This is a genomic window from Rhizobium sp. 2YAF20 (assembly GCF_052114685.1).
Lineage (GTDB): Bacteria > Pseudomonadota > Alphaproteobacteria > Rhizobiales > Rhizobiaceae > Rhizobium.
The window spans coordinates 1-57,671 of the sequence record NZ_JBFRFF010000036.1 but is presented as its reverse complement, the minus strand read 5'-3'; the positions used below and the strand labels follow the sequence as shown (position 1 = coordinate 57,671).

47 protein-coding genes and 1 pseudogene (1 of these 48 running past the window's edge) are annotated in these 57,671 nt (G+C 59.5%); 25 read left to right on the top strand and 23 right to left on the bottom strand.

The annotated features are described in order from the left end of the window. Positions 1–933, top strand: the 3' portion of a protein-coding gene (locus tag AB4Z52_RS28475) for a hypothetical protein (protein ID WP_442221242.1). 204 nt of this gene lie to the left of the window's left edge; 933 of the gene's 1,137 nt are visible here — the last part of the coding sequence; its start codon lies off the left edge, out of view; the stop codon is at positions 931–933. A gap of 410 nt (positions 934–1,343) precedes the next feature. Here the strand turns inward: AB4Z52_RS28475 and AB4Z52_RS28470 are convergent, their stop codons facing one another. The 7 genes from AB4Z52_RS28470 to AB4Z52_RS28440 all read right to left on the bottom strand — a co-directional run bounded on the left by AB4Z52_RS28470 (position 1,344) and on the right by AB4Z52_RS28440 (position 9,113). Continuing rightward, the gene (locus tag AB4Z52_RS28470) at positions 1,344–2,300 is read right to left on the bottom strand and encodes a carbohydrate kinase family protein (protein ID WP_442221241.1); all 957 of its coding nucleotides are present in this window, start codon (positions 2,298–2,300) and stop codon (positions 1,344–1,346) included. 1 nt (position 2,301) lies between these two features. Then, entirely contained in the window at positions 2,302–3,357 is a 1,056-nt protein-coding gene (locus AB4Z52_RS28465; RefSeq protein WP_442221240.1) for an ADP-ribosylglycohydrolase family protein, read from the bottom strand. Between the two features lie 98 nt (positions 3,358–3,455). Further along, positions 3,456–4,457: an ABC transporter permease gene (locus tag AB4Z52_RS28460; protein ID WP_442221239.1), complete on the bottom strand. Its 1,002-nt coding sequence runs from the start codon at positions 4,455–4,457 to the stop codon at positions 3,456–3,458. Further along, positions 4,454–5,584 carry an ABC transporter permease gene (locus AB4Z52_RS28455; RefSeq protein WP_442221238.1) on the bottom strand — a complete coding sequence of 377 codons (1,131 nt, stop codon included), beginning with the start codon at positions 5,582–5,584 and terminating at the stop codon, positions 4,454–4,456. Before AB4Z52_RS28455 ends, AB4Z52_RS28460 begins: the two co-directional genes overlap by 4 nt. Continuing rightward, positions 5,581–7,191, bottom strand: coding sequence for an ABC transporter ATP-binding protein (locus tag AB4Z52_RS28450; RefSeq protein ID WP_442221237.1), 1,611 nt, complete (start codon positions 7,189–7,191; stop codon positions 5,581–5,583). Before AB4Z52_RS28450 ends, AB4Z52_RS28455 begins: the two co-directional genes overlap by 4 nt. A 37-nt stretch (positions 7,192–7,228) precedes the next feature. Continuing rightward, positions 7,229–8,308, bottom strand: coding sequence for a BMP family lipoprotein (locus tag AB4Z52_RS28445; protein ID WP_442221236.1), 1,080 nt, complete (start codon positions 8,306–8,308; stop codon positions 7,229–7,231). Between the two features lie 22 nt (positions 8,309–8,330). Further along, positions 8,331–9,113, bottom strand: a complete 783-nt coding sequence (locus AB4Z52_RS28440) for a GntR family transcriptional regulator (RefSeq protein ID WP_442221235.1) — start codon at positions 9,111–9,113, stop codon at positions 8,331–8,333. 407 nt (positions 9,114–9,520) lie between these two features. Here AB4Z52_RS28440 and AB4Z52_RS28435 point away from each other — a divergent pair, with 407 nt between their 5' ends. Beyond that, positions 9,521–10,168: a phosphoribosylanthranilate isomerase gene (locus AB4Z52_RS28435; RefSeq protein WP_442221234.1), complete on the top strand. Its 648-nt coding sequence runs from the start codon at positions 9,521–9,523 to the stop codon at positions 10,166–10,168. A 162-nt stretch (positions 10,169–10,330) separates the two neighbouring features. On the opposite strand, the gene AB4Z52_RS28430 is transcribed toward AB4Z52_RS28435, so the two are convergent. Together AB4Z52_RS28430 and AB4Z52_RS28425 are read right to left on the bottom strand one after the other, a co-directional pair. After that, positions 10,331–11,809: an aldehyde dehydrogenase gene (locus AB4Z52_RS28430; RefSeq protein ID WP_442221233.1), complete on the bottom strand. Its 1,479-nt coding sequence runs from the start codon at positions 11,807–11,809 to the stop codon at positions 10,331–10,333. Positions 11,810–11,870: 61 nt separating this feature from the next. Beyond that, entirely contained in the window at positions 11,871–13,322 is a 1,452-nt protein-coding gene (locus tag AB4Z52_RS28425) for an APC family permease (protein WP_442221232.1), read from the bottom strand. Positions 13,323–13,656: 334 nt separating this feature from the next. On the opposite strand from AB4Z52_RS28425, the gene AB4Z52_RS28420 reads away from it, so the two are divergent. From AB4Z52_RS28420 to AB4Z52_RS28370, 11 genes and pseudogenes are all read left to right on the top strand, one after another. Then, on the top strand, positions 13,657–14,442 hold the full coding sequence (locus tag AB4Z52_RS28420) for an IclR family transcriptional regulator (RefSeq protein ID WP_442221231.1): 786 nt from the start codon (positions 13,657–13,659) through the stop codon (positions 14,440–14,442). Then, on the top strand, positions 14,443–15,714 hold the full coding sequence (locus tag AB4Z52_RS28415; RefSeq protein ID WP_442221230.1) for a Tm-1-like ATP-binding domain-containing protein: 1,272 nt from the start codon (positions 14,443–14,445) through the stop codon (positions 15,712–15,714). Next, a complete protein-coding gene (locus tag AB4Z52_RS28410; protein ID WP_442221229.1) occupies positions 15,711–16,361 on the top strand; it encodes an HAD family hydrolase in 651 nt (216 codons plus the stop codon). The genes AB4Z52_RS28415 and AB4Z52_RS28410 overlap by 4 nt, the downstream gene beginning before the upstream one ends. A gap of 17 nt (positions 16,362–16,378) precedes the next feature. Beyond that, positions 16,379–17,740: an aspartate aminotransferase family protein gene (locus AB4Z52_RS28405; protein WP_442221228.1), complete on the top strand. Its 1,362-nt coding sequence runs from the start codon at positions 16,379–16,381 to the stop codon at positions 17,738–17,740. Between the two features lies 1 nt (position 17,741). Further along, complete coding sequence (locus tag AB4Z52_RS28400) at positions 17,742–19,025, top strand: aspartate aminotransferase family protein (protein ID WP_442221227.1); 1,284 nt, start codon at positions 17,742–17,744, stop codon at positions 19,023–19,025. Positions 19,026–19,033: 8 nt separating this feature from the next. Further along, on the top strand, positions 19,034–20,050 hold the full coding sequence (locus AB4Z52_RS28395; protein ID WP_442221226.1) for a phosphotransferase enzyme family protein: 1,017 nt from the start codon (positions 19,034–19,036) through the stop codon (positions 20,048–20,050). Between the two features lie 78 nt (positions 20,051–20,128). After that, positions 20,129–20,396: pseudogene (locus tag AB4Z52_RS28390) on the top strand (transposase); the annotation flags it as partial. 855 nt (positions 20,397–21,251) lie between these two features. Continuing rightward, on the top strand, positions 21,252–21,488 hold the full coding sequence (vapB, locus tag AB4Z52_RS28385) for a type II toxin-antitoxin system VapB family antitoxin (RefSeq protein ID WP_442221225.1): 237 nt from the start codon (positions 21,252–21,254) through the stop codon (positions 21,486–21,488). Beyond that, positions 21,488–21,889 (top strand): type II toxin-antitoxin system VapC family toxin, encoded by a 402-nt coding sequence (locus AB4Z52_RS28380; RefSeq protein ID WP_442221224.1) that lies wholly within the window; start codon positions 21,488–21,490, stop codon positions 21,887–21,889. The genes vapB and AB4Z52_RS28380 overlap by 1 nt, the downstream gene beginning before the upstream one ends. A 192-nt stretch (positions 21,890–22,081) precedes the next feature. Then, positions 22,082–22,534 carry a transposase gene (locus tag AB4Z52_RS28375; RefSeq protein WP_442221223.1) on the top strand — a complete coding sequence of 151 codons (453 nt, stop codon included), beginning with the start codon at positions 22,082–22,084 and terminating at the stop codon, positions 22,532–22,534. Positions 22,535–22,880: 346 nt separating this feature from the next. Continuing rightward, complete coding sequence (locus AB4Z52_RS28370) at positions 22,881–23,783, top strand: LysR substrate-binding domain-containing protein (protein ID WP_442221222.1); 903 nt, start codon at positions 22,881–22,883, stop codon at positions 23,781–23,783. Here AB4Z52_RS28370 and AB4Z52_RS28365 read toward each other — a convergent pair. From AB4Z52_RS28365 to AB4Z52_RS28330, 8 genes are all read right to left on the bottom strand, one after another. Beyond that, positions 23,780–25,228, bottom strand: coding sequence for an amidase (locus AB4Z52_RS28365; protein WP_442221221.1), 1,449 nt, complete (start codon positions 25,226–25,228; stop codon positions 23,780–23,782). The two genes, AB4Z52_RS28370 and AB4Z52_RS28365, sit on opposite strands and share 4 nt — an antisense overlap. A gap of 61 nt (positions 25,229–25,289) precedes the next feature. Then, positions 25,290–26,093, bottom strand: a complete 804-nt coding sequence (locus AB4Z52_RS28360) for an FAD binding domain-containing protein (RefSeq protein ID WP_442221220.1) — start codon at positions 26,091–26,093, stop codon at positions 25,290–25,292. A gap of 10 nt (positions 26,094–26,103) precedes the next feature. Further along, positions 26,104–28,488, bottom strand: coding sequence for a xanthine dehydrogenase family protein molybdopterin-binding subunit (locus tag AB4Z52_RS28355; RefSeq protein ID WP_442221219.1), 2,385 nt, complete (start codon positions 28,486–28,488; stop codon positions 26,104–26,106). A gap of 12 nt (positions 28,489–28,500) precedes the next feature. Further along, positions 28,501–28,974, bottom strand: coding sequence for a (2Fe-2S)-binding protein (locus AB4Z52_RS28350; protein ID WP_442221218.1), 474 nt, complete (start codon positions 28,972–28,974; stop codon positions 28,501–28,503). A gap of 14 nt (positions 28,975–28,988) precedes the next feature. Next, positions 28,989–30,095, bottom strand: coding sequence for an ABC transporter ATP-binding protein (locus AB4Z52_RS28345; protein ID WP_442221217.1), 1,107 nt, complete (start codon positions 30,093–30,095; stop codon positions 28,989–28,991). Between the two features lie 13 nt (positions 30,096–30,108). Further along, positions 30,109–30,999, bottom strand: coding sequence for an ABC transporter permease (locus AB4Z52_RS28340; RefSeq protein WP_442221216.1), 891 nt, complete (start codon positions 30,997–30,999; stop codon positions 30,109–30,111). Next, on the bottom strand, positions 30,996–31,859 hold the full coding sequence (locus AB4Z52_RS28335; protein ID WP_442221215.1) for an ABC transporter permease: 864 nt from the start codon (positions 31,857–31,859) through the stop codon (positions 30,996–30,998). The genes AB4Z52_RS28340 and AB4Z52_RS28335 overlap by 4 nt, the downstream gene beginning before the upstream one ends. 81 nt (positions 31,860–31,940) lie before the next feature. Then, the gene (locus tag AB4Z52_RS28330; RefSeq protein WP_442221214.1) at positions 31,941–33,248 is read right to left on the bottom strand and encodes an ABC transporter substrate-binding protein; all 1,308 of its coding nucleotides are present in this window, start codon (positions 33,246–33,248) and stop codon (positions 31,941–31,943) included. Positions 33,249–33,381: 133 nt separating this feature from the next. Here AB4Z52_RS28330 and AB4Z52_RS28325 point away from each other — a divergent pair, with 133 nt between their 5' ends. Genes AB4Z52_RS28325 through moaA form a run of 5 tightly spaced genes read left to right on the top strand, consistent with a single transcriptional unit; the run spans position 33,382 to position 38,189 of the window. Then, positions 33,382–34,068, top strand: coding sequence for a CoxG family protein (locus AB4Z52_RS28325; RefSeq protein WP_442221213.1), 687 nt, complete (start codon positions 33,382–33,384; stop codon positions 34,066–34,068). A gap of 10 nt (positions 34,069–34,078) precedes the next feature. Then, complete coding sequence (locus AB4Z52_RS28320; RefSeq protein ID WP_442221212.1) at positions 34,079–35,002, top strand: AAA family ATPase; 924 nt, start codon at positions 34,079–34,081, stop codon at positions 35,000–35,002. Positions 35,003–35,004: 2 nt separating this feature from the next. Then, a complete protein-coding gene (locus tag AB4Z52_RS28315; RefSeq protein WP_442221211.1) occupies positions 35,005–36,231 on the top strand; it encodes a vWA domain-containing protein in 1,227 nt (408 codons plus the stop codon). Positions 36,232–36,271: 40 nt separating this feature from the next. Then, entirely contained in the window at positions 36,272–37,162 is an 891-nt protein-coding gene (locus AB4Z52_RS28310; RefSeq protein WP_442221210.1) for an XdhC family protein, read from the top strand. Then, entirely contained in the window at positions 37,155–38,189 is a 1,035-nt protein-coding gene (gene moaA, locus AB4Z52_RS28305) for a GTP 3',8-cyclase MoaA (RefSeq protein ID WP_442221209.1), read from the top strand. Before AB4Z52_RS28310 ends, moaA begins: the two co-directional genes overlap by 8 nt. A 489-nt stretch (positions 38,190–38,678) precedes the next feature. On the opposite strand, the gene AB4Z52_RS28300 is transcribed toward moaA, so the two are convergent. Together AB4Z52_RS28300 and AB4Z52_RS28295 are read right to left on the bottom strand one after the other, a co-directional pair. Then, positions 38,679–40,637: an AI-2E family transporter gene (locus AB4Z52_RS28300; RefSeq protein WP_442221208.1), complete on the bottom strand. Its 1,959-nt coding sequence runs from the start codon at positions 40,635–40,637 to the stop codon at positions 38,679–38,681. 851 nt (positions 40,638–41,488) lie between these two features. Further along, a complete protein-coding gene (locus AB4Z52_RS28295) occupies positions 41,489–42,241 on the bottom strand; it encodes a FadR/GntR family transcriptional regulator (protein ID WP_442221207.1) in 753 nt (250 codons plus the stop codon). A 93-nt stretch (positions 42,242–42,334) separates the two neighbouring features. On the opposite strand from AB4Z52_RS28295, the gene AB4Z52_RS28290 reads away from it, so the two are divergent. From AB4Z52_RS28290 to AB4Z52_RS28275, 4 genes are all read left to right on the top strand, one after another. After that, positions 42,335–43,264 carry a dihydrodipicolinate synthase family protein gene (locus tag AB4Z52_RS28290; RefSeq protein WP_442221206.1) on the top strand — a complete coding sequence of 310 codons (930 nt, stop codon included), beginning with the start codon at positions 42,335–42,337 and terminating at the stop codon, positions 43,262–43,264. Positions 43,265–43,303: 39 nt separating this feature from the next. Further along, positions 43,304–44,494 carry a mandelate racemase/muconate lactonizing enzyme family protein gene (locus AB4Z52_RS28285; RefSeq protein WP_442221205.1) on the top strand — a complete coding sequence of 397 codons (1,191 nt, stop codon included), beginning with the start codon at positions 43,304–43,306 and terminating at the stop codon, positions 44,492–44,494. A gap of 77 nt (positions 44,495–44,571) precedes the next feature. Next, complete coding sequence (locus tag AB4Z52_RS28280) at positions 44,572–45,960, top strand: MFS transporter (protein WP_442221204.1); 1,389 nt, start codon at positions 44,572–44,574, stop codon at positions 45,958–45,960. Positions 45,961–46,530: 570 nt separating this feature from the next. Then, positions 46,531–48,303 (top strand): adenylate/guanylate cyclase domain-containing protein, encoded by a 1,773-nt coding sequence (locus tag AB4Z52_RS28275; RefSeq protein WP_442221203.1) that lies wholly within the window; start codon positions 46,531–46,533, stop codon positions 48,301–48,303. A 423-nt stretch (positions 48,304–48,726) separates the two neighbouring features. Here the strand turns inward: AB4Z52_RS28275 and AB4Z52_RS28270 are convergent, their stop codons facing one another. The 4 genes from AB4Z52_RS28270 to AB4Z52_RS28255 form a co-directional block, all read right to left on the bottom strand. Then, positions 48,727–48,885: a winged helix-turn-helix transcriptional regulator gene (locus AB4Z52_RS28270; RefSeq protein WP_442221202.1), complete on the bottom strand. Its 159-nt coding sequence runs from the start codon at positions 48,883–48,885 to the stop codon at positions 48,727–48,729. Between the two features lie 155 nt (positions 48,886–49,040). Further along, positions 49,041–49,655, bottom strand: coding sequence for a TetR/AcrR family transcriptional regulator (locus AB4Z52_RS28265; RefSeq protein WP_442221201.1), 615 nt, complete (start codon positions 49,653–49,655; stop codon positions 49,041–49,043). A gap of 142 nt (positions 49,656–49,797) precedes the next feature. Next, positions 49,798–52,908, bottom strand: a complete 3,111-nt coding sequence (locus AB4Z52_RS28260; RefSeq protein WP_442221200.1) for an efflux RND transporter permease subunit — start codon at positions 52,906–52,908, stop codon at positions 49,798–49,800. Continuing rightward, positions 52,908–54,023, bottom strand: coding sequence for an efflux RND transporter periplasmic adaptor subunit (locus AB4Z52_RS28255; protein ID WP_442221199.1), 1,116 nt, complete (start codon positions 54,021–54,023; stop codon positions 52,908–52,910). The genes AB4Z52_RS28260 and AB4Z52_RS28255 overlap by 1 nt, the downstream gene beginning before the upstream one ends. A gap of 99 nt (positions 54,024–54,122) precedes the next feature. On the opposite strand from AB4Z52_RS28255, the gene AB4Z52_RS28250 reads away from it, so the two are divergent. The 3 genes from AB4Z52_RS28250 to ftsZ all read left to right on the top strand — a co-directional run bounded on the left by AB4Z52_RS28250 (position 54,123) and on the right by ftsZ (position 57,272). Then, complete coding sequence (locus AB4Z52_RS28250) at positions 54,123–54,710, top strand: TetR/AcrR family transcriptional regulator (RefSeq protein ID WP_442221198.1); 588 nt, start codon at positions 54,123–54,125, stop codon at positions 54,708–54,710. Positions 54,711–54,907: 197 nt separating this feature from the next. Continuing rightward, positions 54,908–56,206 (top strand): beta-ketoacyl-ACP synthase II, encoded by a 1,299-nt coding sequence (gene fabF / locus AB4Z52_RS28245; RefSeq protein ID WP_442221197.1) that lies wholly within the window; start codon positions 54,908–54,910, stop codon positions 56,204–56,206. A gap of 61 nt (positions 56,207–56,267) precedes the next feature. After that, complete coding sequence (ftsZ, locus tag AB4Z52_RS28240) at positions 56,268–57,272, top strand: cell division protein FtsZ (protein WP_442221196.1); 1,005 nt, start codon at positions 56,268–56,270, stop codon at positions 57,270–57,272. Positions 57,273–57,671 lie beyond the last annotated feature (399 nt).

Here is a 57,671-nt window from a genome sequence, read left to right as displayed (position 1 = left end):
GGTCTGGACGCGAACGCTGCGAATTGGGCAAGGATCTTCGCCGCCGATGCGAAAGACGCGCTTTGTGCCTTGTTCCTGCCCCACGTCGAAAATTCATTGGTGGTAGGCTTCGAGATTCCCCCGCTACTGCACAAAATACTCAACCGCCTGGACATACCCTTTGTCGACTTACGATGGCATCCATTGCGGTTTCTCGACGATATATTCTTTGGATTTTCGTCGAACCGCAGCGAAATATCGGCCGCAATCGCGTCATATGCGCTATCCGGCCAGGAAGTCGATTTCCATGTCGGACTCCACAAGGCGACTGCGATCCGGCGTAGCGCTTTCAACAAAAAGAGACCATCCTGCAAGACGCTGATTGTCGGTCAGACCCCATTCGACGCGTCATTGATCCATGACGGACGGATCGCCAGCCTGCTTGATCATGAAGACAGAATAGCGGAACTTGCCAGGATCGGGTCCATCGCCTTTCGCCCCCACCCCTTCTCGCCTCAGCCAAGTCCGTCGCTGGCCACGTTCCTCGAACATCATGGCATCCCTCGCGTCGACAGCGATATCGATATGTACGAGCTTCTATGCGACGAGTCCCTTCAGCGCGTTGTCGGACTGAGTTCGGGAACCCTTGATGAAGCGGCGTTCTTCGGACTGCCTGTGACCAGGTTCATCCCGGAACGATTTCGCTACCTTCCGCACGTTGCAGACGCTTTTCAGACGGACAACGAGGCGCTGGTCTATACGGGGGTTTATCACGCATTTCTCAGCGTCGATTTCTGGGCCGACATCTTCCGATCGACGCTGGAGCGTACCTGGCCAAATGGCAATCCAATTCCCTTCAAGCCGGACCGTTTGCGACATGTGAACGGATCTTACTGGGGCCTTCTCAATACTGGCGGAATCAACCTCGTCATGTCCTACAATACGCCAGAATGAGCACCGCGCCGCTACATCGTGGTGATCTTGGCGATGGGATGTCGAAACCAAACCTCGAATAGATCTACGGCAAAACGGTGAGAGAATTTTACTCTCGACGTTGTTAGCGGGTGATGTCAGGGTAACCGGCGATGAAGCTTTCAGCGGTGAGCCCCTTTCGGCCGATCCGGGATGGCCACCCACAGATTATACCATGTCAAAAATGCTTAACCACACTCTTTGGAACTGGACTGCAGCTTGATTTAAATTGGTCAACTCTCTGCGAAAATACGCCACGGATCATGGCGTCAACCTCGTGCCGGTTCAAAAATTGGTGCTTCCCAAGCAGTTGCCGTCTCGGTGACCACCTGTTGTATCAAAGGGTTCTGCCAAGCGGCATCCGTCAACGATGGTCAACATTCGGTGCGGATTCACAGTTGCTTCACAAGCAGCGCATTTACCTGCGCCTTGTTCGGCAGAGCCGTGCGTGCGCCGATCGCGGAGACTGCGATACTAGCCGCGGCGCATCCGAAGGCCAAGCTGTCCCTGAGTGAACGGCCATCGAAACAGGCGGCCAGAAAGGCCCCATTGAAGCAGTCGCCTGCGCCGGTGGCATCGACCATTTTAACCGGAAAAGCCGGATGTTCCGCGGATGTGGTTCGATCGCAGGCGATGGCGCCGGCAGCACCCATGGTGACGACAACGATCTTTGGACCCCGATCCAATAGTGGACGAACGGTGTCGATCGTGATCGCCGCATCAGAAGTAGCGCGAAAGCCGCCGGCGTTCATGAAAACGACGTCGGAACATTCCAAGAGGGCGTCCAGGCGCTCGCGATCGGGGGCAACTGCCGCCTCGATGTCGATCGCAACTGCAACGCCGACGGTGCGGGCAAGTGTCGTGACTTGCCGGAATTCATCGAGATCGTAGGGCATTGTGTAGAGCAGCCGGCTTTGCTGGAGCGCGGCCGAAAGCGCGACCTCGTCTACAGGCTCGCGCAGCATCGGCGCATAGACCAACGCCTTTTCGCCGGAACGGTCGATCACGATCATCGCCGCCGATGTCGGCTCGTCAACGACCCGCAGGAAGATGTTCGATACCCCGGCGCCGTCGTTTGCCGCAAGCAGCAACCGGCCATCGGCATCGCCGCCGACGCGGCCATAACAGGCGACACGAGCGCCGAGTCGGCTTGCCGCATCGGCGACATTGGCGGCGGTGCCACCGGCGAACGTGCCAAGACGGCGGCCCAGAACCTTTTCGTCGGCGAGCGGCACGCGCGCAGTCTCGAAGACATAGTCGATATTCGGATCGCCATAAGCGAGCAGATCGAATGAGCGGCTCGCATCGGCGCTCGAAAACAGGGACGCTTCACTGCGTTCGTCGGACATGTCAGGCATTCCCAACGGCAATTTCCGCCAGTTCGGCGGCAAGGGTCTCAAAATGGAATTCCGCATCATTGACCGCGACGAATTCGCGGTAAAGCGCCTGCGGTAGTTTTGCCGTGCCCGCCATGGCCCCGGCGATCGCGCCGGCCATGGTGGCGACCGTGTCGGTATCATTGCCGGCGCTTGCCGCCAACGCCACCGTTCGCAGGGGATCGCCCTTGGCATAAGCGAAGATGGCGATGGCCGATGGCACCGATTCAGTGGCAAGCATTGATGCGCCGATCGTGGATTCGAGATCGTAGATGAATTGCCGGTCGTCCGTGGAGCGTACGGCGATCTCCAGCGCCAAGTCCAGCCGGGGTGAGAAGCGCGCGCCCGGCGGCACGCGCGCATGTTCCCTAGCCAGCCGCACACCAATCACTCCACCTTCCCGACAGGCTTTGACGACGGCATCGGCCTCGTTTGTCACCAAAGCTACCGCAGTGCCCGCGGCGATCGCACAGGCCGATGCGATGGCAACATCGGTGTCGTGCGATGGTAGACAGGTAACCAATGCCTGCTCACAGGCCGCAGCGATGTTGCCGGGATGGATAAGCCCTGCCGGCGCAACGCGCATCGCGGCGCCATTGGTAATGCCGATGGTCGTCAGCTTGCGTGTTGATGTTCCGACAACGCTGACCCGATCGAGGTTTTCTCCCTTCCGCAATGCATTGACGATCGCCGCCGTGGTCGGGCCCATGAAGCTGGCTTTTGGCGAGGTATCGGCCCAATCGAGCAGGCAAGCGATCCAGGCAGTTTGATCAAGATCGCCGCCGGCCTTCACCATGGCACGGGCAAGATAATACATTTGGCTGGCGTCGTCGGTGACTTCGCCACGCTTGCCGCCATTGGAGCCGGCAAACGTGTCCGGCGTCGGCTCTTCGAACCGGTCAGCCAGGCCGCCGTAGCGAGCAAAGATCTCGTCAATCCCCCACATTTCGGTCGGCGCGCCGAGCGCATCGCCGATGCCGCCGAGAATGAGGGAAGCGAGGATCGGATCATAATACTTGTTCGTTGTCATCCCTGGTCCGTTTCTTGTTGTTTTCATGGTGGAAGTTTTGCGTGTTGGAGTAAGTTGATCTTTTCGGAAAACCACTTCTGACTTTTCGGTTTCATGCTCTAAGCATGCCGCAAAATACTGGCTGCTCGGGCGACGCGCCGATTAATCCGGGCTTTCTGCTGGATGTTGAAGAAGACCAGCGCAACGATCGTCAGCGCCGGCGGGATCATGAAGACGATCTGGCTCGGCACGTTGTAACTGCCCAGCCGTGCCGCAAAGACGCTCGACGCGCCAAACACCACGGCGGCGAGCAGCGTGCCCAATGGCCGCCTGCCGCCGAGGAACACCGCCGCCAAAGCGAGAAAGCCACGCCCGCCGGTCATGTCGGCCTGGAACAAGGTGAGGTATCCCATGCTGAGGAACAGCCCACCGAGGCTCGCGAGCAGCCCGCTCAGCAGCAGGGCTGCGTATTGCATGCGCCGGACCGAGATGCCGGCGGCCAGCGCCGCATCGGTATTCTCGCCAACAGCGCGCAGCCTCAGGCCGAAACGGGTACGATAAAGCAGCAGCTCCAACAGTGGCGCGACCAGCAAGCAAACCCAGACGATAACGTTGTGGCCGGCAAGACCATCGCCGTTGAGGATCGTTCCGGCGATCGGGACATTGTCGACGAAGGGGATGTGGACCGATGGTAGCGCATAGCTGGTCAGCGTCGCGGTCGAGCCTTTGTCGCCGGTGATCGAAACGAGCAAGAACACTGTCAGGCCGGCGGCGAGGATGTTGACGCCGACGCCAGCGACGATGATATCTGCACCGAGTTCAAGGTGAAATACCGCCAGCAGACCGGCGACTAACGTGCCGACGAAAACACCTGCAAAGCAGCCGACCCATGGGTGTAGCCACAGCGGCGCGTCGGGAAACCAGATCGCCGAATAGGCCGAGGCGACGCAGCCGAAGAAGGCCGCGACGAGCATGATGCCCTCGAGTGCGATATTGACGCTGCCGGCAAGATCCGAGATCAAACCGCCGAATGCTGCAAGTATAATCGGTGCGGAGGCGCGCAGGATGGCGGCAAGCAATGTTCCGAAGAACGATCCCCAGACAACCAGTTCCATGGTCATGCCCGCACCTCCTTTGTCGGTCTGAGGGCAGCTCGGGATTTCACTAGACCCGTCAGCAGCGACGGACCGAACCGCTCGGCGACGACAAACAGGATAATGAAGGCCTGAATGATCATGACCATCTCACGGGTGACGTCCGAACTACGCTCCATCACCTGCGCGCCGACACGAAGGTAGGCGTAGAGGATAGCGACAACGGGGATCGCGAGCGGATTGTTACGGGCGAGCAACGCGACGACGATACCCTCGAAGCCGAGACCCGGCGCAAGATCGACCGGCAAGGATTTCAAGAGAGCATTCGATATGTGGAAGCCGGCAAGGCCTGCGAAGATGCCGCCTAAGGCCATCGACAGGGCCGTCGCTCGCTTGACCGGAATACCCGCCTGTTCGGCGAATTTCGTGTTCTCGCCGACAAGGGTGATTTCATATCCGACAGTGGTCCGCCGGATCAGGAGCCAGGCGGCGGCGGCGGCGAGGAGAGCAAAGAATGCCATCATCGTCACATTGGTGCGCGCCAGCAGCGAGATGAGGACCGAGGCATCGGGAAAAGGTGGGGTGGTGATGAAGCCGGCTGACGGATCGCGCAGCGCATAGGTGATGATCAGCCTGTAGAATTGTATGGCGATGACGTTGAACATCAACGTGGTAACGATTTCGTTGGCTCCGAACCGTGCTTTGAGTACGCCTGGAAGCAGGCCCCAGAGAAAGCCCGTGGACATGGCTGCCAAACACGCAGCTGGAATGACGACGAATGCCGGACCGCGGAGCATCAGGCTGACGGTGGCCGCCGCGATTGCGCCCAGGAAGAGTTGTCCGTCAGCACCCATCGAGAACTGTCGGGCGCGAAATGGGATGGCGACGGCAAGGCCAAGCAGCGTTAGGGTCGTTGCATCTTCGATCAGTGATCCCAGCCGCGTCATGCGTCGGACGGTGAATCCGCTGGCGCTGTTCCAGCCGAAGTCTGGCCAGGCGCCGGTCAAGAGCGCGCCATAGGCCTTCAGCGGCTCCTTGCTGACCAGAGCCGTCAATAGGAAACCGCAGGCGAGAGCAGCAGCGAGCACGAAGACGAGGCGCACGGCCTGCGCGCGAATCCCCGCTACTGCTGAAGAATTTGATGCCGCGCTCATGCCAAAACGCCTTCCATATCGGCTGCGAAGGCCGCTTCGAGCTTGGCTGTCGCAAACGGCTGCCGCTTGAGGCCGGTCATGTAGAGGCCGATCTCGCGCTGATCAGCTGTGTCGGCGCGGAAATGCGCAACGATCTCGCCCTTGAAGAGGACGGCGATCCTGTCGGAAAGACTGAGCACCTCCTCGAGATCGGCGGAAATCAGCAGCACCGCGGCCCCGCGATCGCGCAGAGCGACGAGCTGATCGCGCAACGAGCCGGCAGCGCCGATGTCGACGCCGCGTGTCGGCTGGGCGGCGATTAGGAATTTAGGCTCGCCGGAAATCTCTCGGGCCATGACAACCTTCTGCATGTTGCCGCCAGACAATGTGCCAACCGGTGTCTTGCTGGATGCGGTCTTGACGTCAAATTCCTTGATCAGGTCGTTGGCGCGTTTGCCGATCGCACCGGTCTTGAGACAGCCATACGCGGAAAAGGAGGGCTCGAAGTAGCTGGTCGCGGCAATGTTCTGTTCGATGTCGAGATTGGCGGCCACACCCTCTGCAAGACGGTCTTCCGCAACGGTTGCCACACCCGATGTACGTGCGGCTCTGACACCTGTGCCTGTAAACTGAGCACCGTCGAGTTCCGCCCTTCCGGCGTGCGGAGCAGACAGCCCGCTCAATACCCGAGCCAGTGAATTCTGGCCATTGCCTTCGACCCCAGCGATGCCCAGGATTTCGCCGCCGGCAACGTCGAAATTCACATCGGAAAGGCGAACGCTGCCTTGTGCGTTGACGAAGCCGAGGTGCCGCACCCGAACGCGTGGCTGTCGACCCATCGCTTCGACGCGCTGAAAGATTTGCGGCGCCAGCAGGCGGCCGACCATCATCTCGGCGATTGTACGGTGGTCGATATCGGCTGTGTTGGCTTGTCCGGTCACCCGGCCGTCACGCAGCACTGTCAGTCGGTCCGAAATTGCCTTCACTTCGGCAAGCTTGTGGGTGATGACGACGACCGTGACGCCGGACGCCGCTAGCCTACGGATCGCGGCGAACAGCTCGTCGGTTTCCTGCGGCGTCAACACGGCGGTTGGCTCGTCCATCAGTAAGATGCGAGCGCCCCGATAGAGCGTCTTCAGGATCTCAGTGCGCTGCTGCATACCGATCGAGACTTCGCCGACCCGCGCCGTCGGATCGATGTCGAGCCCGAAGGACATGGCCAGTTGCTTGACCTCAACAACCGCAGCTTCTCGATCAAGCAGTCCCCCCTTCCCCACCGGCTCCTGGCCAAGAACGACGTTTTCAGCAATGGTGAAGGACGACACAAGATTGAGGTGCTGTGCCACCATGCCGACACCGGCGGCGATTGCTTGTCTCGGATGGCTGAAATTGCGCTCAACGCCGTCGACCAGGATCGTGCCGGATGTCGGCTGGATCAGGCCGTAGATCATCTTCATGATCGTCGACTTGCCTGCGCCGTTTTCACCGCAGATGGCGTGGATTTCTCCGCGCTCGATGGTGAACGACACGGATTCATTCGCAAGCGTCCCCTTACCATAGCGCTTGCTGACATTGCGCAACTCTATGGCCGGCGCCATTGTGCCAATGCCAGAAGAATGATGGTCCATTTGACAAACCTCTTACTGGGATGAAGCCGCTTGCGTGTCAGAAGGCCGTCGGCACACTAACTTTGCCATCGATGATGTCGGCCTTGGTCTTGTTGACTTCGGCCATGACGACAGCGGGGACGATCGCCTTGGTGAACTGGTTATCCGCGAGACCGATCGCGCCCTCTTTCAGGCCGAGCGATTCCGCCGTGCCGACCGGCAACTTGCCGTCCTTGAGCAGCGTGATGGAGCGCACGACCGTGTTGTCGACGTTCTTCATGACGGAGGTCACGATGCGCTTGGCCGTATCCGGCCGTGACGTCTGGTAGATCAGCGCCTGGTCGGAATCGACGCCGATGGCATAACGTCCGGCTTCCGCCGCAGCCTCAATGACGCCCTGCCCTGTGGCGCCGGCAACCTGGAAGACGATGCTGGCACCATCGCCGAACTGCGCCTTGGCGATCTCCTTGCCGGTCGCCGGATCGGAGAACGAATTGGCATATTGCTTCAGCACCTTTACATCAGGCAGCACTGACTTGGCGCCAGCCTCGAAGCCGACGAGGAAGTCGTCAATCACAGGAATCTGCATGGCCCCGACCGTGCCGAGCGCACTGCCTGCCGGAATATCTGCGATCCCGGCCTTCGTCAGGCGTGCGGAGAGCGACCCTGCAAGGAAAGCACCTTCATTCTGCCGGAAGAGGATGGAGTAGACGTTGCCACATTTGCATTTTGTGTAGTCCACGGCGCCGTCGAACAGAATGAAGCGAATATCGGGAAACTGCGGGGCGATCTTTTCGACGAGCGGAACCATAGCGTATGTGCCCAGCACGATCGTGTCGTAGTCTCCTCCCTCGGCGAGATCGGTCAGGGCGCCTTCCCAGCGAGTCGGATCGACGCCACCCTCCACGGTCTGGGTCTGAACCGAAAGTTCCGATTTGACGCGCTGGACGCCCCTCTCGGCGGAGTCAAAGAAGGACTTGTCGCCGAGCGTGCCGTTAACGAAGTAGACAATGTTTTCCGGCGGGCGGGTGATATCAGCCGCCTGAGCCGCCCCTATCGACGCGATCACCACCATACCGCCAGACAAAGCAATGTCGCGTGCGCGCCGCAGGGCGGCGCCCAAATTGATCATTCCCATGATAAACCCCTCTAAGGTTGCTTTATTTTTGTATTTGGCTGCTTTTGTTGACGCGTGCCGTGTAGCGGTAACTCGACACGTATTTCATCTCGCAATACTCCATCGGCTGTCGCCGTTCGGAGAGAGTGATGCGCTCGCATAGGAGCAACGGCGCTCCGACAGCAACACCAAGCTGCGTAGCATCCTCCATGTTGGCCGCGACCGATCCGATGCTTTCCAGGCCTTCCGCCGCATTTAGGCCGAAACGGCTGCCGAGCAGCTTGTAAAGTGACCCCGATCGGGCGAGATCCTCCGCCGTCAAAGCCGCTCCCCCCGGCAGAGCGAGATAGGCGTCATGAAGACCAATCGGGACGCCATCGATCGTGCGGATTCGTTTTACCCGCGTGATTGTCTGGCGCGGCTCAACCTTGAGAACGCCGGCAACCGCGATGCTGGCCGGCATTTGTTCGACCAACAAGATGGTTTGACCAGGAGCGCCGCCACGCTTCTCTGTGTCTTGCGAGAAGCTGTCGAGAAACCGCGACATTTCCCGGACCGATGACGGCGCGACGAAGGTACCCCGTCCATGATCGCTATAGAGCAAGCCCTGCTCCTCAAGCAGCCTGACGGCCTTGCGAACCGTATCCCGGCTCATCACGTATTGAACGGCGATATCTCGCTCGGACGGCAGAGGTTCATTCGCTCCTCTGGACCCGCCTTCGATCTCCGCCCGCAGCTTTGCTGCAAGTTGCTGATACAGCGGCCCTTTGATCGGAGCGCTGTTAGATGTGCCTGCCTCGGACATGAGCTTCGAACCTTTTCCCACAAGAGCCGCCTCGCCGGAGCAAGCCGCGACTGGACCGTCCGATTGAAGACTTGTTGCCTGGTTCAGCAAGCTTGTCATCGGATGACGAGCTCGGACGTCCTGGCTCGCGATACAACGCCCACACCTTTGGTGAGCGCCTGCAGCGAACAGCCCATCGCAATTCTGACGTCCATCGGCACGCTCTCTTCTGGAGTTACCATCTCGAGAACCGATATATGGTACGTACCAGCTTGTCAATGACATTCTGAAGAAGCCACTCAATGGGCCAAATTGATGGGTATTCCCCGTAATATATCCACTATTGACAGTTTTGGTACGTACCACTAGAGTTGAATTCTATTGAGGCAACTGCCTAAAAATCCACCGCTAGGATGCCTATACCCGCGACAATGAAAAGAGGACGCCCAGTGGCACAGCCCCCCGCCTTTATTGCCTTTACCGGCATCGACAATCCGGCGCTGCTTGCCGGCTTGCAGCGCCTGTCAGCCCGTTATCCGATCGAATGGGGCATCCTGGTTGACGAAAAGCAAACCGACATGCCGCTGTTTCCCCACCCCGACGCACGCAAGGCATTTCTGACGGCGGGAGGTTTGCGTCTCGCAGCGCATGTCTGCGGCGCGGAGGCCAAGAAGATCGCCGACGCGGAGACGGTGTCGATCGATCTTACCGGATTTCAACGGGTTCAGGTCAATCACAGTTTTTCCGGCAGCACACCCGAGCAGTCCGAAAATACCTGGCGTTTCGGCCGCCGGCTCGGTATCCGGACAATGCTACAGTGCAAGGATGTCTTTCCGGACGAAGCCCGGCTGGACTGGCTGTTCGATATCTCCTTCGGCACTGGATTGACCCCAAGGAACTGGCCTGTTCTTCCGAAATCAGGGCCTTTCTGCGGTTATTCCGGCGGCATTAATCCGCGCACGGCTGCCGATGTCGTCGCCATGATCGGAGCGTCAGTGGACGACCTCTATTGGATCGACATGGAATCGGGCGTTCGGACCGACGGTCGGTTGGATCTCGACAAGTGCGAGGCGGTCTGCAAGGCGGTCTACGGCTAACTGGCTGCATCTGCGACAGCGACTCCTTCTTCGAATAGAGCACACCTATCTATTATGATGGACTTTGTTTCGTGACCTGCCACTGAACTTTCATCCGGCTGAGAATAGAGCCTCGGCAGATCACAAGTTTTTGCCACCTTGCTCCTACCAACATCAACGAAACTACAGCTGGATCCAGCCCGTCTTGAGATTGTGGTACTTGTCCATCGCATGTAGCGACTTGTCGTGGCCGTTCCCGGACTGGCGAACGCCGCCAAGCGGAACCGTATTGTCGGCACCGCCATAAGTGTTGACATGGACGATCCCGGCCTTGATGCCCCGCATCATACGATGGGCGCGCGACAGGTTGGCAGTCCACACCGCGGACGCCAGTCCGTAGGCCGTCGAATTGGCAATGCGCAGGGCTTCCTCTTCGTTGTCGAAGGGAATGACAGACAGGATCGGGCCGAATACTTCTTCCTTCGCGAGTGTCATCTCCGGTGTCACGTCGAAGACGGTCGGCTGCATGTAGAAGCCGCCGGTTTCCTGAAGAATGCGTGCCCCGCCGGCTCTCAGAGTGGCCCCTTCCGCAAGGGCTTGCCCTGCAAACCCGATGTCCTTTTCAAGCTGGATTTCGCTCGATATGGCGCCGGCTTCGGTCGCAAGCAGCAGCGGATCGCCGACCTTTATCTGCGTGGCGATGGCTACGACCTTCGCGGTGAATTGCTCGTGGATCGATCTCTCAACCAACAGCCGCGAGCCGGCGACGCAGACCTGACCCGAATTGCGGAAGATGCCATAGGCCGAAACCTTCGCGGCCAGATCGAGATCAGGCGCGTCGGCAAAAATGATGTTTGGCGATTTGCCGCCAAGTTCGAGATAGACGCGCTTCAAGTTGGAGCGCGCCGAATACTCGAGCAGGCGCCGGCCGACACCACCGGAGCCGGTGAAGGCCAGTACGTCGATATCGCCGTGGAGGCCGATCGCCTCGCCCGTGACGGCCCCGCGCCCGGTAACGACATTCAGCACGCCTTCCGGCAACCCGGCCTCCGCACAAAGTGCGGCAAGTTTCAGCAGCGTTAGCGAGGCGCCTTCGGCGGGCTTCAACACGACAGAATTGCCGGCGGCCAGCGCCGGTGCAACCTTCCACGCACCGATCATCATCGGAAAATTCCATGGCACGATGGCGGCAATGACGCCGATAGGCTCGCGGTGGATGAGGCCAAGAACAGTCTCGGATGTTGGGGCAATTTCGCCGTAAACCTTGTCGACGGCTTCGGCATAATAGCGGAAGGTGGCAGCTGCACTGCCCGGCTCCGCCTTTAGCGCCATGGTGATTTCGGTGCCGTTGTCGCGCACACCAAGCACGGCGAGTTCCAGCGCATCGCGCTCGATCAACTCCGCAATGCGCAGCATCACCTTCTTGCGTTCGGCAGGCGCGGCTTTCGACCAGCTAGCCCTTTCGAATGCGGCGCGTGCTGCCTTGACGGCAAGATCGACATCTTCCGCACCGGCGTCGCCGATCGTCGTCAGCTTCTTTCCGTCTATCGGCGAGATGACGTCCATTGCGCCGCCGCTGACAGGTTCTCGCCATGCCCCGCCGATGAACAACGACTGCGGCGCGACGGTAAGCATCCGGAGCTGACTGATCTTGTCCTGCATTTCAATTCCTCGCAAATGAAAATGGCGGGCAAGACGCCCGCCATGATAGTCCGGTTTCCGATCAGGCTTCCTGACCTGCACCAAGTCGCGCAAAGCCGACGGAATCCGCCGACCTCAGCCGTGCGGCAGCGGCAAAGCCGATGATCGCGGCGATCAGCACCAGTCCCGGCAGGAACACGGCCAGGAAGCCGCTCGCACCAGCAATGCTGCCGAAATAGATGGCGATATAGACAACCAGCGCCAGCAGGATAACCCCGGTGATAACAGGGAGCACCTTGGTCACGAGGACATTGTTTTCAAGGCCAGGATTGCGGCTGAAGAAGGCCACGATGGCGAATGCGGTGAACGCCATCAGCAGGATGATTGCAAGCGTGCCGACATTGGTGAGCCACGAGAACAGTGCCAGCACCGGATCCTGACCCGTAAAAGCGAAGAGCGCGATGACGAGAACGGCAATGATCGTCTGGATCACCGAGCCGACATGCGGGCTCTGGAATACGGGATGGGTGACACCGACAGATTTCGGCAACAGACCTTCGCGACCAGCGACATACATGTAGCGGGCAACGCCATTGTGGAAGGCGAGCACGCCGGCAAAGAGGCTGGTGACGAACAGGATGTTCATGACCAGGACGATCCAGTGGCCAACATAGCGTTCGGCAAGTCCGAACAGGAAGGTTGTCGGATCGGCAAGGCCCTGCAATTCCGGGACGAGCTTGTCGGCGCCGGCGCCATTCACCATCAGCCAAGAGGTCAGCATGTAGAAAAGACCGATGATCACCACCGAGATATAGGTCGCACGCGGCACCGTCTTGTGTGGCTCACGGGCCTCCTCGCTATAGATCGTGGTGGCTTCGAAGCCGATGAAAGCGGCAAAGCAGAAGAGGATACCGATTGCCGGCGTGCCGGTCATGAACGCCGAGGGCGTGAAGGCGACGGCCGAGAGGCCGCTGTCGCCGCCCTTGAAGAGGATTGCTGTATCGATGACCAGCACCACGAGATATTCGAGGATGACGAGAACCGTTAGCACCTTGGCCGACAGATCGACGCGGCGATAGCCGAAAACGGCGACGACCGCGATGCCGATATAGGTCCAGACCCACCAGGGTAGTTGCAGGCCAAAGCCGGCGAACAGGCCTGAAGTTGCTGCGCCGAAGAGACCGAAGACCCCGATCTGCATGGCATTATAGGCCAGGATGGCGATCAGTGCCGCGGCTCCACCCATCATGCCGCCGAGTCCCTGCGCCGTGTAGGCATAGAATGCACCGGCGTTGCGGATGTGGCGGGCCATGGCGACATAACCGACCGCGAAAAGCAGCAGGATCAGAGTGACCAGCAGAAAGGTCAGCGGGATGCCCGCGCCGTTTCCAAGCAGCATGGAGAGCGGAACGCCCCCCGCCACAGCCGTCAGCGGCGCGGCCGCCGATACCACCAAAAATGTCACGGCGCCAACGCCGAGACTGTTTTTGCGCAGCCGGTTTTCCCCTGCGCTCGTTGAGAGTTGATTGTCCATGTCGCTAACGTTCCCCTTGTTGCGATTATCCGAGCGCGCCGCGGGGAACACATTCTCCCGTCGACGACCTTTGCATTCATGCCGGACTGATGGGCACACGATTTTGTTTTTGCTCTTGGTCATGCGACTGTCAGCGCATATGGTTCATATATTGAACCTATGCTTCAAATATAGACTTGCAAACAATTGCCACACCTGTCAAGTTATTTCGCATGTTAACTAGTTTGCGTTCAAACGAAGGATTTCAACGCGTGTGGTTGAGAACCAGACAGGTGCACACATCGACCGATCCGGCATCAGCAAGAAGATGGACCGGACAAAAGAGGAAAGCCGCATGAGCACCGTCGGAAAAGCCCTGTCCTTGCTGGACAGCCTGTCCCAACTGAACAACGAAGCAGGCCTGACGGATATCGCCCGTCTCTGCGAACTGGACAAAGCAACGACCCGCCGACTGCTTGTCGAACTGGAAAAGCACGGCTTCGTCGAGCAGGATCACGAGACGCGCAAATATCGGATAGGATCAGCGCCGGTGCGTCTCGCGCGAATTCGCGAGGCGCGCTACCCATTCCTGCGCATCGCTATTCCTTTCGTGAAAGACCTCGCCGAGACCTCGGAAGAGACCGTTCATCTGTCTGAATTCACCGGCGGACGACTATCGACGATCCATGTGGAAGACTCGCCGCGCGCTCACCGGGTCATCGTCGACATCGGCACTTACCTGCCGTTTCACGCCACGGCGTCAGGCCTAGCTTATCTCGCTTTTTCCGGCCCGCAGCAAATAGAGGCAGCTCTTTCACAGCCCCTGAACTCCTTCACCGAGCATACTGTGACAGACCCTTCAGCCTTCCGCAGATTGGTGGCTGAGACGGCAGAGCGCGGATATTCGATCAGCAATCAGGGCCTCGAAATCGGCGTCGTCAGCACAGCCGCACCCATCCGCTCGCCAGCAGGTCAGCCGATCGGCGCCATTGCCATCGCGGCGCCGCTGGCGCGCGCGAGTGCCGGCACTCTCGAGAGTTTCGGCGCATCCGTCGCCGACACAGCCAAACGCATCTCAGAAAAATACTACGGGTCGGAACGACCTTCGGGAGCAAGAACGCAAACAAAGGGAACCGGTTGAATGAGCCTCGGAGCACCTTCACCAGAAGATAGAAGCATACCAAGCGTTCTCGTGATCGGAACGGGAGATACCAAATCCGACGAACTGCAATTCATGGCAACCATGATCAGCCAGGCCGGCGGAAAGCCGGTCATGGTCGATGTCAGCATTCTGTCGGATCCGCCTTACAAGCCGGACTATTCGCGGCATGACATTGCCAAAGCGGCAGGTACCTCCATCGAAGCCATCATCGGCAGCGGAGACGAAAATTCGGCCATGTCGCTGATGTCGACAGGCGCGAGCGCCCTGGTCGGCATGCTGCACGCAACCGGAAAGGCCGACGGCGTCATCATTCTCGGCGGTTCCATGGGCACGGATCTCGCGCTGGACGTGGCGGCGGCACTGCCTCTCGGCGTGCCGAAGTTCGTGGTTTCGACGATCGCCTATTCGCACCTCGTGCCACCGGAACGCATTGCTCCGGATCTGATGATGATCCTTTGGGCCGGCGGGCTCTACGGGCTGAACGATGTCTGCCGCGCCGTTCTGTCGCAGGCCTGTGGCGCCGTCGTCGGCGCCACGCGCTCCAGTGTGAGACCCAGGGCAAACCGGCCGTTGATCGGTATGACGTCGCTCGGCTCCACCTGCCTCAAATATATGAAACATCTAAAGCCCGAGCTTGAAAAGCGCGGATATGAAGTCGCTGTGTTTCACTCGACGGGCATGGGCGGTCGCGCCTTCGAAGCGATTGCCGCTCAGAATGGCTTTGTTGCCGTTTTCGACTTCTGCATGCAGGAGGTCGTCAACCACCAGAATGGGACGGTGGTCACCTCCGGACCTGACCGGATGGAAAATGCGGGCCGCGCGGGCATCCCGCAGATTGTCGCGCCCGGCGCGGCGGACATGGTCGATCTTCCGGCGTGGCAGCCGCTGCCTGCACCCCTTGCCGACCGGCCGTACCACGCCCACAACCGGCTGATCGGCTCCGTGACCACGTCACCGGATGGTCGCCGTGCCACGGCCGTCCTGATCGGCGAAAAACTCGCCGTCGCACAGGCGCCGGTCGCCTTCTTGCTGCCGCTCGCGGGCGTGCAGGAATGGGATCAACCGGGCGAACCGCTGCACGATCCTGAGGGGCTTGAGGCATTTACGGATGCAATGCGTCTGGCAATCCCCGCCTCCGTCACCTTTCACGAGATCGATGCTCATATCAATTCACCTCAGTTTTCCACAAAGGCCCTCGCCGTTTTCGATGCTTGGGTATCGCAAGGCATCATTCCGGAAGGCAAACCATGACAGGCGATCGCGCACTCATTCTTGACTTCGGCGGCGTCGTGACGCGCACACTGTTCGAAACCCACGACATCACCGAACGGGCGCTGGGCCTTGCCTCCGGCACGCTGACATGGCGCGGTCCCTTCGACACTACGACCGATCCGCTCTGGGTCTCGATGCAAAAGCGCGAGATCACCGAGCGCGATTACTGGATGATCCGCACGGCAGAAGTGGGTCGGCTCGTCGGCGAGGACTGGAGCGATATGAAGACCTTCGTCCAGCGGGCACGCGGCGCCGAAGCGGAGCTGGTTTTGCGCCCGGAAGCGCGCGAAGCAATTACTCGCGCCAACGCAGCGGGTTTCAAGCTCGCTATTCTGTCGAACGAACTCGATCTTTTCTATGGCGTCGAGTTCCGTAGGCGCTTCCCGTTGATCGATCTCTTCGATGTGATCGTCGATGCCACCTACACCAAGATATTGAAGCCCGATCCGCGCGCTTACGAAGAGGTGATTTCGCGTATCGGCCTGCCGCGCGAAGCCTGCGTCTTTGTCGACGATCAGTTGAAGAACATCGAAGGCGCCGAAGTTGTGGGGCTTCCAAACGTCCATTTCGATGTTATGCGCCCCGCGGACGGCTATGCCCGCGCCCTTTCCATGCTTGGACTTTGAACGAAGAGGACCGCGACATGCGCGAAACCAATTTCCTGACCGAAAATAATGCCCGGCACGTCTGGCACCCGATGGCCCACCCGGCCGAGATGCTGGCAAACCCGCCACGCATCATCAAGGCGGCGGCCGGTGTCGAAATTACCGATGTTAACGGTAAGACCGTGCTCGATGGCGTCGGCGGCTTGTGGAACGTCAATCTCGGCTATTCCTGCGATCCGATCAAACAGGCAATCCGCGATCAACTCGAGGAATTGCCCTACTATTCGGCCTTTCGCGGTACCAGCAATCCGCCGCTGATCGAACTGTCCTATGAGCTTGCCGAATGGTTCAGGGATGACGGCCTGAGCCGTGCCTTCTTTACCTCCGGCGGTTCGGATTCGGTGGAGACCTGCCTACGGCTGGCTCGCCAATATCATAAGGTCAACGGTCAGCCGGAACGCACCAAGTTCGTGGCGCTGAAGAAGGGCTATCACGGCACCCATTTCGGCGGCGCATCGGTCAACGGCAATGCTAACAATCGCCGCAACTACGAGCCTCTGATGCCAGGCGTCTTCCATTTGGCTGCCCCCTACCCCTACCGCAACCCTTTCGGCACGGACGATCCGGCAGAGATCGCTGCGGCCATCGGCCGGCAGTTTGAGGATGAGATTGCGTTTCAGGGCGCTGACACGATCGCCGCCTTCATCATGGAACCGGTGCTCGGTGCAGGCGGCATTATCGTGCCGCACGAGAGCTTCATGCCGCTGATGCGTGCCATTTGCGACAAGCACGGTATCCTGCTCATCGCCGACGAGGTGATAACCGCCTTCGGACGCACGGGCGCCTGGACCGGATCGCGGCTCTGGGGCGTCAAGCCCGACCTGATGTCCACCGCAAAGGCCATCACCAACGGCTATTATCCCTTCGGCGCAGTGATGATCGCCGACAGGATCGCTGAGGCCTTCGAAGCCAACAAGAACACCGTCGGCACGATCGGCCACGGCTACACCTACTCCGGCCACCCGGTTGGCGCTGCAGCAGCACTTGCAACGTTGAAAGAAACGAAACGTCTAAATGTCGCGGCGAATGCCGGTGCGCGCGGCGACGAACTGCTGGCTGGCCTTCAAGCCCTGCAGACCAAGCACGAGCTGATTGGCGACGTCCGCGGCAAGGGGCTGATGTGCGCGCTTGAACTGGTGACGGATCGCGAGAAGAAGACGGGGGCGCCTAAAGACACCGTCCAGCGCCTACAGGATGTGGCCTATGAGGCAGGCGTCATGGTGCGAACCTCCGGCTCCAACGTCATTATCTCCCCGCCTCTCGTTATCACAACAGCCGACGTAAACCGAATTCTTGCCGCACTTGACGAAGGTTTGACGGCTATAAGCGGAGGCAAATGAGATGACCGGGAACGCAACGCTTCTTGCCCGCCGGGAACGGCTTCTCGGCCGCAACATGTCGACTTTCTACAACGATCCCGTTCAGCTCGTGCGTGGACAAGGTGTCTGGCTGTGGGACGGTGACGGCCGGAAATATCTCGACTGCTACAACAACGTGCCACATGTCGGCCATTGCCATCCGAGCGTGGTCGACGCGATCACGCGCCAGGCGTCGACGCTCAACACCCATACGCGCTACCTCCACGAAGGTATCCTCGACTATGTCGAGCGGTTGACGGCGACCTTCGATAAGAGCCTCGATACCGCGATCATGACCTGCACCGGCAGCGAAGCCAATGACATTGGCTTGCGCATGGCGCAGGCAGTGACCGGGAAGACCGGCGTAATCGCGACAGATCACACCTATCACGGCAACACGACGGCAGTATCGCAGCTCTCCACGCGTATGCCGCCGGTCGGCGGCTTCGGCGGCCATGTCCGTCACGTGCCGGCGCCCGACAGCTATCGGCCGTTGGGTGGTGTTCCCGGCGAAGCCTTTGCGGAAGCTTTCGCCGCTGAAGTGGAAAAGGCGATCGCCTCGCTACAGGACAGTCCACACGGTTTCTCGGCGTTGATCATCTGCCCCTTCTTCGCCAATGAAGGTTTCCCCGATCTGCCGCCTGGCTTCCTCGACAAGGCGATCGCCGCCGTGCGCAAGGCGGGCGGCCTTGTTATCTCCGATGAGGTGCAGCCGGGCTTTGGACGCACCGGTGGCCATATGTGGGGCCACCAGCGCGCGGGCTTCGTGCCCGACGTGGTGACGCTCGGCAAGCCGATGGCCAACGGCCATCCCGTCGGCGGCGTGGTCGCCAATGCCGACACACTGAACGCCTTCCGCAAGGCCTTCCGCTATTTCAACACCTTCGGCGGCAACCCGGTTTCCTGCGCCGCGGCCATGGCAGTCCTCGACGTTATCGAAGATGAGAAGCTGATGGAGAATGCCCGGATCGTCGGCGCTTACGCGAAAGACGGCCTGAAGCGACTGTCGGAAAAACACGACGTCATCGGCGACGTGCGCGGCAGCGGGCTGTTCTTCGGCGCTGAACTCGTTCTTGACCGGAAGGAAAAGACCCCGGCGGCGGACCTCGCGACAAAGGTCATCAATGACATGCGTGAACGTGGCGTGCTCATGGGCAAGCTCGGCATCCATCAGTGTGCGACCAAGATCAGGCCGCCCATGCCGTTCTCGAAGGACAATGCCGATCTGATGCTGTCGACCCTCGACGATGTCCTGTCCGAACTGTGAAGGCGGCCATGTCTGAAAACGGAACAGCTCCCTTCATGGCGGCGCTAAATGCGCGGGCACGCGAAGCGCTCGTCCACTGGGGTCTTGGCGCGCAGACGCCGCAACTCCTGAAACACCGTGAGAATGCGGTCTTCCGGATCAGCCTTGAGAACGGCGAACCGGCAGCCCTGCGGCTGCATCGACCGGGCTATCACGACGAGCAATCACTGGCCTCGGAACTCTCCTGGACGGCGGCCTTGCGGCAGGCGAATATGCGCGTACCCGCGCCGATTGCCACGCCGGACGGGCGGCACATCGTTACTCTTCCAGCAACGCCGGATTTCGACGCTCAGCATGTCGATATCGTCAGCTGGATGGCCGGCATTCCGCTCGGCCAGTCAGGCGTGCCGCTAGCGCATTCACCAGAACGACTTGGCGCCATTTTCCGTGCCCTAGGGGGAACCATGGCGCGGATGCATGTGGCAACCGACACCTGGACGCCGCCATCGTCTTTCCACCGTCCCGTCTGGGATAGTGACGGCTTGCTGGGCGAACAGCCGCTTTGGGGCCGCTTCTGGGATTGCGCTGGATTGTCACCGGATCAACACCAGCGCCTGTCCGCTCTGCGCCTGCTCCTGCGCACGCAGCTTGATGGTTTGTCCCCTCTCGAGCTCGACTATGGCCTCATCCATGCCGATCTCGTCCGGGAAAATGTGCTCGTCGACGGCGACGATATCCAGCTGATCGATTTCGACGATGGAGGTTACGGCTGGCGGATGTTCGACATCGCCACTGCCCTGTTCAAGAACCGGGATGAACCCCACTACGCCCTCATAGAGACGGCCTTGATTGGCGGATACAGCGCAGTGCGGCCGTTGCCGGACAGCGCCCTTAAAACTTTGCCGCTCTTCATGTGCCTTCGAAGTCTGACCTATATCGGCTGGATGGGAGAGCGGGCCGGCTCGCCGGATGCAGGGAGGCTTCAGCGTTATGTGTCCGACGCACTGACCTTAGCTGACGCCATTGGATCGACCGACGAGACCTAGCAGGTAGTTGAAAAGGCGGCCCTGGCGTAAAGACTTTGGTCGTGATTCACTGGCTTTGTCGAGATTCGGAGTTGATGGATGCGCAGCAGCGATGTGAGGACGGTTGAACTCTTCAGCTGTTTCGATCTGGAGGATCGTGTTCGTCGTGATCATACGCCGGCAATCCGGCAGATCGCTAACGACGCGCTCGTTTTGCTGGGACGGGAGTTTGCAGCGCTCTATTCACCGATCGGGCGGCCATCGATCGTGCCTGAGAAGCTTCTGCGCGCCATGTTTTGGCAAGCCTTCTATTCGATCCGTCGAGCGACTTTTGCTGGAGCGGCTGGAATACGACTTTCTGTTCCGCTGATTCGTCGACATTGGCTTGTCGGCCCTGGGCCAAAGTACGACGTGAGGGCCCTGCACCGAGGGTACCGTTTAAGATAGCATCCTGATCTAGTTTTATCGCCGCGCGGCCCGTCCAGCCTTGCGGTATTCGCCAGCGTGCAGGAGCCGCCAACGCTCGCACATCGGAACCTGATTGGTGCTGCGCATCGATCGCACCGACATCTTGCTCTTCTACGTCGGGCGGCAGCGATACCGGCGCGGCTTTCCTGGGTTCGCTCTCTGTCTCAGCCAAATCGTTCGATTGGCTAACATCGTCGTGGACCGGATCGGCAGCTGTTGCAGCTTTTCGGCCAGAGCCGCGCGAAGTCGCTTGTTTTCTTCCTCGAGCTGGATGAGGTCCGACATCTCGTCGCCTGCCGTGGCAGGCGCCAGTTTCGGGACTTCGGCTTGAGCGACGGACTTGGCTTTCCTCGGCCCTTTGATGCGACCCTTTGCCGTGGCGGGTGTTTCGGCAATAGCCGGCGCCGCTTCTACTCGCGTGACCCGCTTCTTGCCTGGGACCTTCGCTGTCTTAACGCTCGTTTCCGAAGGCTCAGACAAACGCAGGCTGCCTCGTACTCCGGCCAATTCGCCACCCTGAATTTCATCTTTGCGATGTGATGACGACGATCGGCGTTGTGTTAGTACGGCATAGCACCCGGATCAAGCTGATTGCGATCCTGTTTGCTATCGCCGAACCGTTCAGAAATTACTCATGCACCAAAGCCTCGGCCATCCCATTTGCAAAGGAAATATACCGCCGTACACACAAATAGATGTACATCAAAGCGCCGAGGGTGTATCGTACATCCACGTACACACAAGGATAATGCACATGCACACCACCAAAGCTTTCAAGAACGGAAATTCCCAGGCCGTGCGTATCCCCGCCGAACTGGCCTTCGACCGGACCGATGTCGAATTGGAGATCGAGCGCGTGGGCGACGAGCTTCGCATCCGTCCGGTGCATCGTTCCCTCGCCGGCGTTCTGGACGTCTTTGCCCGCTTCTCTACGGATTTCATGCGTGACGGAAGAGAGCCCCATGAGCAAGGCGAGCGGGACAAGATCTGATGGCGCGCTACATGCTCGATACGAATATGTGTTTCTACCTGATGAAGAACCAGCCGGAGCAAGTCGCCCGCCGCTTTGCCAGCTGCTATGTCGGTGACGTGGTGATGTCCGCCATCACCTTCGCGGAACTCGAGTATGGCGTTTCCGTATCCGATGATCCGGCGCGGGAACTCGATAATCTTGCAGCCCTGGCCGAGCTGATCACGGTAGAGCCTTTTGGGATCGCGGCAGCGCGCGCCTATGGGCCCATTCGTATGGCGACGGGGGAACGGAAGAAAGATCATCTGGACAAGCTAATTGCTTCGCATGCAATCGCCTTGAATACCGTGCTGGTTACCAACAACACGCGAGACTTCCTGGCATATCCCGGACTGAAGCTCGAAAACTGGCTGGACGCCTAAGGCGGAGACAGCGCCGATCTTTCCCGTTCAAAAGGGAATTCGATTGCTGGGTGTAACGCTTTCCTCTCTCGATGAGGTCGAGGAAGGAAACGAGCCTCAGCTCGCCCTCGCCCTTTGGTATCTGGACGCCCGTGTTGCATGAATCGTGTTGGGGAGCTATTGCCGAATTTTTCCAAACTGTGAGCCGGTCTGATGCCCTACAAGTTTCACGATAGCCGTCGTGGCAAATTCCAGAAGGGCGGTATCGGGTTACGAACTGGCCGGCGTATGACGAGGGCCTTCGCCGTCGAGGCGATCTGGGTTTCGGAGGATGTGGCGCAAGAATGGATGTCGGCACGGCGCCAGACGCGAGGCGGACAGCGCAAGCATTCCGATCTTGCGATCGAGATCTGTCTGACCCTGCGAGTTGCGTTTCGCTTGGCGCTGCGCCAGACCCAGGGCTTTATGCGGCCAATTGCCAAGCCGATGGGGTTGGCCCTGCCGGTGCCGGGTTTCTCGACCCTTTCACGGCGCGGCAAGAGCCTGAAGGTGGCACGAAAGGGCCGTGCGTCCGACAAGCTGATCACTTTGATCGTGGACAGCACAGAACTGAAGGTTCACAGCGTGTCCGCCTTCGGACGGGCAAACTACGAGCGTGTCAGCTGACCATTTGCTGAAAGGCTAAATGCTGATTGCGACTTGATCCGTGCAACACGGTCCTACAGGACTTGATTGGTTTCATTCATCTCCGCAACCGCGGACTGCGATGTGAAATTCCCGACCACGTCGTAGTGCATGGCGGTGTAGCCGGCAGCACTGACGCGGGCAATTCCGAGCAGTGAGAGAATTGCCGTTTTCCGCCAGTTCCGCCTCTTGTTGGAGAGGTGCCACGTGGCCTGCGTCTATCCATCTGCCGACAGGGATCTCGCCGGGCGGCGCAAAGGTGTCAGACGCCGACTCTGGAATCATTCTTGCATCGGGAAGGTCTCATTCAACATGGAATGTCGCCTGCATGAATCTCATCAACCTCGACATCAAGATGCTGCGCTCGCTGCATACCGTGGCTGAGACTGGCAATATTACCGAAACAGCCCGCCGGCTCGGCAGGACGCAGCCGGCGATTACCCTGCAATTGCAGCGCCTTGACGAGATTTGCGGCTCCAATCTCTTTCGCAACGATGGGCGGCGGATGGTGCTAACACCGGATGGGACGCTGGTTCTTTCCTACGCCAAATCAATCCTGCGGCTGCACGACGAACTGCTATCACGGCTCGCCTCGCCAGATATCGAAGGCCAGGTCATTCTCGGAACGCCTGATCTTTATGCATCTTTCCTGCTGCCTTCGATCCTGGCGCTGTTTCGGCGGGCGTTTCCACGTGTTCAGGTGCAGCTCCAGTGTTCCCTGTCCACCCCGCTCGTGCATCTCGTGCACAAGGGCGAGGTGGATGTGGCGCTGGTGACGCGCATGAATGACTTTTCCGGTGGGCAGATCGTGCGGCAGGAACAGCTCGTCTGGCTGACTGGAGATCATTCGGATGCCCATATGGAGAACCCGGTGCCGCTGGCGCTGCTGCCGCCGGGCAATATCTACCGCGATCATGCGATCGACGCACTGGAATCGGCACAGCATAACTGGCGCATCGCCTGCGTAAGCGAGAGCGTCAGTGGTCTTCAGGCCGCGGTGTTCTCGGGGATGGCGGTAACTGTTCTCGGCCGCAGCGCCAAGGTCCCGGGCCTGCGTGAAATCGGCACCGGCACGGATTTTCCGGCACTGCCCAAGGTGGATCTGCTGCTCTACAAGGCGCCGGGCACGAAATCGGCGGCAGCCAACGCCCTGCATGAATATCTCGCCCACTATCTGGGCATCGAGCAGGAGGTCGGACAACCGCCGGAGATCAGGTCTGTATCAAGTTAGAGGCGAGGCTTGCTGCCGGCCCATGGCCGAAGCAGTTCGAGTTCGGCGGCGATGGCCAGGACAATATCCTCGCGGCCCCATGGCGCGATGACCTGCAGGCCGATCGGCAACCCGTCGGGATCGAAGCCGCAAGGCACCGAAGCAGCAGGAAGGCCGGCGAGATTGATCGGCCAGGTGAACGGCGACCAGCCGAGATGCACGTCGACATTTCTGCCATCGATCAGATCGACGCCAAGCGTCCCGGCCTTAAAGGCGGTGACCGATACCGTCGGCGTCAGCAGGACATCGACATTCGCAAACAACTCGACGAATTGGCCACGCAACTTTGAGCGCAGATGCGTGGCAGTCATGTAGTCGATGCCGCTGAAGCTGCGGCCCTCTGTGATGATCTGGCGAAACTCCTCGTCAGACTCCGCGAAAGCCTCGTCCGGTCTCGCGCCGACCGACGAAGCCTGTTCGGTAAACGCGATCGGCTTGAGGACCTTAGCCAGGATATCCGGATCGAGGGTGAACTCTGCATTCACAAAATCGACATTCGACCCGAGAATGGCAGCCGCAGCGGCATCGAAGGCCGCTGAAACGTGAGGGTCGACGGCGGCATAGCCGAAATCCTTGGAAACACCGACCCTGACAAGTTGAACGGCAGGCTGTGGCGAGAGATCGCCGACCGCGCTCCTAAACGAGGCGGCGTCGCGGATGTCATATCCGGCAATCGTTCGCAGCGTCAGCGCCGCATCGGCGACCGTGTTGGTGATCGGCCCGGTATGCGCCAGCGACCCCCAGGAAGGAGGAAAGAAACCCGGCGCACGCGAGACGAGGCCAAATGTCGGCTTGAGGCCAAAGACACCGCAGAACGAGGATGGCACCCGGATCGACCCCACCCCATCGGTGCCGATGGCAATCGGTCCGGCACCGGCGGCAACGCCTGCGGCTGCGCCACCACTAGAGCCGCCGCTGGTGCGATCGCGATTCCAGGGATTGCGGGTGACGCCGCTGACTGGACTGTCGGCCGTCAGCTTATAGCCGGATTCGCAGGTGGTGGTCTTGCAGGTCGGAATGGCCCCGGCTTCCCGGAGTTTGCGCACCACCTGGCCATCGGTACCCGGAACGAAATTCGCATAGGATGGCGCACCACCCTTGGCAGGCACGCCGGCGACGAAGACGAGGTCCTTGATGCTGACCGGAATGCCTTCCATGGCGCCCGCTGTGCCGTCGCTATAGGCGCGTGCTGACTTCTCGGCGGCCTCCCGTGCGCTTTCATAGAGGTCGGTGACCACCATGTTGCAGGACGTGTCCACTCGTCTGAGCGAGGCAATCGTGTCCTCCATGACGTCGACCGGATCGAAGCGACCGGACTTGTAGCCCGCCAGCATTTCAGTAGCCGGAAGGCGTGCGAGTTCCCCCGGCGCGGAGACCGCACCAGCCGTCATTGTATCGTCGATCATGTTTACTCCTTGAATGCAGTGGCACGGACGCAGAGCGCCAGAGCCTTTGGATGGCCGCCCGTCAGGCGATCTGCAGTGCCAGCGTCACGGCTCGCCTTGCCATGACCATCACCAGATTGGCCCGATACTCGCGATCGGCATGGATGTCCGAGGCCAGCGACGTTGCGTCGATCGAGATCCTGTCGAGGGCTTCCGGGCTGAAATTGGCCGCCAGCGCATTCTCAATATCGGCGGGCCGGAATACGGACGACCCGGCACCTGTCACCGCGACACGAACGCCATTGCTCGTCCGAGCGACGAACACGCCCGCGAGCGCATAACGCGATGCCGGATTGCCGAATTTCGAATAGGCCGCCATTTCCGGGATCGGAATACGGAACCCGGTGATAATTTCCCCGGGTTCGAGCGCTGTCTCGAACATAGCGACAAAGAAGTCGTCTGCGGCGATGGTCCGCCTATCGGTGACGATTTCCGCGTTGAGCGCGAGGATTGCCGATGGGTAGTCGGCTGCCGGGTCGTTGTTGGCGACCGAGCCACCGATCGTGCCGCGATGCCGAACCTGTTGGTCACCGATACGGGAGGCGAGAAGTGCTAGACCGGGGATTGCCTTGCAAACCAGTTCGGAGACGGCAACATCGGCATGCCGCGTCATCGAGCCGATGACAAGCGTGTCGCCTTCGAGGCTGATTCCCTTGAGCCCAACGATGGCGCTGAGATCAACGATTGCCTCGGGCGCAGCCAGGCGCTGCTTCATTGTCGGTAGCAGCGTCATGCCGCCGGCAAGTGGGCGATTGGCTTCGCTCATGGACAACACTGCCACGGCGTCAGCGATAGTTTCAGGCTTGTGATAGGTGAAGCTTTTCATCGTTGACCTCTCATTCCGCCGCAAGTCTGGCGCGAGAATTGCGGATAATGTTCCAGATTCGGTTCGGTGCCGCTGGCATATCCACATGGGTGACGCCGAGCGGCCGCAACGCATCGACGACGGCGCTGATCACGGCCGCCGGCGAGCCAATGGTGCCGCATTCGCCGCAACCCTTGACGCCCATCGGCGTGTGCGCGCACATGGTCGACAGCGGCTCAACGACGATCTGCGGCAGGTTGTCGGCGCGTGGCATGCAGTAATCCATGAACGAGCCGGAAAGCAGCTGTCCCGCATCGTCATAAACGCCGTGCTCGAACAGCGCCTGGCCGATGCCCTGGACGATGCCGCCATGCAACTGGCCCTCGACAATCATAGGATTGATGATCGTGCCGACATCGTCGACGGCGGTATAACGTTGTAGATTGACGATGCCGGTATCGGGATCGATCTCGACCTCGCAGAAATGCGCGCCACCCGGATAGGTGAAGTTGACGGGATCGTAATAGGCCTGTTCTTCCAGACCCGGCTCCAGCGTTTCGAGCGGAAAATCGAAGGGCACATAGGCGGAGCCGGCGATTTCGACAAAGCTCTTTTTCTTGTCAGTTCCGGCAACTGAGAACTCGCCGTTCTCGAAGATTACATCTTCAAGCGAAGCCTCGAACTGATGGGCTGCGATCTTGCGGCCCTTCATGATGACCTTGTCGCTGGCCTTGTTGAGTGCCGAGCCACCAACCACGAGCGACCGTGAACCATAGGTCCCCATGCCGAACTGTACCTTGTCGGTATCGCCGAACACGACGTCGATGTTTTCGAACGGCACGCCCAGACGTTCGGAAACGATCTGTGCAAATGTCGTCTCATGGCCCTGGCCGTGATTATGGGTGCCGATCAGCACGGTGATGGCGCCTGAGGGATGGACACGCACCGTGGCGCTTTCATAGAGCCCGCCACGCGCACCAAGAGAGCCGGCCAGTCGCGAGGGCGCCAGACCGCAGGCTTCGACGTAGGTGGAAATGCCAAGACCGCGATATTTGCCACGCGAGGCGGCCTCGCTGCGTCGGCCTTCGAAGCCGGCAACATCGGCCAGCACTTCGGCCCGTTCGAGGCAGGCGCCGGGATCGCCGCTGTCATACTCAATCAGCATCGGCGTCTGATAGGGATAGGCTTCCCGGGGGATGATGTTGCGACGGCGGATCTCGATCTTGTCGATCCCCATTTCGAGGGCGGCCGTGTCCACCAGCCGCTCGACCACGAATGTCGCTTCCGGCCGGCCGGCACCGCGATAGGCATCGACAGGCACGGTGTTGGTGAACACCACCTTGACCTCGCAGTAGATCGAGGGAACGATATAGACCCCCGACAAAAGTGGCGCATAGAGATTGGTCGGGATATTTGGCCCGAAGGTCGAGAGATAGCCGCCCATATTGGCATAGGTCTTGACGCGGATCGCCAGGAACTTGCCGGATGCATCGAGCGCCAGCTCAGCCTCGGTCACATGATCGCGGCCATGCGCATCGGAGATGAAACCTTCGGAGCGCTGGCAGACCCATTTGACCGCGCCGCCGAGCTTGCCGGCCGCCCAGGTGACAATCGCCTCTTCGGCATAGTGGAACTGCTTGACACCGAAGCCGCCACCGACATCGGGTGCGACGACCCGCAGCTTGTGCTGCGGAATATGCAGAACCATTTCACCCATCAGCAGGCGCACGACATGCGGAAACTGGCTGGTGGTCCACAACGTGTACTGGCCATTGGCGAAATCATATTCACCGATGGCCGCGCGCGGCTCCATGGGATTGCCGACCAGGCGCTGATTGACGAGCTCGATATGGGTGACATGGTCGGCGGTCTGGAAAGCGCGTTCGACCGCTTCGGCATCGCCGAGATCCCAGTCGCAGCAGAGATTGTTGGGCACGTCGTCGTAGATCTGTGGCGCACCCGGCTGCAGTGCCTCAACCACGCCGACCACTGCCGGCAACACGTCGTAATCCACCTCGACCAAGGCCGCAGCTTCCTCCGCCTGTTCCTGGGTCTCGGCGACGACAAAGGCGACGGCATCGCCGACGTAGCGCACCTTGCCGGTGGCGAGCGGCGGATGCGGCGGCTCGTTCATCGGACTGCCATCCTTACCGCGGATGCCCCAGCCGACGGGAAGCCCACCGACATTATCGGCCTTCAGGTCCTCACCTGTGAAAATAGCCTTGACGCCGGGCTGTGTGAGCGCTGCCGTCACATCGATCGATATGATGATCGCGTGCGCATGCGACGAGCGGACGAACACGCCGATCGCCATATTCGGCCGCTTGATGTCGGCGACATAGTTTCCGCGCCCGGTGATGAAACGCAGGTCTTCCTTGCGCTTGGGTGATAGCCCGATGCCGATGACGTCTGCCATGTTCCTGCCCCCTTACGATGCGTCACGCATGGCAGCGGCGCCAGCGATCACGGATTTGACGATGTTCTGGTAACCGGTGCAGCGACAGATGTTGCCTTCCAGCCATTCCCGGACTTCCGCTTCGGATGGATCGGGATTGTGTTTGACGAGATCGATCGAGGCCATCAGCATGCCCGGTGTACAGAAGCCGCATTGCAAGCCGTGGTTCTCACGGAAGGCATGCTGCATCGGGTGCAGTGCATTCGGACCCTTCGACAGGCCCTCGACAGTCTTGACCGAAGCACCATCCACAGACACGGCCAGCAGCGTGCAGCTTTTGACGGATTCGCCGTTGAGATGGACGACGCAGGCGCCGCACTGGCTGGTGTCGCAGCCGACATGGGTACCGGTCAGCGACAGCGTCTCGCGGATCAGCTCGACCAGAAGCGTCGACGGATCGATATCCACCTTCATTGGGCGGTCGTTCAGGGTAAAGGATATGTCCATGGCAGCGGCTCCGGTTAGGCGAGAAGTTGAGTGCGGTCGATCTGCCAGACGGCGATCACCCGATCGCCGACCGTCATCGCGTCTTCGAAGAAGCGGCGCTCCGGTACATAGGCGACGAACTCTTCCTCGCCGGCCGCCGCCATCATCACCTTGACGAAATTGCCCTGGTATTCAACGCCGAGGATCGTGCCCTCGACCGAGGTCGATCCGGCGGGAATGGCAGAATGTTCGGGGCGCATCAGTTCGACGTCGTCGCGCCTGACGGCGATGTCGAGCGGCTGGCCCATTTCAAGCTTGCGGCTCGACGTCAGCGGGATCGAAATCTCGCTGAACATGTTGCCGGCCATCGTGGCCTTTGAGCCGTTGATATAGTTGACCTTGCCGGACAGGACGTTCTGGCCGCCGATGAATTCCGCGACATAACGGTCCTTCGGCGCCGCATAGATTTCGCGCGCCGGCCCGGCCTGTCGAATTTGCCCCTTGTCCATGACAACGACCATATCGGCCAGCGCAATGGCTTCAAGCTGCGTATGCGTGACATGGATGAATGTGATGCCGAGATCCTGCTGCATGCGGCGTAGTTCCGTTCGCATGCGGATCCGCAGATGCTCGTCTAGCGCGGACAGTGGCTCGTCGAGCAGCAGCACGCGTGGTTCGGTGATGGCGGCGCGGGCGAGCGCCACGCGTTGTTGTTGCCCCCCTGACAGCTGAGCCGGCAGACGGTTGGCGAATTCGGCCAGCCGAACCTTCTCAATCATCGCATCAGCCTTGAGATAACGGTCGGCCTTGGAGAGACCGCGGACACGCAGGGCGAAGGCGATATTATCGCGCACGGAGAGATGCGGAAACAGCGCGTAGCTCTGGAACATCATCGCCGTGCGACGTTCGAGCGGCGCCAGGCCCACCACGTTCTCGCCACCGATCAGGATCTCGCCGACGGTCGGATCCTCATGTCCGGCGACCATGCGCAGGATCGTGCTCTTGCCACAGCCGGAGGGGCCAAGCAGGCAGCAATAGGCGCCATCCGGGATCTTCAGGTTGATACCATCGACAGCATAAGTCTGGCCATCGTAGCTCTTGGCAATGCCGGCGAGTTCGATATCGCCCTTTGTGTTTTTCATAGACTTCTCCATATCAGTGCTCGCCTCGGCCAGCGGCCGCACGACGTCGTTGCAGCCAGACGATCGAGCCCAGGCTGGCGCCGATGATGACGAAGGAAACAACAGTCGAAACCGTGCCTAGGGCATAGAGCGACGGCGAGGTCACATTCAGTGTCATGCTCCAGATCTCCAGCGGCAGCGTGTTCAGAGGCCCCGCGGTCTGTAGCGTCCGGGCAAATTCGTCATAGGAGAGCGTGAAGCCGAACAGGGCTACCGCAATTAGGCCCGGAGCGAGGATCGGCAACACGACGAGACGGATGGTCTGCATCGGCGTTGCGCCCAGATCGCGGGAGGCTTCGTCCCACTCGTTGTTGAAGCGCGACATGACAGCAAACATGACCAGCACGCCAAACGGCAGCGTCCAGGACAGTTGCGCACCGAGCGCCGATGTATACCAACTGGCCTCGAAGCCAAGAATGGTGAAGGCAAGGCCGATGCCGATGCCGAGCACCAGACCGGGAGCCACGAGGCTGCCGATCATCAGATAGAAAACGAACGTATCGCCCCAGAACCGCCGGCGAAATGCCAGACCGGCCATGAACGAGAACACCACGGTGATGACCGTGACCAGCACCGCCAGGATGATCGAGCGCTGGAAGGCGCCGCTGACATCGCCGGCCCGCGACTGCATGAACAGTTCCTCGAACCAGTAGAGCGAGACGCCGCGCATCGGGAAGACGAGCCCTCCCTTGAGGTCCTGGAACGACAGGATGTAGATCGAGATCATCGGGCCATAAAGACCGATGACATAGAGCGTGAAGAAAGCGCTGAGCGCATAGAAGGTCCAGGCACGGCCGCTGGCACGCGGGCGGATGACACGAGCCTTGATCGGGAGAGCCGAAAGCGATGCCGTCATGTCGGTCATTGGGTGATCTCCTTGCGAATGTCGACGATGCGCAGGATTGCTGCAACCATGAGCATGACCAGGACCGTAAGCACGATGGCGCTGGCTGCAGCGCTCGGATATTGCAGCACGCCGATATCCTCATAGAAGGCGCCGACCACCGAGGCTGAGCCGCCGCCGGACATGATCTTGACCACGAAGAAGTCCCCCATGACGATCGAGACGACGAAGATGGCGCCCAGCGCGATCCCGCTCTTGGACATTGGCAGAATGATCAGCCGCATGATGTCCCAGCGGCTGGCGCCGGCATCGAGCGCAGCCTCCACCACTCGCTTGTCGATGCGCGACATCGAGTTGAAGATCGGCACGATCATGAATATCGTCAGCTGGTGGACATAGGCCACGACAACCGCAAAGGAAGAGTACAGCAGGAATTCGAGCGGCTCGTCAATCACATGGGCGCCAATCAGCCCGCTGTTGATCAGCCCCTCCTTGCCGAGCAGGGGGATCCAGGAAATCATCCGGATGATGTTCGACGTCCAGAACGGCACTGTGCAGACCAGGAAAAGCCCCATGGCCAGTAGCTTGCTCTTGACGTGGAACACCAGGAAGTAGGCAACCCAGAAGCCGATAATCGCAGTGAAGAACAGCGTCAGCAGGGTGAATTTCAACGTCTCGTAATAGAGGTTGAAAGTCAGCGACGAGGTGAACACGGTGACGTAGCTGTCGAACGAGTAGTTCGGAAACAGCCCGCCAAAGCCATCCGTCTTCATGAAGCTGGCGATCAGCACGACGATGATCGGCACGACGAAGAACGGGATCAGAACGAGCAGCAGCGGCAGGACATTGAGCCAGCCAGTGACGTTTCGACTGAGTTTCATATCAGAGTTTCCACCAGAGCCTGAAGTGTCCGATGTCCCGCCGCCACGGACGGAGCATCGGGGTATGTGGAGAGCGCTCTATTAGGCGACCTTGAAGTCGTTCCAGCGCTTGTTCATGTAGGCGGCCTCGTCCATCAGGGTGTTCCAGCACGAGATGTTGGTGACGCGATCGACGAACGAGCCGCCGTCGCGGACAGTGCCGGGCTTTTCCATCGGCACGCCGAACGGATCCTTGACCTCTTCCGGGGCCGGCTTGCCTTCGTACCAGAAGGCGTATTCGGCCGAGCTCATGAACTTCTTGGCGGTCGAGGGGACGGGGCTGTAGTAGCCATAGCGGCTAACGAAAGCACCCTGCCAACCGGACATGTACCAGTTGAGATACTCATAGGCGGCTTCAAGCTTCTTGCCGGAAAGATGCTTCATCAGGCCCATGCCGTTGCACCAGCCGCGATAGCCTTCCTTGCCATCCTTGATGTTGACCGGCGCATAGGTGCAGGGGATGTCTTTGACACGAACGGCAGCAACGGCGGGCGACCACATCGACTGGATGACGACTTCGCCGGCGGCCATCAACTGTACTGACTGGTCGAACGTGGTCCAGGTGGCGCGGAAATGGCCGCTCTTCTTCAGCTCGATCAGTTTGTTGATCGTGAAATCAATCTCGGCTTTGGTCATGTTTCCCTTGTTGCCGTACTTGATCAGGTCGGCGCTTTCGAAACACAGCGCCGCGTCCATGATGCCGATCGCCGGAACGTCGAGAATGGCGGCCTTGCCTTTGAATTTCGGGTCGATCAGATCCTTCCACTGCGTGACTTCATGACCAATGAGGTCGGGCCGGTAGCCGATCGAGTCCGCATTGTAGACCTGCGGCACGTTGGTCAGCCATTCGGTGACACCATCATGCAGTTCGGTGGAATCAGGCTTTTCGATATAGAGTGCTTCATAGGGCGATATGCCCTGGCGCGGAATCTTCTTGCCATCGATCTCGCCTTTGGTGAAGATCGGCAGGAAATTGTCGAATTCCTTGATCTTCTTAGCTTCGATGCCCTGGATGACGCCGCGCTTTGCGGCAAGTTTGGCCTGCCAACCCTCGAGGTCGGCAATATCGACCGTGTTGGGCTGGGTGATGAAACGGTTGATGGAGGCAGACGTGTCGAGATTCTGCATCGAGACCTTGAAACCGAGATCCTTCGACGCCTGGTCGCCGATCGCCTTGACGACCGAATAAGAGACGCCGACATGGCGAAGCTCGATGTCCTTGATCTCCTGCGCCCAGATAGTCGGGAAGCCGGTGATCAGGCCGGAACCTGCGGCGGCGCCGGCTGCCGTTGCGCCCGCCTTGAGCAAATTGCGCCGTGATATATTTTTGACGTTCTTGGTTTCTGTCATTGTCTGGGCCTTTCTCCAAAATCGTTGAGTTGAAGCCAGCGCCGGCTGTTGATCAATGAAATGCATCTTTCCTGAAAACAGCAAAATCAGAAAATAAAATACCCGCCATAAGTCTGGCAAATATGCAAAAGCGTTGGGCATAGAGAGCGCAAATATTGTGCAACGCCCTTCTGAATACGCTGAATATCTTGGATTTATGCCGCAACAATATGCATATTGGCGCACCCGTACCGAAAAAAATTTAAGAGGCCATTCCTCTAAAAATTTTCTATTGCGAGCAAAATTATTTCAGCTTATCCAAATAGGGCGTTTGGCGTTCAAGGTCAAAAATCGACCTTTCGGCATTTCTAGGAAAGGCAAAATACCAATGGAAATGAACAACCAGCAACACATTGCCGCCCCCCGGGATCGTGTCTGGGCTGCGCTCAATGATCCGGATGTGCTCCGCAATTGCATTCCCGGCTGCGAGACGCTTGAACGACTCGCCGACGATGAACTGGCCGCAACGGTGGTGCTCAAGGTCGGCCCGGTCAAGGCGAGCTTCAGGGGCAAGGTACGGTTTGAGAATGTGGTTGCGCCGGCAAGCATGACCCTGGTCGGAGAGGGTAGCGGCGGCATCGCCGGCCATGCGCGCGGCTCCGCCAACGTGGCCTTGAACGAGGATGCAGCTGGCACGATGCTGACCTATGTCGTCGACGCGCAGGTGGGTGGCAAGATCGCACAACTGGGTGCACGGCTCATTCAGTCCACCTCGCAGAAACTAGCGGGCGAATTCTTCAACAAGTTCGAAAAACAAGTCGCAGCAACGCCGGTAGAGTGAGGATCGCGCCATGACCACGCCGGCCAATATTCCGAAATCGATCGACGAGACGATCACCCTTCTTACCACCCACGACTACCTGGCAGGCAAGACACTCGCGACGGTGCTGTTTCTATCTTTGAAGATGCGCCGGCCGCTATTTCTCGAAGGCGAGGCCGGTGTAGGTAAGACCGAGATCGCCAAAGTGCTTGCCAAGGCGCTCGACCGTCCTCTGATCCGGCTGCAATGTTACGAGGGCCTCGACATCGCCTCCGCGGTCTATGAATGGAATTATCCGGCGCAGATGCTGGATATCCGCTTGGCGGAAGCCTCCGGCCTCTCCGATCGCTCGCATATCGAAGCCGGCATTTTTTCCGAAAAACATCTGATCCGGCGGCCGGTGCTGCAGGCCCTGTCGTCTCCTGGCGGCAAAGCGCCGGTGTTCCTGATCGACGAACTCGACCGCGCCGACGAGGCGTTCGAAGCCTTCCTGCTCGAAGTCCTCAGCGATTTTCAGGTGACGATTCCCGAACTGGGCACAATCCAGGCAGACGAGCCGCCGATCGTCGTCATCACCACCAACAGGACACGCGAAATCCACGATGCTCTCAAGCGACGCTGTCTGTATCACTGGGTTGATTACCCTGATGCCGCGCAGGAACTTGAGATCATCCGCCGAAAGGCCCCACTCTGTCATGCGACGCTTTCGGCCCAGATCGTCACCTTCGTTCAGAAGCTCAGGACGATGGAACTATTCAAGAATCCCGGCGTTGCCGAGACCATCGACTGGACAAATGCACTGGTTGAACTCGACCAGATTGCCCTTGATCCGCAGACCGTTTCGGCAACGCTTGGCGCATTGCTGAAATACCAGGAGGACATTGCCCGCATCCGGGGTCCGGAAGGCAAGGATGTCGTCGCGGCAATTACAGCCCAGCCATCGGCAGCGATCTGACCATGGGCGCGGATCCCGCCGAAACGCCGGAAGCTCAAGACGGCCTACTCGCCGACGACATCGTCCACTTCGTGCGGGCGCTGAGGATTGCCGGATTGAAGATCGGCCCGGGCTCTGCCGTCGACGCCATTTTCGCTGTCCAGGCCATAGGCATCGGCGACCGGGAGGAATTCAAGGCGGCATTGCGGGCCACGCTGGTGTCGCGACGCGAGGATATGGCGCTGTTTGACGAGGTGTTTTCGCTGTTCTGGATCTCGCCCGAGCAGATCAGGAAAATCAAGCAGTTGATGGATCCGCTTTCGCCGCGCACACCGCGCGATCAGAAGGCCAATCCGGGGCGTACACGCGCCAGCAATGCGCTGATGGAGAGCCGTCGCCGCCCTCCGGACAAGCCGCAGCCGCCGGAAAAGGAAGTGGACGCGCGCTTCACCACATCATCCGGCGAGATGTTGCGCACCCTCGATTTCGAACAGATGTCGCTCGCCGAGATGAACCGGGCCAAGAAGGCGATGGAGAAGATCACCCTGCCCGCAGACAGCATCAAGACCCGCCGCTATGAACGATCCAATGCCGGCAGGATCGATCCGCGGGCAACCATGCGGACCTTCCTTCGCAGCGGCGGCGACCTCATGCTTCCCTCCTTCCGCCAACACCGCGAGATCCAGCCGCCGCTCGTGGTCCTGGCCGACATTTCCGGTTCTATGAGCCAGTACACGCGCATCTTCCTGCATTTCTTCCATATTCTCACCAGGCGTCGCAGGCGGGTATCGACCTTCCTGTTCGGCACGAGGCTAACCAATGTCACGCGCCAGATGCGACTGAGGGATCCGGACCAGGCGCTCGACGAGTGCGCGGCGCTGGTCAAGGACTGGTCTGGCGGGACGCGGATCGGAACCACGCTGCGGGAATTCAACCGCCTCTGGTCGCGGCGAGTGCTGGGACAGCGCGCCACCGTTCTGTTGCTGACCGATGGCCTCGAACGCGACGATATCGAAAGCCTGCGAACCGAGATCGACCGGCTTCACCGCTCCTGTCGGCGTCTCATCTGGCTCAATCCGCTGTTGCGCTTTGACGGCTTCGAACCGCGTGCCGCCGGCATCAAGGCCATGCTGCCGCATGTCGACGAGTTCCGCCCAATTCACAATCTCACCTCGCTCGCCGATCTGGTCAATGCACTCTCCAGCCCAGCAGGCACCACCAACGCAAGAAGGCGGGATCGACATGCTTGAAAGGACCCCGACAAACCCCTTTGACCCTCGACCGGCCGAGATGACCGATTCTTCCGAGCGAATACTGCGCTTCGCCCGCGAAGCGATAGCCGATGGGTTCGATTGCATCCTGGCGACACTCGTGGAGATCCGAGGTGGCGCGGCCCGTGCACTCGGTACGCAGATGGCAATCCGCGATGATGGCCTGTATTGTGGCTACGTTTCCGGCGGATGTATCGAGCAGGCCCTGGCCGCGGAAACGCTTGAAACTTTCAGGACCGAGAACGACCGGTTCGTCCTGTTTGGCGCCGGTTCCTCATATTTCGATCTGCAACTGCCTTGCGGTGGCGGCTTGACAATCCATCTGCATCGACTTCAGGGCACGCATGTTCTGGACGAAGTTCTGGAGCGGCTGGCAGTTCGCGAGCGCATCAGCATGAACTTCAAACCGCACATCGGGATGCTAGAGACTGGTCCCGGATCAGGAACACCGCGCTGGGAAGCGGAAAATTTTATTCGGCCCTATCTGCCGCAGACCCGCATCATATTCTGGGGGCGCTCGATAGAGGTGGTGACCACATCCAGACTGGCGGCGGCTGCGGGCTTTGACGTAGCGATCATCGACCCCTCCCATTCGGATTTTCACCAGATAGAGACCTGCGATCAGGACACGGCCATCGTTCTCCTGCATCATGATGTCGACCGAGAGATTCCCTTTTTGACATCGACGCTGAGAAGCAATGCCTTCTACATCGGCGCGCTCGGCAGCTACAGAAGCCATCAGCGGCGATATCGCGAATTGCGATCCCTAGGCTTTAGCGACGAAGTCATCGGCCGGATAAAAGCGCCGATCGGGATCTTCCCGAAAGGACGGGATTCGTCGTCGATTGCGCTGTCCGTCCTGGCCGATATTGCAGCGACCAGCACGAAAAGGGCTCTCGACAATGGCTGAAATCCATCGCGTTTTCGCCACGCCCCAGCCCTCTCCGCTTGTTGATCCTTTCGGGCGCAAGGTCACCTATCTGCGCGTATCGGTCACCGACCGCTGCGATTTCCGCTGTACCTACTGCATGTCGGAAGACATGACCTTCCTGCCAAGGAAAGACCTGCTGACGCTCGAGGAACTTGAAAGGCTCTGCGTAGCCTTCATCGACAAGGGCGTGAGTAGTATTCGACTGACCGGCGGCGAACCTCTTATGCGGCAGAATATCATGCATCTGGTCCGCGAACTTGGCGCCCGGGTGAAATCAGGTGAGCTGGAAGAACTCACGCTCACCACCAACGGATCGCAGCTTTCGCGCTATGCAGCAGAACTCGCCGCCAATGGTATTCGCCGGATCAACGTCTCGATTGACACGTTGGATCCGAAAAAGTTTCGCGAGATCACGCGGCGGGGCGATCTCGCCAAGGTGTTGGAAGGCGTCGAGGCGGCGCGTCTAGCCGGCATCAGGATCAAGATCAACGCCGTCGCCCTCAAGAATTTCAACGAGGAAGAGCTGCCGGATATCATGCGGTGGGCGCACGCACTCGGTATGGACATGACCGTTATCGAAACCATGCCGATGGGCGAAATCGACGAGCACCGGGCCGATCGCTATCTGCCGCTTTCCATGTTTCGCAAACGCCTCGAACAGCAATTTTCGCTCACGGATATCCCGTTTCGCACCGGCGGTCCCGCTCGCTATGCCAGGGTCTCGGAAACCGGCGGCAAGCTCGGCTTCATCACCCCGATGACGCACAATTTCTGCGAAAGCTGCAATCGCGTCCGGCTGACATGCACCGGAACACTCTACATGTGCCTCGGCCAGACCGACGCGGTGGACCTGCGCGAGGTCCTTCGCTCGACTGACGATCCTGCGGCCTTGTCGAACGCCATCGATGGCGCCATTCGCCGCAAGCCCAAAGGACATGACTTCATCATCGACAGAACCCAGAATCGCCCGGCTATAGCGCGGCATATGAACGTTACTGGTGGCTAGCAAGACCGCCCAAAACGGGTCCACAGATGCGCCAATGCCCCCCGTGCCGGACGCCCTCGGCGGGATCGACATCCTCCTCAACAACGACATCCCGAGTCCGAAATGTCAGCTGCCGGGGGCGTGACACCCATCTGAGGACCGAGTCGCGTTGCCCAGGTCGCTCGCAGATTGCCTTCTTTCCTTCGGATGGCATTCTTTCCTTCGGATGGCAGCCTCCAGATTTTCAGCGTCGCGGCCACGGAACACCAGTTTTTGTGCGATAGCATTTGCGAGTTCCGACAGTTCGAGACCGAACTCGTCGTGAAGCTTCCAGATGTCGAAAACGTCTCTCACGAACCGGTGGCGACAGTCATCACCGAGGCGATAGGGTCGCAGCGACGGATGCAGAAGTAGGCGCTCGCCCTGCCAGGATTGCGGAAGCGATCTGGTCGGTGAGAATTGGCGGCAGAGCCGGCGTGCGCGCAGGGCCTGCCCGATCGTCGGAACTCCTCAGATCGACGCCTCGGACCGCTTGCTGGAGGGTGATCCTCGGCGGGCGATCTTATGCACCACGGTCTTGAGGCTTACCGGCGTGGACGAACTCAAGCCGGAATGGGCAGCCTGGGTGATCGAGGTCGCGACGAAGTCCGCGCCGATCTCCTCGGGATCGATCTGGGCATAATCCTGGCCGTTCGCGGTTGGCAGGAAAATGCCGACACGAAGGGCGGGCTTCAGGCGTTTGAGGCGGCGAACGATCTGGCGGGCACGGGATTTCGAATTGCCGTTGAGGAACGTGACAATCGCCGTATCCACGCCGTCCATGGGCAATGCCAGTGATCCCCGCACAGCGTGGTCCGAATGCAATGCCATGGTGGCGGTGGCGCCCTGAACCTCCAGCACCTGCGAGAGCATGGCGGCGGCGGCGTCGTCCAAACCGCCGCGTCCGCCGATGCAAAGGATCGAACGGCCCTGACCATCGGGAAGCTCGAGTTCGGCCTCGGTCTTTGGAGCTTCCTGCGGCGCGGTCTCTTCCTCGTCCTCCTCTTCGTCTGCAATGTCCGACAGGTTTTCCACCAAGGCCAGGGAGCTAGATGCGACCAGCTCGATCTGCCTCTCCGACATCACGCCGCGCTGACGGTCGAGTTCCGCCAGCAGAAGCGCGGGCATTCCCACCTTGTCATAATAGTCCACGAGATACTCCTCTTCCAGGAACTCTTCCGCGTTGTCAGATGCTTCGTTCGGATCCCCGGCCAGAAGACGCTGATAAAGCTTCTCGTGCGGTTCCAGCACCGGTTCGTTGCCGAGCAGGACGTCGAGGAACCCGAATTGCGGAACATGTCTTCCAAGCACCACGAGGCAGACGGTCAAAGGCGTCGAGAGCATCAGGCCCAGCGGCCCCCAGAGCCACGACCAGAAGATCGCGGAGATGATGATCGCCAACGGCGACAATCCGGTATGCGCCCCATAGAGCCAAGGCTCGACGACGTTGTTGCTGACCAGCTCGGTCGTCAGATAGAGCGCGCCGACCCAGACAACGAGCGACCAACCGGGCGCGATGGCGAGGGCCAGGAACAGCGGAAGGATCATGCCTATGATCGCGCCGATATACGGTACGAAGCGCAGAACCAGCGTCAGCAAGCCCCACAGAATGGCATTCGGGATTCCGAGCGCCCAGAGACCGATGGTGATCGGAACGGCGTAAAGAGTATTCACCACCAACTGCATCAGCAGGTATCTTCCCACCCGCTTGCCTGCGTCCTGGAGCGCGGCGGTGGTTCGGTGGAGGTCTCCCAAGCCGACCAGCCTGATGAACCGGTCGCGCAGGTCCTCACGCTCGAGAAGCATGAAGATCACCAGCACGACGACAAGACCGGCCGTGGCAAACGGGCTGATGAGTGGCAGAAGCAGATTGCCCAGCGTCTGGATTGGATCGGAGCGCGTCACGATCTCGACGGGCATCGGCTTCTGGATCGTCGGCGTCTGGCCGGTCGGCGGCGTCTGGCTTTCAACGGCGCGGGTCTGTATTTCTGCGCCGACGCGTTCAACGGCCTTGCTCAGATGGTCCAGGATTCCGTTGCCGGCGCCCGCCTGGGTCAGCGAATGAACCTTGTCGACGAGGTTTCTCTGATAGGTCGGGATGTTCTCTGCGAGGTTCGTCACCTGCGTCGCCACGACGATGCTGAACACGGCGATCGCACAGAAGGCCGACACGACGGTGAGAAGAACTGCGGCGATCTTCGGTACGGATCGTTTGCGAAGAAACGAGACGATCGGAGCAAGCGTGAACGCCAGGAGCAGTGACAGCGCGAGCGGTACGAATATCTCCTGGCCGAGGCGGAGAATGACCGCCACTCCGATGAAGATCAATATCGTGCGGCCCGACAGCTTGCTGCCAAGCTCGCCTTCGGGAAGCCGATAGGGTCCTACGGACGACGCTCTGGCAATCTTCGAAAGTTCCGTTCCGCTCACCCACCACCCCCAGCATCTGCGAAGAACATTTATGCGCCCGAAAGGGACCGAGGTGCACACCGTGCGCAGGAACGGCCAGTCATACCGCAGGCTGGCTTTCAAGTCCCTGAGCTCGCCTTCCTGCCAGTGATCGACGCTTCGATTCGGCGTCGTCAGGCTGGTGCGTGCAAGCTCCTTGGCCTTTCAATCGCGAAGGCCAACGACAGTCCCGGCCTCTCATTTGGGTGTGTTGTTTTCGAAGCAGTCCGCGCAAGAGGCGATCGAATGGCTGGAACATGAAGTCTGGATCAATCTTGTCGTTACCGGCTCCACCATGCCCCGAATAAGCGCGGATCGCAACTCGCCAAAGCCTCCCGCTGTGCCTGCGAGCGGCTAGGCAAAGGTGCGTGAGGTGCCAACAAGGATCCGGCGCGTCTATCGGAGCAGTTCACGCAGGCGCAGCTCGATGAAATCGCTGTCAAGGCAGTCACACCCTAAAGGTCGAGCCGTGAGTTTTTCCATCCACATGCATCTTTTCTCTGCCGCCTGCGTTCTTGATCCACCAGGTGCCGAAACAGGGGACATGCAGGAGAAAATAATGCGCCAGAGCTATAGCCCCGAGCACCCTCAAGCTCCAACCGATAAGGCGCGAGCCGCCGCGCTGCTCGCCTGGAAGGAAACGATCTGAGGGCCATGTGATGAAGCAAGAGCCGCCAAGGTGGCGACCCCGGCATTTAAGAAATGCTCGGGATCGTAATACATCGAATCGTCAACCCTACCCCCCGGTGTCGATTAGAGCCCGTTAACTTTACGATGCCCAATTTTGACTTTCGCCCGCGCTCGATAAACAAAAATCATGTAACCGAAAGCAGTCAGCGGTCTCTCTGGCTATCGGTTACCCGCTGCCTCAGACGGTCTAGGTGGTAACGCATGGCAAGTTCGGCGCCTTGCATGTCTCGCTGCTCGATCGCCCTGTAAATCGCATAATGCTCGTCAAACACGCGCTTGGCACGCTCTGGGCTGCCCTCGCGTGTGAGGCTGAGCGCCACAGTCATTCCGCGTTCGATAAGACCATGCAGTGTCTGCAGCACCTGTAAAAAGAGAACGTTGCCGCTCGCAGCCGCAACCGCATGGTGAAATGCAAAGTCCGCGGAAACCGCCAGATTGCCCGTATTCATCTCCGTCCTGAAGGCATTCAAGGCGGTTTCAAGGTCGGCAAGCTGAGAAGCGGTATGACGAAGCGCTGCCAATGCGGCAGCCTGGCTTTCAACAGCCATCCGCAGTTCCACACAGCGTAGCATTTCAGAGACGTCTGACGGCTCGGCAAAACGTGTGAGGCCTTCGGGTGGCCGCTTTTGAACAAAGGTGCCAGCGCCCTGACGAGGTGCGACAAGACCATCAGCTTGTAAACGCAATAGAGCTTGGCGGACGACGGGACGGGACACGTTGAACAACTGGCACATCTGATTTTCGGAGGGAAGTCGATCGCCCTCGCGCAAAACCCCGGACACGATCTGCTGGAGAATCTGCCCGTAAAGCTTGTCACCTAAACGTTCTTTTCTCTGTGGGGTGAAAATCAGACCAGCCACCTGTTCCTCGTTTGCCGCCTGTATTGGTGTGAACATGATAGTCTTATCGCGCCCTTGACTTGTCTGCAAACTTGTAAATATAAATTACATGTTAGGCGTTCGTCACGCAGCATTAGATGGAAGTACAATATGGACCAAGTCAACACGTCATTGAGAAAAGCGTTATGCGGTGTGTCCGGGATTCTCGTCACGCCGTTCGACAGAGATGATCGCATAGCTCCTAAACGCTTGACCCCGATCGTCGATCGGGCTGTCGCGGCAGATGTTGGAACATTGGTTTCGAATGGCAACACCGGTGAATTCTACTGCCTGACAACGGCTGAAGCCGAGGCAATGGTACACGCGACGGCGGAGATTGTTGATGGCCGCCTTCCACTTGTCGCCGGGGTGGGCCGCGGCATTCAGGACGCGCTTGCACTGACCAAAGCGTCCCGTATCGCGGGTGCGTCAGCACTTATGGTGCACCAGCCGCCGGATCCATTTGTATCTCCCCGCGGCGTCGTCGCCTATGTGGCGAAGATTGCGGAAGAAGGCCAGGGTCTTCCCGTTATCCTCTATCTCCGCGATGACGGAATAGGACCAGATGCCATTTCGGCTCTTTGTGCGATCCCGAACGTGGTCGGCGTCAAATGGGCGTCAGCGTCTCCGCTCCGCCTCAGCGAAGCGATGCAGGCGAGCGATCCATCTATCGTTTGGGTCGGCGGGCTTGCGGAAGTCTGGGCCCCGGCGTTCTACGCCGTCGGCGCAAGAGGGTTTACCTCTGGATTGATCAACGTGTGGCCGGAACGATCCGTCGCCATCAACACCCTCTTAGAGAACGGCGACTTTAGCGGCGCTAACGCGCTGATCAGGGGCATGTCAGCCTTCGAGGCGCTGCGAGCCGATGAGCGCAATGGTGCAAACGTCTCCGTCGTCAAGGCGGCGCTGAAGTTGCTCGGACAGGATTGCGGGCCGCCGCGTGTGCCTGCAGCTTGGCCTCTGTCCGCAGAAGCGGATGGGAGGCTTTCGACACTTCTGGCGGAATGGCCGGTTTCAAAGCCTCTCGCGCACGCGAGCTAGCGACGGACTTCGTCAAAAAAGGGTTGAGAGGAGAACCGCATGAAAATCGAACACGTGCAGGCGTTCATGTCCAGGGACAAGGACCGCCCACGCGTCCTCTTGTCCATTCGGACGGATGACGGGATCACCGGATGGGGAGAATGCTACAATCACGGTCCTGACAGGGCCCTCATTCCGATACTTGAATACCTGTCTACTTTTATTGCCGGCCACGATCCGCGCCGTATCGAATATCTCATCCAGCTGCTGATGCAGCAGTCGCGCTTCCCACCGGGCGCCTTGGGGCTGGCGGCTATCTCCGCCATCGACCATTGCCTTTGGGATATCTCCGCCAAGGCGCTGAACGTGCCCGTCTACCTGCTGCTCGGCGGCAATGCGCGTGATCGGGTGAAGGTTTATGCAGGGGTCTATACGGCTCCCGATCCTGTCCACGCCCGCGACGAAATGGCGGCTCTGAACGAGGGCTGGGGCTTTTCCGCCTTCAAGCTCAGCCCCTATCGCATCGACATCCATGCCAACCGGTGGGGCGAAGTGGTGCGGACAAGCGCAGAGTACTTTCGCGAGCTTCGCGAGACGGTCGACAGCAGCTTCGAGATCGCCTTCGATGCCCACGCCAAGATCTTTGAACCGCGCCAAGCAGTCCAGCTCGGCAATGCCCTTGCTCCCTACGACCCACTGTTTTTCGAAGAGCCGATCCGACCAGAGAATTTCGAAGCCTGGGGCGAGCTTCATCGGGAGCTCAAATGTACGCTCGCCACGGGTGAATCCCTTTACAGCCGTTTTGAGTTCCTTCGTCTACTGCAGGTCCGCGGCTGCGACATCATTCAACCTGACATCTGCGTCGTCGGCGGCCTCCTCGAGATGCGCAAGATTGCCGCAATCGCCGAGGCGCACTACGTGACGATCGCCCCACACAATCCAATGGGTCCGCTGGCCACTGCGGTGAACCTGCACTTCAGCGCGTCTCAGCCGAATTTCCGCATCCTTGAATATCGCCTGCCGAACCAGACGGCCGCCTCCAACGGCACAAGGCTGCTTCGCGGCCAGACCATGGGTGACGCCCATTACGTCCTTGATCCCTATGTGCCCAGGAACGGTCACCTCGAGCTGCGGCCGGACCGCCCTGGCTGGGGCGTCGAGGTCGATGAGGAATATCTCAAAACCGACCGCTACGTGCATTGGGAGCGCAAGGTCCCAAGCAGGCCGGATGGGTCGACAGCTTACATGTGACATCGCATTCGCGAGCGATCTTGCGGGAGAGAAGATCGTCAACGCCCTTAAACAGGGCTGTTATGGGAGGGAATACTATGAAACCGAGCGAGCCCGTTCGATCCGGCTACCAGCGATTTATCGTTCTTGCGCTGATTACCATCGTTCTTGCATTGAGTACCGGCGACCGGGCGACGCTGTCCGTGGCTGGACCGGGAATTGCGCGAGACCTGGGGATTACCCCTGTCAACATGGGCTGGTTGTTCTCCGCCTTCTCCTGGAGCTATTTTCTGTCGCAAGTGCCGTCCGGCTGGCTGGTCGACCGTACGGGGGCGAAGGCTGCCATTCTGGTGTCGCTTGCCGGATGGTCGGCGACAGTGTTCTTGGTCAGCGGTGTTGGCTGGATCGCCTTTCCCGTTGTCGCCTTGTTCATTCTGCGTCTTATACTCGGGCTTCTGGAGGGCCCGGTTGCACCCGCCTCGGCGCGCATCATAGCGGCTTGGTTTCCCTCCGATGAACGCGGCGTTGCCGGCGCCATTTTCAATTCGGCGCAGTATCTGGCTTTGGCGGTGTTCACGCCCCTTATGGGCGCTCTCTACCACTATTTCGGCTGGGAATCGATCTTCTCGGTGATGGGCGGTCTGGGCCTCGTGCTTGCCATTGTCTGGAGCCTGACATATTTCGCGCCCAGCCAACATCCGCGCGTTACGCGGTCCGAGCTCGACTACATCAAGTCGCGCGGCGCCTTGACGGAGGTCGGTGCGAAACCGGCAGCCGATGCGCCGCCGCCGCTTGCAACTCGTCAGGCCATCAAGCAGATTCTGACAAACAGGATGCTAGTTGGAATCTTTCTGGCGCAATATTGCATCGCGTCGCTCTCGACCTTCTTTATCTCCTGGTTTCCAAGCTACCTCGTCGAAGCCCGTCATTTTTCGATGCTTCAGGCTGGGTTTGTCGCCTCACTGCCGGCGATCTTCGGGTGCATCGGCGGGGTGACGACAGGCTTCTTTTCCGATTGGCTGCTTCGCCGGACCGGCTCATTGAGCCTCGCCCGCAAAATACCGATCACTCTTGGGCTGGGTCTGAGTGCGAGCATCATTCTCTGCAATTACACCGAGGTCAATTTTATCGTGGTGGCGATCATGTGCTCAGCCTTCTTCGGAAAAGGATTTGGGGCGCTCGGCTGGACAGTCGTCGCAGACACGGCGCCGAAAGAGGCAATCGGGTTGACCGGGGGACTATTCAATGCTGCGGGCAGTGTCGGTGGCATCATTACCCCGGTTGCCATCGGCTATATCATCCAGGGCACGGGCTCGTTTCATGGCGCTCTGCTTTATGTCGGCCTCCATGTGATCTGCGCTGTTGTCAGCTACTGGCTGCTGGTCGGGCCTATCGAACGTTTCACGCTTTTGCCATCCGAGCCGGTATCGATGGGCGCGGGCGAAATAACGACGCTGGTCGAAGCCCCATCTGGGTCGAAGACCTAATAGCACTGTTTCGAGGGCATTGGCTGTTCTGCTGTTATTTCCACGCGGAACTGGGCCGGGTTTGGAATGAACCCTTGGGGCTGGACCAGCGAGGGGATCAAGGAGGCCTTGCGAACTGGTATGATAATGCGGACGGGCCACTGGGCTTGTGGAGTCGCTGGGCCAACGACGTGCTGGGGCAACCAATATCAGGCGGCCACGTTTTCCCCGAGGAGCGGCCGGCAATCACAGTCGAGCTTCTCGGCGCCTCTCTGAAAGCCAACCGCGTTCTTGATTGATTGACAGCTCTGGGGCCGGAAGCAGACTGGCAACTGCAGGCTGCGGATATTCAAAGAGCGGACATTCGGGTGGGTGCGGACATCGTCGTGACCTGACCCTGAGTGGGCTTTCGGACGACCGCGTTGCACGGCCGGGAGCATGACAGAGCAGTCGTTGCGTGGGGTCACAACGTCGGCTGCGTCCCATGAGCCATGGCCAACTCGATCTCAACCAAGATCGCTTTGAGCAGCGGCTAAAAGTTCTTTCTTGCCCTCTGTCTCCCTGCTATCGTGGAAACTAGGAGACTGCGCCATGAGCGAGAACCGAAAGCTGGCTGCAATCCTGGCCGCGGACGTGGTTGGGTACAGCCGGCTTGCCGGCGCCGACGAGGATCTCACCCTGGCGAGGTTGCGGACACTGCGCAGCGATCTCATCGATCCGACGATCGCCGTGCACCATGGCCGGGTGGTGAAGCGCACCGGCGATGGTGCGCTGGTCGAGTTCCGCAGCGTAGTGGACGCCGTGCGCTGCGCCATTGAGGTGCAGAACGGTATGGTGGAGCGCAATGACGGCGTCCCGCAGGACCGTCGCATTGAGTTCCGGATCGGTATCCATTTGGGCGACGTCGTCGAGGAAAGCGACGGCGATCTGATGGGCGACGGCGTCAACATCGCCTCGCGATTGGAGGGCGTCGCCGCGGCCGGCGCGATCTGCCTGTCCGAGGATGCCTATCGCCAAGTCAAGGCGAGGCTCGACCTCTCGGTCAGCGATCTCGGCAGCACGCAGCTCAAGAACATCGCTGAGCCGATCCGGGTCTATTCGCTGCAAGTCGGCAGCGCAGGGACCAAGTTAGCCGCGACCTCGGAAACCGCGACGAGCCAACCGGCGACGGCAGCACCGCCGAAGCTGTCGATCGCCGTCCTGCCCTTCGCCAACATGAGCGGTGACGCCGAACAGGACTACTTCGCCGACGGCATCTCGGAAGACATCATCACGGCGCTATCGAAGCTGTCGCAGCTCTTCGTCATCGCTCGCAATTCGTCGTTCACTTTCAAGGGCAAGAACGTCCATGTGCAGGAGGTGGGCACGAAGCTCGGCGTGCGGCATGTACTTGAGGGCAGCGTACGCAAATCGGGAAACAGGGTACGCATCACCGCGCAGCTCATCGACGCGACCACCGGCGGGCATCTATGGGCGGAGCGGTTCGATCGCGACCTCACCGACATATTCGCGGTTCAGGACGATGTCACGCAGCAGATCGTCGGCGCGCTGGCGGTCAACCTGACAGAGGGCGATCGGCAAAGACTTGCGCCGGGGCAGACCCGGCACCCCGAGGCGTATGACTGCTTCTTGCGTGGCCGAGAGCTGTGGCACCGGTTGACGAAGCAAACGAACAGCGACGCCCGCGACCTTTTGCAACGTGCCGCCCAGCTAGACCCGAACTTCGCCTCAGCGCACGCCTTCCTCGCCCTTACCCACGGGCTCGACTACCTGAACCGGTGGAGCGCGTTGCCGCAGCGCTCGATCGAGCAAGCCGAAGAGGCTGCGACGATGGCGGTAGCGCGGGATGATAGCGATCCCGTGGCACACTGGGCACTGGGTCTGGTCAAGCTTTACTCGCGACAGCACGATGGAGCCATCAGCGAGGCCGAGCGTGCGATAGTCCTCAATCCGAACTTCGCCGAAGGGCAGGTCAGCCTCGGCGAGGCACTCATCTATTCAGGCAGATCCGAGGAGGCACTCGCCTATTTCGATCGGGCGAGGGTCCTGAACCCGTACTTTCCCGATGTCGTTCTCCACTTTCAGGCCTTGGCGTTGTTTCAACTGGGAAGGTACGAAGAGGCCGTCGAACCGTTGCTGCAGCGCGTGAGCCGCAACCCCGTCACCGATGTCTCGCGCGCGCTTCTGGCCGCCTGTTACGGGCACCTCGGCCGTTTCGAGGAGGCTCGCGCGACGTGGCAAGAGGTGCTGCGCGTCAATCCCGACTACTCCTTGGAATACCGTCGCAAAGTCTTGCCCTTCAGGAACCCCGCCGATTTCGAGCTCGTCGTGGAGGGGCTACGCAAGGCCGGTGTTGTACAATGACGGTGATTAATGTCCGATCTTGAACCTGTTGCCGCCATTTGCACAGAGGAAGAGCAATAGCCAGTGCCGGAGCAACGACGACCTCCAGCGTGATCGCCAGCAAGATCTGCTTTCAGGAAGCTGCGGTGTCGTGCAGGACTGCGCTTCGCTCAAGGCCGCAAGGCGAGGCCAATCAGAGGTGTGTTGCCATGGTCTATCTTGTCGGACCGCTCTGCTCGGGGGTCAAGACGGAGTGCATGGGTGAGGTCACAGGTGAGGTCGTCTAACCCACTGGCTGTTTTGTGGTACCTCCGACAATAAGCTGACTGTCAGCATCCCACCCGTAGGCGTCGTCGATGTCAGACTGATCTGCATCCAAAGTGGGAAATGATTTCCCGTGGTAGATCCGGGGCCGACAGCGGAATGACAGCTTTCATGCTCTGATCATGTCGTCATAATGCCGCCTTCCACGTGCTTCTTCAGACGGACCGACAGGATATTTTTCGCAAGGCCAAGACTCTCTTGGAATTCACCAAAGCGCTGTTTCCCTCGGATCGCGGCACAGACGATCAGCAGCGACCACCGGTCCCCTATGACATCCAAGGACCGAGCTATGCCGCAATTTGCCCCCTCAGATCCGTCCTCTTTCCTTTCAAACCAAGCTCCACTGCAGTTACATGTTGGTCGCAAGATAAAACCTATCCCGGTGGTTGCAATCGAGACGAAGTCATATTTTCGGTTGCATCTAGCGGACAATGCTAGTCAGGACAGCGGAGAGCTCTGAATATAAAACGGATTTGGTCACGCAGGCCCACCTCGGTATGTTCGCCGCTTTGGACTCCCTGCTCGACCAGAATGGGGTGGTAGAACGGCATGAAGGCGTTCATTATACTCCGGGCGGATTGCGCGGCATCTTCAACATCAAACTCGTGTGCGTCCATCCCTTCGCGAACAATCGTCTCGATGATCACCACGATCTGGTCACTATGGGCTCTGATGATTGCCCAGTTCTCCTCCGTTGCTGCGACGATCAGATCGTGGACCGGCTTCTCTTTGATGAACGTCGTTTTCCTTTTCTGGTGGAGGATATTCAGAAGATCTACGAGCTTCTCGTGAGCCGGCGTCTGCATCCGTGCGATTGCATCTGCGCACTGAGCAGTTTCCGCGAAGAAGCGGTCACAGATCGACCTGTTGATTGCGGCCCTAGAGGGAAAAAAACGGTAGATATTGGCGCTACTCATTCCGAGGCGGGATGCAATGTCAGCCACCGATGTCTTTTGGTAACCGATGCGGCGAAAGTGCTCTTCCGCTACATCCAGAATCCGCTCCCGAAAGAGGTCGACGTCAATCTCTATACGGGTACGGTGGCTCATAGCGTCTCCAGCGCGAGGTTTCTGACCAATCGACGTTCCTGGACGTCTCCGATTTTTGCCGGTGATCCGCTTCTCTAACGGGCATCGGTAAGCACGGGAAATAGCCCGTGAAAAACCGGCGCGACGTCTTGAACACGGAACGCTACTCAGCGGCCGTTGCCCTCGGTGGCTCCAGCTCTTCAATCGTGTCTCCGTGGCTCTCCTCTCTCGTCGGCTTGATCCGGAACCACACAGCGTAAAGTGCCGGAAGGAAGAGCAGGATCATGACCGTGCCTGCCGCCGTTCCGCCAATCAGTGTATAGGCCATCGATCCCCAGAACACCGAATGGGTCAAAGGTATGAAGGCCAGGATCGCGGCAAGCGCCGTCAGGATGACAGGGCGCGTCCGCTGCACAGTCGCTTCAATGACAGCGTGATAATCGTCGAGACCGGCAGCCTGGTTCTCCTTGATCTGCTCTGTCAGGATCAGCGTGTTGCGCATCAGGATACCCGCAAGTCCGATCAACCCGAGAATGGCGTTGAAGCCGAAGGGCTGATTGAACAGAAGTAACGTCGGGACCACCCCGGCAAGCCCGAGGGGCCCGGTCAACATGACCATGGTCATCGTTGACAGGCTGCGAACCTGCAGGATGATGACGATCAACATGGCTGCAATCATGGCCGGGAATATCTGGACCAGTGCGACATTGGCCTTGAGCGATTCCTCGATATTGCCGCCCATTTCGATGCGATACCCGACGGGAAGCGATGCGATCAGCGGCTGAAGTGCCTTCATGACTTGCTGTGAGACCTCAGGGGGCTGCGTCGCCTCGTTGATATCGGATCTTATCGTGATAACCGGCGTTCGATCGCGACGTTTCAGGATCGGCTCCTCAAACCGGATCTCGGAATGTCCGATCTGATCGAGTGGCACCTGACGACCATTCCTGCTCATCAGCGAGAAATCGCCCAGCCTTGACGGATCAAGTCGGTTTTCACCGGCGCTGCGGGCGACAACGGGGACGTTTCGGATGTTGTCGCGTACCTGGGTGACCGGAATGCCGCTGAGCAGCAACTGCATCTGCTGGGCTGCCTCAGAGGGAGAGAGACCAATCTGATTGAGCCTGTCCTGATCCGGAACGAACCGCAGCACAGGGGTTCGGTTGCCCCAATCCCGGTTGGCCTGGCGGACATCAGGCACGCCTTTCATAATGGCGAGGGCTTGCTCGGAAATCTTGTAGAGTTCGTCCTGATCCGGTCCCATGATCCGAAACTCGACGGGGAACGGCGTGTAAGGCCCGAATACAAGCTGCGTTACACGAACGGACGCCTCCGGAACGAGCCCCTCCGAGATAGCCGCACGAAGACGATGCTTCAGTTCCTCGCGCGCATGCGCATCAGGGGTGAGCACGACGACCTTGGCGAAGGCAGGATCGGGCAATTCTGGCGCCATGGCGAAGAAAAAGCGTGGAGCGCCCTGCCCTACATAGCTGGTGACGATTTTTGTTTCCGGCTGAGTTTTCAGCCAGCCTTCGACTTTCTCCACTGCGGCCGTCGTGGTTTCGATGCTCGTGCCCTCGGGCATGCGAACTTCGACCAGCACTTCTGGCCGATCCGATGTCGGGAAGAACTGCTGTTTCACGCTTCCCATCCCCACAACCGAAACGGCCATGGTGATGCCGACCACGGCGCATACCATGAATTTATGGCGAACCGCGAACTCGATGAAGGAGCGCAGGCGGCGGTAGTTCGGCGTGTCATAGATGGCGTGGTGACCGCCCTCGACTGGCTTAATGTCAGGCAACATTTTCACCCCGAGGTAAGGGGTAAACGTCACCGCGACGATCCAGGAAACGATCAGGGCAAAGCCCACGACCCAGAAGATGTTGCCGGCATATTCACCTGCGGTCGATCTGGCGAAACCAACCGGCATTAGCCCGATAATCGTGACGAGGGTGCCGGATAGCATCGGCGCCGCCGTATGGCTCCAAGCATAAGCGGCCGCCTCGATACGGTCCATGCCTTCCTCCATTTTCACCACCATTACCTCGATGGCAATGATGGCGTCATCCACGAGAAGGCCGAGCGCAAGGATCAACGCGCCGAGCGTGATTCGGTCGAAAAAACGGCCGGTTTCCAGCATAATGAGAAAGACGACAGCGAGCGTCAGGGGTACCGCGAGCGCCACAACGATGCCGACACGCCAGCCGAGTGCGATCAGGCTTACAAACAGCACTACGCCAAGCGCCATGGCGAACTTGAGCATGAACTCGCCGACCGCCTCTTCGATGTTGACAGCCTGGTCGCTGACTTTGGTAAGCGTCATGCCCAGTGGCAGTGTCTGCGCGATCGCGGCAGATCGCGCTTCAAGCGCCTTGCCGAGCTCAAGGCCGTTCCAGCCCTGCTGCATCACGGCGCCCAGCATGATTGTGGGCTCACCCTCGTGGCGAATGATGTAGGTTGCGGGATCCTCATAGCCGCGCCGCACATCCGCTAAATCGGAAAGCTTCAGTGTCCGTCCAGCCGCCACGATCGGCGTGTCGGCAATCGCCTGCACGCTGTTATAGGCTCCGTCGAAACGGATAAAGACCTGTGGCCCACGCGTGTCGATGGAGCCGGCCGGTGTAACGGTATTCTGTCTCTGCAACGCTGCGGCGATATCGGTTGCCGATATTCCCAGCGTCGCGAGCTTGGCATAGGAAAATTCGACGAAGATCTGTTCGGGGCGTTCTCCCAGGATGTTGATTTTCTTGACGCCGGGAACATGCAGGAGATCCTGGCGGATGACCTCGGCCTGCCGAACGAGGTCGCGCATCGGCATCCCCTTCGCCTTCAGTGCGTAAAGGCCGAAGCTCACGTCGGAATATTCATCATTGACAAAGGGACCGATGACGCCGGGCGGGAGATTTCGAGCCTCATCGCCAAGCTTCTTGCGTGCCTGATAGAACTCGTCTTCGACTGCACTTGCCGGAGTATTGTCCTTGAGCGTCACTGTGAGGTAGGCATAGCCGGGCCGGGTTGTCGTTTCGACCCGGTCGTACCAAGTGAGTTCCTGGATGCGCTTTTCAAGTGGCTCAGCGACAAGATCCTGCATTTCACGCGCGGTGGCGCCCGGCCAAACTGAAGTAACGGTCAGTGTCTTGATGGTGAAGGAGGGATCTTCGGCGCGTCCCAACTTGATAAAGGCATACGCCCCTGCGGCAGCCAGAAGAACAATGAAGAATAACGTAATGGCGCGTTCTCGAACAGCGATGGCGGAAAGATTGAAACTCATTATTTTGCCACCTCTTGCTGCGAGGCAATCCTGACGGTCGTGCCATTGTCGAGAAGATGCGCGCCGAGGGCTACGATCTGCTGTCCAATGCCAATCCCTGTGACAAATGCCGTCTCCTCGCCGATCTGCTGGACTTTGACCGGGGTGAACGTCACCGTAGATGGGGTGCCGTTGACAACCCACACGCCGGTCCGGCCACCGTCGTCCAGGATGGCGCCGACAGGAATAGCAACCTCGGACTGCTTGCCCATGTCCTGGATTTTGATCGTCACCGTCGAACCCAGCGGAGCAATGGCGGCGGCGCCATCTAGGACATAGCGTGCCTCGTAAGTGCGGGTCTGGGGATCGGCAGCGTCGGATATCTGACGCAGGCGAGCCTTGCCGCTAAGAGCACTGCTTCCGTAAACACTGGCCTCCGCTTCCGATCCTATGTCCGGCCGCAACGTCTCGGGGAGCCAGACGACAGCTTCGCGCGGTCCGGCTTGGGCGAGTTGCACAACCGTCTGGCCTGCTGCCACGACCTGCCCAGGATCTCCAAGAGTCTGAACGACGGTTCCATCCGAGTCCGCAAGCAGAACTGAGTATGCGGCTCCGTTTTCTGCGACCTTGGCATCCGCTTCAGCCGCGGCAAGCTGCGCCGTGGCAGTGTCGAGTGCAGCCTTGGCCTGTTCATATCTTTGTGGCGTGGCAGCCAGCCCATTCTTCACCAGCGCCGCATAGCGTTTCTCGTCGGCTTGTGCCTGGACCAGGACAGCCCGCGCTGCGACGACCGTATTGCGCTTGGCCGTGAGGGCCAGTTGAAGATCCGTTTCGTCGATCCGCATTAGGGGCACGCCCTGTCTCACCTGTTGGCCCACATCGACCATTCGCTGTATGATTTTACCGGGAACGCGAAATCCGAGGTTGCTCTGAACGCGGGACGCGACCGTACCGGTGAACTGCCGTTCCGCCGCTCCTGTCTCCTTCGCCTCTGCCACCCTAACCAGTGGTGCAACTGTCCTTGGATCGGCGGCCTCGGCTTTCCGTTCGGTCGTTTCGAAACTGAGGAAAACGGCGACGGCGGCTGCCGCTGCTCCCGCCACACCCACAAAAGTCAGGACATGTTTGCGTTTCATTTTTGAGTTCTCTTCTTGACGAATGATCCAGATGAATTAGATTGCGATCTAACTCTATTTGATATATAGATGTCCAACGAAATCTAATCGGAGACCGAAATGAGAGTCACCCGTGCACAGGCAGAAGAAAATCGCGAAACGGTGATCAACGTCGCAAGCCGTCTGTTTCGCGAGCATGGTTTCGATGGGATCGGGCTGAAGGATCTGATGAAAGGTGCCGGCCTGACGCAAGGCGCATTCTACAAGCAGTTCTCGTCAAAGGACGATCTTGCTGCCCTGGCATCAAGACGTGCGATGGAAAGCGCCACACGCAGATGGTCGACAGCGGCAGCCAAAAGCTCTGATCCACTCGAAGCGGTCATGGAGTTCTACCTCTCCCAGGACCATCGTGGAGAGAAGTCCGACGGATGCCCTTTGGTGGCGTTGGGCGCGGATGCGGCGCGGCAAATTGAAGAGGTTCGACGCCCGTTCGAGGACGGGATTCGGGCTCACTTTCAGGTGCTGGATGAGTTGATGCACGAAGCAAAAGGCTCCAATCCCAGCGGCAAGGCAATGGCGATACTGTCCCTGATGGTAGGTGCCGTCACGCTATCCCGCCTCATTGAGGAAGAGAATTTATCGCAAGGCATCCTTGACGCTGCGGCTGGTGAAGTCAGACGCATTGCAAGTGGTGACGGTGGCGCCTGAGGCGATGGCTGTCATCCAAAAGGAATTACGGGGTTCAATTGTCCGATGGAAATGACCTGGTCGAGTTGATCTTCAGGCCGAATAGCGTTTTGGCCCCGCGAAACTGCATGTTTCGAGACATGGTACCGGCTGCTTCGCCGGCTGGTAAACCCGAGGTGCACGCACTTTATTGTAATGAGAAGACAGGCGGAAATTATATGCGTCGAATCGTTGTAACGGGAATGGGAGCCGTAAGCCCCCTTGGAGCGAATGTCGATATCGCTTGGTCGCGCCTTCTTGCGGGTCAGAGCGGTATTCGGCGGCTGGGGGACGATGTCGTCGGAGACCTCCCGTCCAAAATAGGGGGGGTGGTTCCCTCCATCGCTGAAGACTCCGAAGGAGGTTTCGATCCCGATGAGGTCATGGCTCCGAAGGATCAACGCAAGGTCGACCGATTCATCCTCTTCGCATTGGCGGCCGCTGAAGAAGCGGTTGCTCAAGCGAAGTGGAAGCCGCTTTCGAATGATGACCGGCTACGAACAGCGACGATCATCGCTTCGGGCATCGGGGGGTTTCCCGCGATAACCGAAGCGGTTCGCACCGTCGATCAACGCGGTGTCCGCCGTCTTTCACCTTTCACCATTCCATCGTTTCTCGTCAACCTTGCAGCAGGACAGGTCTCGATCCGCTTCGGCTTTAAAGGCCCCCTCGGTGCGCCGGTGACAGCATGCGCGGCCGGTGTCCAGGCGATCGGCGATGCGGCCAGACTTATCCGTTCAAACGAGGCCGATATTGCCATATGTGGCGGAACGGAAGCCTGCATGAATATCGTCAGTCTCGGTGGATTTGCTGCGGCCAGGTCTCTTTCGACCGGCTTCAACGAAACGCCGAGCCGGGCGTCGCGCCCCTTTGACATGATGCGGGATGGCTTTGTCATGGGCGAAGGAGCTGGCATCCTGGTCATCGAAGCCCTGAGCCATGCGCTCGCTCGCGGCGCCACCCCGATTGCCGAACTCGTCGGATACGGTACCACAGCCGATGCCCATCATATTACTTCCGGTCCCGAGGACGGAAACGGTGCGTGCAGAGCGATGGAGATCGCCATTGCGCAGGCTGGCATAAACCCGCGTGAAATCGGTCACCTGAACGCGCACGCGACGTCCACGCCGGTCGGAGATCTCGGTGAAATCAGGGCCATCAAGAGTGTTTTCGGTTCCGACAATACCATTGCTGTCAGCGGGACGAAATCAGCAACGGGACACCTGCTTGGCGCGGCAGGAGGGCTGGAAGCTATCTTCACGATTTTGGCGCTCGGCAACCAGATAGCACCACCGACCTTGAACCTGAATTCGCCCGATCCGGAAGCCGACGGTATCGATTTCGTCGCGAACAAGGCGCGACGGGTGGAGATGGAATACGCAATATCCAACGGCTTCGGCTTCGGAGGGGTCAATGCCAGCGCAATATTCCGACGCTGGGCTGAGGGCAGCCCTGACCGCTCAACCTCCGTTCGCTGATGCGAATTCTCGTCCTCACAACCAAGTCAGACTGTGTCGCTGCTAAGGAGGTCGATCCACTATGAGGCCAACAATAGTCACTCCGCAAAACATCGTTGAGCTAAAGCCAAGAATCACGGTCATTGGCGTTGGCGGTGGCGGCGGAAATGCTGTGAACAACATGATCGCGCAGAAGCTCGAGGGCGCAGAATTCATCGTAGCGAACACCGATGCACAGGCTCTTTCCACGTCAAAAGCGTCGCGGCTTATCCAGCTCGGTCTCACCGTTACAGAGGGGCTGGGCGCCGGTTCGCTTCCTGAAATCGGACATGCAGCGGCCGAGGAAACGATTGATGAGATCATGGACCATCTGGCTGGGACGCATATGTGTTTCGTGACCGCGGGCATGGGGGGCGGAACTGGAACTGGGGCCGCACCCGTCATCGCTCGCGCCGCCCGCCAGGCGGGGATATTGACGGTTGCCGTTGTTACCACGCCATTTGCTTTCGAGGGCACGCATCGAATGCGGGCAGCCCAGCAAGGCATTGAGCGTCTCAGCGACAGCGCTGACACGGTCATTGTCATTCCCAATCAGAATCTATTCCGTGTGGCCGATGCGAAGACAACTTTCGCCGATGCCTTCGAAATGGCGGATCGGATTCTTTACGCAGGCGTTGGCTCGGTTATCGATCTGATTGTGAAGGAAGGGCTGATCAACCTCGATTTTGCCGACGTAAAGTCAGTGATGCGCGGCATGGGTCGAGCAATGATGGGCACCGGTGTAGCGGCTGGTGAGGGCCGCGCCAGAGCCGCTGCGGAAGCAGCGATTGCAAATCCCCTTTTCGACAATGCGTCGCTGGGAGGAGCGAAGGGGTTGCTCGTCTCGATTTCCGGCGGACCGGATAGGACCCTTTTCGAAGTGGACGAAGCAGCAACTCGCGTGCGTGAAGAAATCGATGCCGACGCCAATATCGTTGTCGGCGCGACGTTCGACGATGCGCTTGACGGAAAATTGAAGGTGTCAGTTGTTGTAACCGGATTGCGGCAACCGGCAGAAGTGATCTTTCTTGCAGAGCGCATGGGGTGAAGCCACGCCTCTTGCCTTGTGGCGAGCATATGCTTGCAGAACGGGTGAATTGTCGAAGGGGCCAAACTTCTCGGCGAGGAGCGAAATGGCAAGCATGGAAAACTTAAAGAGGAGCAGAAGCAAGGAAGGTTCCGCATGCTGAAAAAATCGGGACCGGCGACCTTTCTTCTCCGGGTCGCCCAGCCGAAAGCGCCAGCGCCCCTTATGACAAGGAGCAACGCAATGGATGGACAGCATTGCATCGAGCCGACTGAGGATGCCGGATTTGAGCTAGATCCGCTTGCGGTAACGGCGGCGAAGATCGTTCTCGCGACCATCGCGAACCTCTTCGAGGACAAGATGCTTACGTTCGCAGAGCTGAATGTCTTATATCAACTGTCGACTGCCGGGGCAGGTTTC

What these genes read in the sequence shown, in the direction of transcription:
- AB4Z52_RS28470 (WP_442221241.1), bottom strand. Translation starts at nt 2,300, where the DNA reads ATGTCCGACGAACGCAGTGAAGCGTCCCTGTTTTCGAGCGCCGATGCG.
- AB4Z52_RS28465 (WP_442221240.1), bottom strand. Translation starts at nt 3,357, where the DNA reads ATGACAACGAACAAGTATTATGATCCGATCCTCGCTTCCCTCATTCTC.
- AB4Z52_RS28460 (WP_442221239.1), bottom strand. Translation starts at nt 4,457, where the DNA reads ATGACCATGGAACTGGTTGTCTGGGGATCGTTCTTCGGAACATTGCTT.
- AB4Z52_RS28455 (WP_442221238.1), bottom strand. Translation starts at nt 5,584, where the DNA reads ATGAGCGCGGCATCAAATTCTTCAGCAGTAGCGGGGATTCGCGCGCAG.
- AB4Z52_RS28450 (WP_442221237.1), bottom strand. Translation starts at nt 7,191, where the DNA reads ATGGACCATCATTCTTCTGGCATTGGCACAATGGCGCCGGCCATAGAG.
- AB4Z52_RS28445 (WP_442221236.1), bottom strand. Translation starts at nt 8,308, where the DNA reads ATGGGAATGATCAATTTGGGCGCCGCCCTGCGGCGCGCACGCGACATT.
- AB4Z52_RS28430 (WP_442221233.1), bottom strand. Translation starts at nt 11,809, where the DNA reads ATGCAGGACAAGATCAGTCAGCTCCGGATGCTTACCGTCGCGCCGCAG.
- AB4Z52_RS28425 (WP_442221232.1), bottom strand. Translation starts at nt 13,322, where the DNA reads ATGGACAATCAACTCTCAACGAGCGCAGGGGAAAACCGGCTGCGCAAA.
- AB4Z52_RS28420 (WP_442221231.1), top strand. Translation starts at nt 13,657, where the DNA reads ATGAGCACCGTCGGAAAAGCCCTGTCCTTGCTGGACAGCCTGTCCCAA.
- AB4Z52_RS28415 (WP_442221230.1), top strand. Translation starts at nt 14,443, where the DNA reads ATGAGCCTCGGAGCACCTTCACCAGAAGATAGAAGCATACCAAGCGTT.
- AB4Z52_RS28410 (WP_442221229.1), top strand. Translation starts at nt 15,711, where the DNA reads ATGACAGGCGATCGCGCACTCATTCTTGACTTCGGCGGCGTCGTGACG.
- AB4Z52_RS28405 (WP_442221228.1), top strand. Translation starts at nt 16,379, where the DNA reads ATGCGCGAAACCAATTTCCTGACCGAAAATAATGCCCGGCACGTCTGG.
- AB4Z52_RS28400 (WP_442221227.1), top strand. Translation starts at nt 17,742, where the DNA reads ATGACCGGGAACGCAACGCTTCTTGCCCGCCGGGAACGGCTTCTCGGC.
- AB4Z52_RS28395 (WP_442221226.1), top strand. Translation starts at nt 19,034, where the DNA reads ATGTCTGAAAACGGAACAGCTCCCTTCATGGCGGCGCTAAATGCGCGG.
- vapB (WP_442221225.1), top strand. Translation starts at nt 21,252, where the DNA reads ATGCACACCACCAAAGCTTTCAAGAACGGAAATTCCCAGGCCGTGCGT.
- AB4Z52_RS28380 (WP_442221224.1), top strand. Translation starts at nt 21,488, where the DNA reads ATGGCGCGCTACATGCTCGATACGAATATGTGTTTCTACCTGATGAAG.
- AB4Z52_RS28375 (WP_442221223.1), top strand. Translation starts at nt 22,082, where the DNA reads ATGCCCTACAAGTTTCACGATAGCCGTCGTGGCAAATTCCAGAAGGGC.
- AB4Z52_RS28370 (WP_442221222.1), top strand. Translation starts at nt 22,881, where the DNA reads ATGAATCTCATCAACCTCGACATCAAGATGCTGCGCTCGCTGCATACC.
- AB4Z52_RS28365 (WP_442221221.1), bottom strand. Translation starts at nt 25,228, where the DNA reads ATGATCGACGATACAATGACGGCTGGTGCGGTCTCCGCGCCGGGGGAA.
- AB4Z52_RS28360 (WP_442221220.1), bottom strand. Translation starts at nt 26,093, where the DNA reads ATGAAAAGCTTCACCTATCACAAGCCTGAAACTATCGCTGACGCCGTG.
- AB4Z52_RS28355 (WP_442221219.1), bottom strand. Translation starts at nt 28,488, where the DNA reads ATGGCAGACGTCATCGGCATCGGGCTATCACCCAAGCGCAAGGAAGAC.
- AB4Z52_RS28350 (WP_442221218.1), bottom strand. Translation starts at nt 28,974, where the DNA reads ATGGACATATCCTTTACCCTGAACGACCGCCCAATGAAGGTGGATATC.
- AB4Z52_RS28345 (WP_442221217.1), bottom strand. Translation starts at nt 30,095, where the DNA reads ATGAAAAACACAAAGGGCGATATCGAACTCGCCGGCATTGCCAAGAGC.
- AB4Z52_RS28340 (WP_442221216.1), bottom strand. Translation starts at nt 30,999, where the DNA reads ATGACCGACATGACGGCATCGCTTTCGGCTCTCCCGATCAAGGCTCGT.
- AB4Z52_RS28335 (WP_442221215.1), bottom strand. Translation starts at nt 31,859, where the DNA reads ATGAAACTCAGTCGAAACGTCACTGGCTGGCTCAATGTCCTGCCGCTG.
- AB4Z52_RS28330 (WP_442221214.1), bottom strand. Translation starts at nt 33,248, where the DNA reads ATGACAGAAACCAAGAACGTCAAAAATATATCACGGCGCAATTTGCTC.
- AB4Z52_RS28320 (WP_442221212.1), top strand. Translation starts at nt 34,079, where the DNA reads ATGACCACGCCGGCCAATATTCCGAAATCGATCGACGAGACGATCACC.
- AB4Z52_RS28315 (WP_442221211.1), top strand. Translation starts at nt 35,005, where the DNA reads ATGGGCGCGGATCCCGCCGAAACGCCGGAAGCTCAAGACGGCCTACTC.
- AB4Z52_RS28310 (WP_442221210.1), top strand. Translation starts at nt 36,272, where the DNA reads ATGACCGATTCTTCCGAGCGAATACTGCGCTTCGCCCGCGAAGCGATA.
- moaA (WP_442221209.1), top strand. Translation starts at nt 37,155, where the DNA reads ATGGCTGAAATCCATCGCGTTTTCGCCACGCCCCAGCCCTCTCCGCTT.
- AB4Z52_RS28295 (WP_442221207.1), bottom strand. Translation starts at nt 42,241, where the DNA reads ATGTTCACACCAATACAGGCGGCAAACGAGGAACAGGTGGCTGGTCTG.
- AB4Z52_RS28290 (WP_442221206.1), top strand. Translation starts at nt 42,335, where the DNA reads ATGGACCAAGTCAACACGTCATTGAGAAAAGCGTTATGCGGTGTGTCC.
- AB4Z52_RS28285 (WP_442221205.1), top strand. Translation starts at nt 43,304, where the DNA reads ATGAAAATCGAACACGTGCAGGCGTTCATGTCCAGGGACAAGGACCGC.
- AB4Z52_RS28280 (WP_442221204.1), top strand. Translation starts at nt 44,572, where the DNA reads ATGAAACCGAGCGAGCCCGTTCGATCCGGCTACCAGCGATTTATCGTT.
- AB4Z52_RS28275 (WP_442221203.1), top strand. Translation starts at nt 46,531, where the DNA reads ATGAGCGAGAACCGAAAGCTGGCTGCAATCCTGGCCGCGGACGTGGTT.
- AB4Z52_RS28265 (WP_442221201.1), bottom strand. Translation starts at nt 49,655, where the DNA reads ATGAGCCACCGTACCCGTATAGAGATTGACGTCGACCTCTTTCGGGAG.
- AB4Z52_RS28260 (WP_442221200.1), bottom strand. Translation starts at nt 52,908, where the DNA reads ATGAGTTTCAATCTTTCCGCCATCGCTGTTCGAGAACGCGCCATTACG.
- AB4Z52_RS28255 (WP_442221199.1), bottom strand. Translation starts at nt 54,023, where the DNA reads ATGAAACGCAAACATGTCCTGACTTTTGTGGGTGTGGCGGGAGCAGCG.
- AB4Z52_RS28250 (WP_442221198.1), top strand. Translation starts at nt 54,123, where the DNA reads ATGAGAGTCACCCGTGCACAGGCAGAAGAAAATCGCGAAACGGTGATC.
- fabF (WP_442221197.1), top strand. Translation starts at nt 54,908, where the DNA reads ATGCGTCGAATCGTTGTAACGGGAATGGGAGCCGTAAGCCCCCTTGGA.
- ftsZ (WP_442221196.1), top strand. Translation starts at nt 56,268, where the DNA reads ATGAGGCCAACAATAGTCACTCCGCAAAACATCGTTGAGCTAAAGCCA.